The organism is Massilia sp. UYP11 (assembly GCF_050434805.1).
Classification (GTDB): domain Bacteria; phylum Pseudomonadota; class Gammaproteobacteria; order Burkholderiales; family Burkholderiaceae_D; genus Telluria.
In genome coordinates, this window is record NZ_JBNDJE010000010.1 from 57,672 (window position 1) to 113,449 (window position 55,778).

At 67.0% G+C, this 55,778-nt stretch carries 49 protein-coding genes, 4 tRNA genes and 2 pseudogenes (2 of these 55 cut by a window edge); 21 read left to right on the top strand and 34 right to left on the bottom strand.

Annotation, left to right across the window (positions count from 1 at the left end; translation table 11 throughout):
• From ABIB38_RS14900 to ABIB38_RS14910, 3 genes are all read left to right on the top strand, one after another.
• Positions 1-1,577, top strand: the 3' portion of a protein-coding gene (locus tag ABIB38_RS14900) for a PepSY-associated TM helix domain-containing protein (RefSeq protein ID WP_429204986.1). The gene continues 103 nt to the left of window position 1, outside the view; the window shows 1,577 of its 1,680 coding nt (coding positions 104-1,680); its start codon lies beyond the left edge, outside the window; the stop codon is at positions 1,575-1,577.
• Positions 1,570-1,896, top strand: a complete 327-nt coding sequence (locus ABIB38_RS14905; protein WP_429204988.1) for a DUF3325 family protein — start codon at positions 1,570-1,572, stop codon at positions 1,894-1,896. Before ABIB38_RS14900 ends, ABIB38_RS14905 begins: the two co-directional genes overlap by 8 nt.
• A 230-nt stretch (positions 1,897-2,126) precedes the next feature.
• Positions 2,127-2,765, top strand: a complete 639-nt coding sequence (locus ABIB38_RS14910) for a superoxide dismutase (protein ID WP_429204990.1) — start codon at positions 2,127-2,129, stop codon at positions 2,763-2,765.
• A 95-nt stretch (positions 2,766-2,860) separates the two neighbouring features.
• On the opposite strand, the gene ABIB38_RS14915 is transcribed toward ABIB38_RS14910, so the two are convergent.
• The 10 genes and pseudogenes from ABIB38_RS14915 to cysS form a co-directional block, all read right to left on the bottom strand.
• Positions 2,861-4,921 (bottom strand): TonB-dependent receptor, encoded by a 2,061-nt coding sequence (locus tag ABIB38_RS14915; protein WP_429204992.1) that lies wholly within the window; start codon positions 4,919-4,921, stop codon positions 2,861-2,863.
• A gap of 138 nt (positions 4,922-5,059) precedes the next feature.
• Positions 5,060-5,228: pseudogene (locus ABIB38_RS14920) on the bottom strand (IS4 family transposase); the annotation flags it as partial.
• Positions 5,229-5,268: 40 nt separating this feature from the next.
• Positions 5,269-5,946 (bottom strand): tyrosine-type recombinase/integrase, encoded by a 678-nt coding sequence (locus ABIB38_RS14925; RefSeq protein WP_429204993.1) that lies wholly within the window; start codon positions 5,944-5,946, stop codon positions 5,269-5,271.
• Positions 5,838-6,512: a tyrosine-type recombinase/integrase gene (locus ABIB38_RS14930; protein WP_429204994.1), complete on the bottom strand. Its 675-nt coding sequence runs from the start codon at positions 6,510-6,512 to the stop codon at positions 5,838-5,840. The genes ABIB38_RS14925 and ABIB38_RS14930 overlap by 109 nt, the downstream gene beginning before the upstream one ends.
• A gap of 166 nt (positions 6,513-6,678) precedes the next feature.
• Positions 6,679-6,771 (bottom strand) — tRNA-Ser (locus tag ABIB38_RS14935).
• Between the two features lie 98 nt (positions 6,772-6,869).
• Complete coding sequence (locus tag ABIB38_RS14940; RefSeq protein ID WP_429204996.1) at positions 6,870-8,117, bottom strand: aspartate kinase; 1,248 nt, start codon at positions 8,115-8,117, stop codon at positions 6,870-6,872.
• Between the two features lie 148 nt (positions 8,118-8,265).
• Positions 8,266-9,591, bottom strand: coding sequence for a tRNA lysidine(34) synthetase TilS (tilS, locus tag ABIB38_RS14945; protein WP_429204998.1), 1,326 nt, complete (start codon positions 9,589-9,591; stop codon positions 8,266-8,268).
• Positions 9,592-9,694: 103 nt separating this feature from the next.
• A complete protein-coding gene (locus ABIB38_RS14950; protein ID WP_429205000.1) occupies positions 9,695-10,672 on the bottom strand; it encodes an acetyl-CoA carboxylase carboxyltransferase subunit alpha in 978 nt (325 codons plus the stop codon).
• Positions 10,673-10,771: 99 nt separating this feature from the next.
• Positions 10,772-11,485, bottom strand: coding sequence for a DNA-3-methyladenine glycosylase family protein (locus ABIB38_RS14955; RefSeq protein ID WP_429205002.1), 714 nt, complete (start codon positions 11,483-11,485; stop codon positions 10,772-10,774).
• The gene (gene cysS / locus ABIB38_RS14960; protein ID WP_429205005.1) at positions 11,485-12,879 is read right to left on the bottom strand and encodes a cysteine--tRNA ligase; all 1,395 of its coding nucleotides are present in this window, start codon (positions 12,877-12,879) and stop codon (positions 11,485-11,487) included. The genes ABIB38_RS14955 and cysS overlap by 1 nt, the downstream gene beginning before the upstream one ends.
• Before the next feature lie 288 nt (positions 12,880-13,167).
• Here cysS and ABIB38_RS14965 point away from each other — a divergent pair, with 288 nt between their 5' ends.
• From ABIB38_RS14965 to ABIB38_RS14975, 3 genes are all read left to right on the top strand, one after another.
• A complete protein-coding gene (locus ABIB38_RS14965; protein ID WP_429205007.1) occupies positions 13,168-13,836 on the top strand; it encodes a peptidylprolyl isomerase in 669 nt (222 codons plus the stop codon).
• A 66-nt stretch (positions 13,837-13,902) separates the two neighbouring features.
• Positions 13,903-14,394, top strand: a complete 492-nt coding sequence (locus ABIB38_RS14970; protein ID WP_429205008.1) for a peptidylprolyl isomerase — start codon at positions 13,903-13,905, stop codon at positions 14,392-14,394.
• A 31-nt stretch (positions 14,395-14,425) separates the two neighbouring features.
• A complete protein-coding gene (locus tag ABIB38_RS14975; RefSeq protein ID WP_429205010.1) occupies positions 14,426-15,208 on the top strand; it encodes a UDP-2,3-diacylglucosamine diphosphatase in 783 nt (260 codons plus the stop codon).
• On the opposite strand, the gene ABIB38_RS14980 is transcribed toward ABIB38_RS14975, so the two are convergent.
• Entirely contained in the window at positions 15,205-15,600 is a 396-nt protein-coding gene (locus ABIB38_RS14980; protein ID WP_429205012.1) for a PPC domain-containing DNA-binding protein, read from the bottom strand. The genes ABIB38_RS14975 and ABIB38_RS14980 overlap by 4 nt on opposite strands.
• A 231-nt stretch (positions 15,601-15,831) precedes the next feature.
• On the opposite strand from ABIB38_RS14980, the gene ABIB38_RS14985 reads away from it, so the two are divergent.
• Genes ABIB38_RS14985 through ABIB38_RS14995 form a run of 3 tightly spaced genes read left to right on the top strand, consistent with a single transcriptional unit; the run spans position 15,832 to position 18,088 of the window.
• Positions 15,832-16,206 carry a GntR family transcriptional regulator gene (locus ABIB38_RS14985; RefSeq protein ID WP_429205014.1) on the top strand — a complete coding sequence of 125 codons (375 nt, stop codon included), beginning with the start codon at positions 15,832-15,834 and terminating at the stop codon, positions 16,204-16,206.
• Positions 16,203-17,123, top strand: a complete 921-nt coding sequence (locus tag ABIB38_RS14990; RefSeq protein WP_429205016.1) for an ABC transporter ATP-binding protein — start codon at positions 16,203-16,205, stop codon at positions 17,121-17,123. Before ABIB38_RS14985 ends, ABIB38_RS14990 begins: the two co-directional genes overlap by 4 nt.
• Positions 17,120-18,088, top strand: a complete 969-nt coding sequence (locus ABIB38_RS14995; protein WP_429205018.1) for a hypothetical protein — start codon at positions 17,120-17,122, stop codon at positions 18,086-18,088. The genes ABIB38_RS14990 and ABIB38_RS14995 overlap by 4 nt, the downstream gene beginning before the upstream one ends.
• A 105-nt stretch (positions 18,089-18,193) precedes the next feature.
• On the opposite strand, the gene ABIB38_RS15000 is transcribed toward ABIB38_RS14995, so the two are convergent.
• The 4 genes and pseudogenes from ABIB38_RS15000 to rnr all read right to left on the bottom strand — a co-directional run.
• On the bottom strand, positions 18,194-18,877 hold the full coding sequence (locus ABIB38_RS15000) for a YceH family protein (protein ID WP_429205020.1): 684 nt from the start codon (positions 18,875-18,877) through the stop codon (positions 18,194-18,196).
• A gap of 26 nt (positions 18,878-18,903) precedes the next feature.
• Positions 18,904-19,644 (bottom strand): serine O-acetyltransferase, encoded by a 741-nt coding sequence (gene cysE / locus ABIB38_RS15005; RefSeq protein ID WP_429205022.1) that lies wholly within the window; start codon positions 19,642-19,644, stop codon positions 18,904-18,906.
• A gap of 125 nt (positions 19,645-19,769) precedes the next feature.
• Complete coding sequence (gene rlmB, locus ABIB38_RS15010) at positions 19,770-20,513, bottom strand: 23S rRNA (guanosine(2251)-2'-O)-methyltransferase RlmB (protein ID WP_429205024.1); 744 nt, start codon at positions 20,511-20,513, stop codon at positions 19,770-19,772.
• Between the two features lie 874 nt (positions 20,514-21,387).
• Positions 21,388-23,613: pseudogene (gene rnr, locus ABIB38_RS15015) on the bottom strand (ribonuclease R); the annotation flags it as partial.
• 350 nt (positions 23,614-23,963) lie between these two features.
• On the opposite strand from rnr, the gene ABIB38_RS15020 reads away from it, so the two are divergent.
• The 3 genes from ABIB38_RS15020 (at position 23,964) to ABIB38_RS15030 (ending at position 24,317) form a co-directional block, all read left to right on the top strand.
• Positions 23,964-24,048: transfer RNA gene (locus tag ABIB38_RS15020), tRNA-Leu, on the top strand.
• Positions 24,049-24,118: 70 nt separating this feature from the next.
• Positions 24,119-24,203, top strand: a tRNA-Leu gene (locus tag ABIB38_RS15025).
• Positions 24,204-24,232: 29 nt separating this feature from the next.
• Positions 24,233-24,317: transfer RNA gene (locus tag ABIB38_RS15030), tRNA-Leu, on the top strand.
• 91 nt (positions 24,318-24,408) lie between these two features.
• Here ABIB38_RS15030 and cueR read toward each other — a convergent pair.
• Positions 24,409-24,816: a Cu(I)-responsive transcriptional regulator gene (cueR, locus tag ABIB38_RS15035; protein WP_429205026.1), complete on the bottom strand. Its 408-nt coding sequence runs from the start codon at positions 24,814-24,816 to the stop codon at positions 24,409-24,411.
• Positions 24,817-24,926: 110 nt separating this feature from the next.
• Here cueR and ABIB38_RS15040 point away from each other — a divergent pair, with 110 nt between their 5' ends.
• Both ABIB38_RS15040 and ABIB38_RS15045 read left to right on the top strand, forming a co-directional pair.
• A complete protein-coding gene (locus ABIB38_RS15040) occupies positions 24,927-25,133 on the top strand; it encodes a hypothetical protein (RefSeq protein ID WP_429205027.1) in 207 nt (68 codons plus the stop codon).
• A gap of 81 nt (positions 25,134-25,214) precedes the next feature.
• Positions 25,215-25,793, top strand: coding sequence for a phasin family protein (locus ABIB38_RS15045; RefSeq protein ID WP_429205029.1), 579 nt, complete (start codon positions 25,215-25,217; stop codon positions 25,791-25,793).
• 224 nt (positions 25,794-26,017) lie between these two features.
• Here ABIB38_RS15045 and tssA read toward each other — a convergent pair whose 3' ends face one another.
• The 7 genes from tssA to ABIB38_RS15080 form a co-directional block, all read right to left on the bottom strand.
• Entirely contained in the window at positions 26,018-27,007 is a 990-nt protein-coding gene (gene tssA, locus ABIB38_RS15050) for a type VI secretion system protein TssA (RefSeq protein ID WP_429205031.1), read from the bottom strand.
• A 10-nt stretch (positions 27,008-27,017) separates the two neighbouring features.
• Positions 27,018-29,690 (bottom strand): type VI secretion system ATPase TssH, encoded by a 2,673-nt coding sequence (gene tssH, locus ABIB38_RS15055; RefSeq protein ID WP_429205032.1) that lies wholly within the window; start codon positions 29,688-29,690, stop codon positions 27,018-27,020.
• 38 nt (positions 29,691-29,728) lie between these two features.
• The gene (gene tssE / locus ABIB38_RS15060) at positions 29,729-30,199 is read right to left on the bottom strand and encodes a type VI secretion system baseplate subunit TssE (RefSeq protein WP_429205034.1); all 471 of its coding nucleotides are present in this window, start codon (positions 30,197-30,199) and stop codon (positions 29,729-29,731) included.
• Between the two features lie 94 nt (positions 30,200-30,293).
• Positions 30,294-30,785, bottom strand: coding sequence for an Hcp family type VI secretion system effector (locus ABIB38_RS15065; protein ID WP_429205036.1), 492 nt, complete (start codon positions 30,783-30,785; stop codon positions 30,294-30,296).
• A 33-nt stretch (positions 30,786-30,818) separates the two neighbouring features.
• On the bottom strand, positions 30,819-32,321 hold the full coding sequence (tssC, locus tag ABIB38_RS15070; RefSeq protein WP_429205038.1) for a type VI secretion system contractile sheath large subunit: 1,503 nt from the start codon (positions 32,319-32,321) through the stop codon (positions 30,819-30,821).
• 1 nt (position 32,322) lies between these two features.
• Positions 32,323-32,838 carry a type VI secretion system contractile sheath small subunit gene (gene tssB, locus ABIB38_RS15075; RefSeq protein WP_429205039.1) on the bottom strand — a complete coding sequence of 172 codons (516 nt, stop codon included), beginning with the start codon at positions 32,836-32,838 and terminating at the stop codon, positions 32,323-32,325.
• 26 nt (positions 32,839-32,864) lie between these two features.
• On the bottom strand, positions 32,865-33,440 hold the full coding sequence (locus ABIB38_RS15080; protein ID WP_429205040.1) for a tetratricopeptide repeat protein: 576 nt from the start codon (positions 33,438-33,440) through the stop codon (positions 32,865-32,867).
• Positions 33,441-33,636: 196 nt separating this feature from the next.
• On the opposite strand from ABIB38_RS15080, the gene tssJ reads away from it, so the two are divergent.
• The 3 genes from tssJ to icmH are packed head-to-tail and all read left to right on the top strand — an operon-like array spanning position 33,637 to position 36,400.
• The gene (tssJ, locus tag ABIB38_RS15085; RefSeq protein WP_429205041.1) at positions 33,637-34,230 is read left to right on the top strand and encodes a type VI secretion system lipoprotein TssJ; all 594 of its coding nucleotides are present in this window, start codon (positions 33,637-33,639) and stop codon (positions 34,228-34,230) included.
• Between the two features lie 59 nt (positions 34,231-34,289).
• A complete protein-coding gene (gene tssK / locus ABIB38_RS15090) occupies positions 34,290-35,648 on the top strand; it encodes a type VI secretion system baseplate subunit TssK (RefSeq protein ID WP_429205115.1) in 1,359 nt (452 codons plus the stop codon).
• Positions 35,645-36,400: a type IVB secretion system protein IcmH/DotU gene (gene icmH / locus ABIB38_RS15095; RefSeq protein ID WP_429205042.1), complete on the top strand. Its 756-nt coding sequence runs from the start codon at positions 35,645-35,647 to the stop codon at positions 36,398-36,400. Before tssK ends, icmH begins: the two co-directional genes overlap by 4 nt.
• A 151-nt stretch (positions 36,401-36,551) precedes the next feature.
• Here icmH and ABIB38_RS15100 read toward each other — a convergent pair whose 3' ends face one another.
• The 4 genes from ABIB38_RS15100 to ABIB38_RS15115 all read right to left on the bottom strand — a co-directional run bounded on the left by ABIB38_RS15100 (position 36,552) and on the right by ABIB38_RS15115 (position 43,038).
• On the bottom strand, positions 36,552-37,325 hold the full coding sequence (locus ABIB38_RS15100) for an OmpA family protein (RefSeq protein ID WP_429205044.1): 774 nt from the start codon (positions 37,323-37,325) through the stop codon (positions 36,552-36,554).
• A gap of 1 nt (position 37,326) precedes the next feature.
• A complete protein-coding gene (gene tagF / locus ABIB38_RS15105) occupies positions 37,327-38,295 on the bottom strand; it encodes a type VI secretion system-associated protein TagF (RefSeq protein ID WP_429205045.1) in 969 nt (322 codons plus the stop codon).
• The gene (gene tssM, locus ABIB38_RS15110; protein ID WP_429205047.1) at positions 38,292-42,080 is read right to left on the bottom strand and encodes a type VI secretion system membrane subunit TssM; all 3,789 of its coding nucleotides are present in this window, start codon (positions 42,078-42,080) and stop codon (positions 38,292-38,294) included. The genes tagF and tssM overlap by 4 nt, the downstream gene beginning before the upstream one ends.
• A 118-nt stretch (positions 42,081-42,198) precedes the next feature.
• Positions 42,199-43,038 carry a M15 family metallopeptidase gene (locus ABIB38_RS15115; RefSeq protein WP_429205048.1) on the bottom strand — a complete coding sequence of 280 codons (840 nt, stop codon included), beginning with the start codon at positions 43,036-43,038 and terminating at the stop codon, positions 42,199-42,201.
• 59 nt (positions 43,039-43,097) lie between these two features.
• Between ABIB38_RS15115 and ABIB38_RS15120 the strand changes: the two genes are divergently transcribed.
• From ABIB38_RS15120 to ABIB38_RS15130, 3 genes are all read left to right on the top strand, one after another.
• Positions 43,098-43,772, top strand: a complete 675-nt coding sequence (locus ABIB38_RS15120; protein ID WP_429205050.1) for a hypothetical protein — start codon at positions 43,098-43,100, stop codon at positions 43,770-43,772.
• 161 nt (positions 43,773-43,933) lie between these two features.
• Positions 43,934-45,592, top strand: a complete 1,659-nt coding sequence (locus tag ABIB38_RS15125) for a VRR-NUC domain-containing protein (protein ID WP_429205051.1) — start codon at positions 43,934-43,936, stop codon at positions 45,590-45,592.
• A 6-nt stretch (positions 45,593-45,598) separates the two neighbouring features.
• Positions 45,599-47,860, top strand: coding sequence for an ATP-dependent DNA helicase (locus ABIB38_RS15130; protein WP_429205053.1), 2,262 nt, complete (start codon positions 45,599-45,601; stop codon positions 47,858-47,860).
• Here the strand turns inward: ABIB38_RS15130 and ABIB38_RS15135 are convergent.
• The 7 genes from ABIB38_RS15135 to ABIB38_RS15165 form a co-directional block, all read right to left on the bottom strand.
• A complete protein-coding gene (locus ABIB38_RS15135; RefSeq protein ID WP_429205055.1) occupies positions 47,852-48,580 on the bottom strand; it encodes a LytR/AlgR family response regulator transcription factor in 729 nt (242 codons plus the stop codon). The two genes, ABIB38_RS15130 and ABIB38_RS15135, sit on opposite strands and share 9 nt — an antisense overlap.
• Positions 48,581-48,583: 3 nt before the next feature.
• Positions 48,584-49,648 carry a sensor histidine kinase gene (locus ABIB38_RS15140; protein WP_429205057.1) on the bottom strand — a complete coding sequence of 355 codons (1,065 nt, stop codon included), beginning with the start codon at positions 49,646-49,648 and terminating at the stop codon, positions 48,584-48,586.
• Positions 49,648-50,370 carry a LiaI-LiaF-like domain-containing protein gene (locus ABIB38_RS15145; protein WP_429205059.1) on the bottom strand — a complete coding sequence of 241 codons (723 nt, stop codon included), beginning with the start codon at positions 50,368-50,370 and terminating at the stop codon, positions 49,648-49,650. Before ABIB38_RS15145 ends, ABIB38_RS15140 begins: the two co-directional genes overlap by 1 nt.
• Positions 50,360-50,734: a LiaI-LiaF-like domain-containing protein gene (locus tag ABIB38_RS15150; RefSeq protein WP_429205061.1), complete on the bottom strand. Its 375-nt coding sequence runs from the start codon at positions 50,732-50,734 to the stop codon at positions 50,360-50,362. Before ABIB38_RS15150 ends, ABIB38_RS15145 begins: the two co-directional genes overlap by 11 nt.
• A gap of 196 nt (positions 50,735-50,930) precedes the next feature.
• The gene (locus ABIB38_RS15155; RefSeq protein WP_320476063.1) at positions 50,931-51,107 is read right to left on the bottom strand and encodes a hypothetical protein; all 177 of its coding nucleotides are present in this window, start codon (positions 51,105-51,107) and stop codon (positions 50,931-50,933) included.
• Positions 51,108-51,177: 70 nt separating this feature from the next.
• A complete protein-coding gene (locus ABIB38_RS15160) occupies positions 51,178-51,339 on the bottom strand; it encodes a hypothetical protein (RefSeq protein WP_429205063.1) in 162 nt (53 codons plus the stop codon).
• Between the two features lie 318 nt (positions 51,340-51,657).
• Positions 51,658-54,660, bottom strand: coding sequence for a TonB-dependent receptor (locus ABIB38_RS15165; protein ID WP_429205065.1), 3,003 nt, complete (start codon positions 54,658-54,660; stop codon positions 51,658-51,660).
• Between the two features lie 239 nt (positions 54,661-54,899).
• On the opposite strand from ABIB38_RS15165, the gene ABIB38_RS15170 reads away from it, so the two are divergent.
• Positions 54,900-55,778, top strand: the 5' portion of a protein-coding gene (locus ABIB38_RS15170; RefSeq protein ID WP_429205067.1) for an N-acetylmuramoyl-L-alanine amidase-like domain-containing protein. 75 nt of this gene lie beyond the right edge of the window; only the first 879 of its 954 coding nucleotides appear in the window; it begins with the start codon at positions 54,900-54,902; its stop codon lies off the right edge, out of view.

A 55,778-nucleotide genomic window follows, 5' to 3' on the forward strand; every position in this document is an offset into this window, starting at 1 on the left:
TGTTCGACCGTGAGATCGACCGCTGGGCCATTCCCGACACCCGCTACGAACCGCAGCCGATGCCGTCGTTCGACAAGATGCTGGCGCCGATCTTCAAGGAGATGCAGCCCGACGCCGCCGCCCGCGCCATGACAGCGCCGCTGGCCGACGGCCCGCTGCCGGCCCGCTTCGACACGCCGCGCAGCTGGGGCGCGTATACCACCCACCGCGATCCGGTGCTGCTGCTGTTCGCCGGCTATGAAGTGCCGAACGCGAAAGACCATGAAACCGCGATCTGGGCCAACCGCACGGTCGATCCGCGCACGGGCGAGGCCCTGCCGGTGGACCGCCTCAAGATCGGCAGCGAATTCTTCTATCCGCTGCACTACAGCCTGACCCTCGACTGGAAGAACGTCGGCTACTGGATCGTGGGCTTCTCGGCCCTCATGATGCTGATGGCGCTGGTCACCGGCGTCATCATGCACCGCAAGATCTTTCGCGAACTGTTCACCTTCCGTCCAAACAAGAGCACCCAGCGCAGCATGCTCGACCTGCACAACCTGACCGGCGTCGTGGCCCTGCCCTTCCACTTCTTCTTCGCCTTCACCGGCCTGGTGATATTTGCCTACATCTATTTCCCGGTCACGCATACCCAACTGGCGCCGCTGCACGACCGCCACGAACTGGTCGAATCGAAGGAAACCGGCCTGCCGCACGACCGCGCCGGCGTCCCGGCCCCGCTCGCTTCGGTCGACGCCATGGTGGCCGAAGCCCAGCGCCGCTGGGCCGCCAGGGGCATGGCCGGCGATGTCGGCTACCTGAACATACAGCACGTCGGCGACGCCAACGGCTACGTCAGCGTGTACCGCGCCGGCACCGACCGCGTCCAGCTGACCGGCGAAGGCATCCACTTCAAGGCCGCCACCGGCGAGCTGCTGCGCGAAGATCCGCCGCCGTCCGTGGTGGCGCGCATCAATGAATTCCTGACCGGCCTGCACCTGCAGCACTTCAAGCACTGGCTGCTGCGCTGGCTGTACGTGCTGGGCGGCCTGTCGGGCTGCGCCTGCATCGCCACCGGCCTGTTCTTTTTCGTCGAGAAGCGCAAGCGCCAGCACGCGAAGCAAGGCGTGCGCGGCGCGCGGCTGGTCGACGCGATGGCCGTCACGGTCGTCACCGGCATGCTGGTGGCCACCCTGGTGATGCTGATCGCCAACCGCCTGTTGCCCGACGTCATGCCGGCCGGCTGGCCGCTGCGCGGCGCCATGGAGAAAACCCTGTTCTGGGGCAGTTGGGTGGTGGCCGGCGCGCACGCCTTCTGGCGCACCGCCGCGGTCGCCGAAGGCCGCCTGGCCCCGGCCTGGCGCGAACAATGCCTGGCCATCGCCGTGCTGGCGGCGGCGGCGCCGGTGCTCAACTGGATCACCACCGGCGACCACCTGCTGCGCACCATCGCCGCCGGCTACTGGCCGGTGGCTGGCGCCGACCTGTTCATGCTCGCCGGCGCCGCACTGGCGCTGCTGGCCGCGCGCAAGCTGCGCCGGCGCCAGGCGCGCCCGCTGGCGGTCGCGAACGCGACCCTGGAGGCTGGCCATGCCTGATGCGCTGCTCCTGCTGCTGGCCCTGCTGGCCTGCATCGCCGGCATGGGCTGGCTCGCCCTGTCGATGGACGTGCACTGGGCCCAGGCAAGGGGCGCGGCGCCCCGCTCCGGGGCCCTGGTCAAGACCCTGCGCCTGGGCGGCGCGGCGGCCCTGCTGTTGTCGCTGGTCCTGTGCCTGACGGTCGATTCGCCATCGATCGCGGTGCTGGTATGGTGCATGGCGCTGGCCGGCGCCACGCTCACGATCGCCTTCACGCTCACCTGGCGCGCCAGCATCCTCGGGATGCTGGTATTCTGGACAGGACCAGGCGCCCGGTGAGCCCGGGACGCGCTCGCGCGGCCCCTTCTCGCCGGTCGCCCGCATGGCGAGCATGTTGCTGAAGAAAGTCGCCGAATCGTGCAGCCACGCTGGGCACGCATTCCACTTGACCTCGAGTGCTCTTGAGGCTGTGTAATACGACCAGCACATGCAAACCGCGGGACCGACCGGTCCCGGTGCAACGTCTCATGCCGGAACAGTGTTCCCAACCATCTGAACGGAGAATGATCATGCCTTATGCACTGCCGCCCCTGCCGTATGCCTACGACGCCCTCGAGCCGCATTTCGATGCGCGCACGATGGAAATCCACCACACCAAGCACCACCAGACCTATATCACCAACGTCAACAACGCCCTGGCCGAGGCCAATGTGGCCGAGGTGCCGGTCGAACAGCTGATCACCAATATCGGCGCCCTGCCGCAGAACATCCAGACCGCGGTGCGCAACAACGGCGGCGGGCACGCCAACCACGCGCTGTTCTGGACCGTGCTGAGCCCGGACGGCGGCCAGCCCTCGGGCAAGCTGGCGCAAGCCATCGACGACGATCTCGGCGGTTACGACCGTTTCAAGGACACCTTCACCAAGGCTGCCCAGACCCGCTTCGGTAGCGGCTGGGCCTGGCTGACCCTGGGCAAGGACGGCAAGCTGCTGATCGAAAGCAGCGCCAACCAGGACAGTCCGCTGATGGGCGAGTTCGCCGGCATGTCGGGCGGCACGCCGATCCTGGGCCTGGACGTGTGGGAGCATGCCTATTACCTGCAATACCAGAACAAGCGTCCGGACTATATCGCGGCCTTCTTCAACATCATCAACTGGGCCGAAGTCGAACGCCGCTATGAAGCGGCGCTGGGCGGCCGGGCCGGCTAAGCGAGCCAGCCAAGCGGGCCGGTTTAGCCGACCGGTTTCTGAACAAAGGGCGCGCCAGTCGGCGCGCCCTTTTTGCATTGAAACCGCCACAAGAATTACAGTTTCACGTTCAGCGACACATACGCGGCGCGCCCGTTGCCCGACGAATACATCGGCTGCGCCTGGCTCGCCGGCCAGAAGAAATTGTCGTACCACGCATATTCATAGCGGCGGTCGGCGATGTTCTTGACCTGCACGTCGAGGCTGACCCGCGGCGTAAACGCATAGCGCACGTTGGCGTCGAACAGCACGAAACCGCCATACTTGCCCAGCTCGTTAGGACCATCGATGAAGTAATCGCCCTGGGCCCGGCCCTGCACGCCCAGATGCCAGCGCGCGGACGGGTGGTAGTCCAGGCCCACATTGCTGATGCGGCGCGGCGTCGAGAATACTTCCTTGCCGGCGAGCGACACCCCGTCGGCGCCGAAGGCGCTCACCACCTCGGCCTTTTGCAGCGAATGCGAGGCCCACAGCGCGAGCTTGTCCGTCATCTTGCCCGACAGTTGCAGGTCGATGCCCTCGCGGCGCGTCTCGCCCAGGCCGACCGTGGTGCCGGTGGCCGGCATGTTCGCCACTTCGCCGGTCGCATCCTGGCGCCAGATCGCCAGGCGCAGGTCGCTCTGCGCGCCGGCTTTCAACTTGATGCCGACTTCCTTGCCGGTATTGATCGAGGCGTCGAACCGCGCCTGCCCCGGCACCAGGTAGGCCGGCCCGACCGAGCCAGTGAGGATCTGGAAGGTGCGCCCCCAGTTGCCGTACACGCTCACGTCCGCCGCGGGGCTGTACACCATGCTGAACTTGGGCTGCCTGATCCACCCGTAGTCCTGCAGGCCGGCCGTCATGCCGGTCGCCGGCGCGCCCGGCAGGGAGCTGCTGCCCGTGAAGCGGTCGACGCGGTAGCCCGGCACGATTTTGAGGGTATCGGTGGCCTTGATGACCGCCTGCAGATAGGCGCCGACGTTGTTGAGCTGGTAGCGGTCGTCGTTCTGGATCGCGGCCGGGGTGCTGAAATCGCTCGGCATCGCATACCGATAGCGCTGGCGCACGTAGCCATTGTCCTGGCGCTCGGTATTGACGCCGCCATCGAACGTCACGCGCTCGGCGACGCGCCAGGTGAGCGTACTCATGAAGCCGACCTGCTGCTCGTCCCACAGGCGGCGCTGGCGCGGGGCGTGGCCGGCCGGGTTGCTGGTGAAGGTGACGCGGCGGTCGTCGTGGTATTCGTTGTAGTACAGCTTGCTGCTCAGGAAGGCATGCGGAGAAATCTGCCAGTCCAGGTGCGCGCTGGCATGGTGCATGTCGCGCCTGGTGACATCGTTGGCGTTCTTGGCCGGCGACTGGCGCCGGTCCCGGGCCAGTTCCGCAGCCGTGAGGAAGCCGGGCTCGTCGGCGTCGTGACGGTAGGTGCGCAGGATCACGCCGCCACTCACGGACTTGTCCTTCGAGGTCAGGAACCACTTGCCGCCGACAGAGTATTTGTCGGAATCGCCGTGCGCGCGGCGGTAGCCGGCGCTTTCCTGTTTGGCCAGAAAATAGTTCTGAGAAAAACCATCGGCTTCGCGCCCGTAGGCCAGTTGGACCTCGCGGGTAGCGAAGCTGCCGGCCGTGAAGCGCCCGTCCAGGTAGTTGCCGCCCTGGCGGGTGCCGAAGTTGATGTTCCCGCCGATATTGTGCAGGCCATAGCGCGGGTCGTTGGTGCCGCGCACCACCTCGATATAGTCGACTTCCAGCGGGAAGATCATGTCGATGAAGCGCTGGTTGCCGCTGTTGACGTTGCTCGGAATGCCGTCGATCAGCACCTTGATGCCGTTGATGTAGCCCTCGCCGTTGAAGGCGCGAAAGCTCGCCTTGCCGGACTCGGCGCCCATGCGGGTCTCGGTGAGCTGGATGCCGGGCAGCTGGCCGACCAGCTCCCAGCTATTGCTCACGTTCTTGTCCTCGATCTTGTCGGCGCCGAGCACGTCGACCGAGGTCAGAACGGCGCTCGAGCGCAGCGCGCCGGCGTCGCGCTGGGCGCTGACGCGCACCTCGCCCATGACGATCGTGGGGTCGGCCGCCTGGACGGCGGGCGCGAGCGAGGACAGGCCCAGCGCCAGGGAAAGAAGCTTTGGTTTCATTATCGGAAGTTAAGGAGCAAGCGGAATGGGATGCCGGTACATCAATCCGATAATGATAACCCATTCTCAATAACAATGACAAGCCCGCGCCTGCTCCTTTAGCGGACGGCGCAGTCACCAACACCGAGCTTGGGGCGCCAGTTCGTACTGGATCACGTGGAAGGCACGGATGAAGCTAATTTCGGTCGGCTCACACTTCACTTCCAATGCTGCCTTGGCGATCTCCAGCCGTATCGGATCGTAAGCAGTCAGTGTTCCCCCAGATCTCCTGATAGACGCCTTCGATGGTACGGCTGCGTGAAGTGGTAATCCCCCCACAAAAAGAGAGCGTTCAGAAGTAGCATTTTCTACTTAAAGCCCGCTCTGAAAATAGGGGGATTACCGAGGTAGTCAGCGCAGCGTTGCATCATCGCGCGCCGCTCCTCCAGGTAACTAGCCCGGTCGTACGCGCTTTCCAGCTTGTCCTTCTGCGCGTGGGCGAGCTGGCGGTCCAGCACCTCGTGCCGGTAGCCCAGCCGCTCCTTCAAGGTGCTCATGGCAAGCGAGCGAAAGCCATGCCCGGTCATGTCGCCCTTGTACCCCATCCGCTCCAGGGCCTTGAGCAAGGCGTTATCGCTCATCGGGCGCTTTGGGTCGCGCATGTTGGGGAACAGCCAGGTGCCGCCGCCGGTGAGCCGGTGCAGCTGCCGCAGCAAGGCCAGGCCCTGCCGCGACAGGCATACATGGTGGTCCGTTTTGTCCGGGTTGATGCGCCGCTTCCCGCGCTTCATGTGACGCCACGGGATGACCCACTCGCCCGTCTCCAGGTCGATCTCTGCCCACGGCGTCTCGATCAGCTCGGAGGTGCGCACGAACACCAGCAGCATCAGGCGCATCGCGACCCGCACAGGCAGCCCCATGCAGGCCTCGTTCGCGTTCAGGGCGCGCAGGAACTCCGGCAGCCCATCCGACCCGATCGCGGCGAAGTGGCCCTTCTCCCTTGGCGCCAGCACCTCGCGCAAGTGCTCAGCGGGGTTGCGCTCCACCAGTCCGCAACGCATCGCGTACCTGAATACCCTTGAACAGTTGCGGCAAGCCGGCTGGCGATCTCGAGTACCCCACGGCGCTCGACCGCACGGATGGCATCGATGACGTCACGCGACCGGATCTCGGTGACGGCCAGCTTCCCGATCTGCGGGAAGACGTCCTGTTCGAAGCGGTGAAGGATATCGCGGGCGGTCTGGGCCTGCCACTGCGCAAGCATTGTCTGGTGCCATTCACGCGCCACTTGCTCGAAAGTGTTTGCAGCCGCCATTCGTGCCTGGCGCGCCTGCTCGTCGCGCACGCGCGCCGGATCGGCACCCGCAGCCAGGAGCTGGCGGGCGCTGTCGCGCCGCTCACGCGCGTCAAGCAGCGATACTGCCGGGAAGGCGCCGAAATGAAGCTTGTTTTCCTTGCCGTTGGGCTGGCGGTACTTCATGCGCCAGTGCTTGCCGCCGACCGGGGTGACCTCGAGGTAGAGGCCCCCACCATCGGCGAGCTTGTAGGGCTTCTCGCGAGGCTTGGCGTTCTTGATCTGCAGCTGGGTCAGCGGCGGTACGCGCTTGGGCATTTTGGGGGCCTCCTGTCCAAGGGGACCCCAACGAGGCCCCCAAACGAGCCCCCAGGAATGCTGGCTCTCGGGGGATGACACTGGACAGTATTAGGCAACAAAAAACCCGCTTTCTCTATGAGATCAGCGGGTTCTTTGATGTCCCTAAACATCTGGGACCTTGATCTGGCGGAGACGGTGGGATTCGAACCCACGATACGGGTATAAGCCGTATGCTTCCTTAGCAGGGAAGTGCCTTCGGCCACTCGGCCACGTCTCCCATCAGAGCCGGCGTTTGCACGTCAGCGCTGAGTGCAGGCATCTTAAGGGCTGGACCTCAATGCGTCAAGAACGCACGCCCAAAAATTTTGAAATTTGTTAACCTTGCTCCAGGCCAAATGCTTTGTGCAGCGCGCGCACGGCCAGTTCCATGTATTTCTCGTCGATCAGGACCGAGATCTTGATTTCCGAGGTCGAGATCATCTGGATGTTGATGCCCTCTTCCGACAAGGTGCGGAACATCTGCGACGCCACGCCGACGTGGCTGCGCATGCCCACGCCCACCGCCGACACCTTCGACACCTTGGCGTCGCCCAGCACCCGGGTTGCGCCCAGCGCCTGCTGCTGGCTCTCCAGCACGCCCATCGCGCGCACGTAGTCATTGCGCGGCACGGTGAAGGTGAAATCGGTCTTGCCGTCCACCGACTGGTTCTGGATGATCATGTCGACTTCGATGTTCGCATCGGCGATCGGGCCCAGGATGTGGTACGCCACGCCCGGCTTGTCCGGCACGCCCAGGACGGTGATCTTTGCTTCGTCGCGATTGAACGCGATGCCGGAGATGACGGCTTGTTCCATATTGCTTTCTTCCTCAAACGAAATCAGGGTGCCGGACTGGGCTTCTTCTTCCAGCGGCATCAGGGGATCGGTCAGCGACGACAGCACGCGCGTCGGCACCTGGTAGTTACCGGCGAACTCGACCGAGCGCGTCTGCAGCACTTTCGAGCCCAGCGAGGCCAGTTCGAGCATTTCTTCGAACGTGATCTTCGACAGGCGGCGCGCCTCGTCCACCACGCGCGGGTCGGTCGTGTAGACGCCGTCGACGTCAGTGTAGATCAGGCATTCCTTGGCCTTCAGCGCGGCGGCAATCGCCACTGCCGACGTATCCGAGCCGCCACGGCCCAGGGTCGAGATATTGCCTTCCTCATCCACGCCCTGGAAACCGGTGATGATGACGATCTTGCCGGCAGCGACGTCGCGCAGCACGCGGCTGTCGTCGATCGACTGGATGCGCGCCTTGGTGAACGACGAGTCGGTGCGAATACCCGCCTGCCAGCCAGTGTAGGACACCGCATCCTTGCCGATGGCCAGCAGCGCCATGGCCAGCAGGCCCACCGACACCTGCTCGCCGGTCGAGGCGATCATGTCCAGTTCACGCGGGTCCGGCTGCGGCATGATTTCCTTGGCCAGACCAATCAGGCGGTTGGTCTCGCCCGACATCGCGGACGGAACCACGACGATTTGGTGACCTGCGTCATGCCACTTGGCCACCCGGGCCGCGACATTCTTGATACGGTCCGTCGATCCCATCGACGTGCCGCCATATTTGTGGACAATTAAAGCCATATCAGGAAGGGTTCCAGCTTGTGTAAAGAGAAAAGAAGACTCTTAATGTAGCATGCTGCAACGCGGCATCACAAGGCTTGGCGACCGAAAAAGCTATATGGAAAGAAAATAACCTAATGCGTTTTCGGAATACACTTGCCTATACAATCTAGCCGAGGATCACTTCCCAGCGCAGGCCGATCAATTCCCGGCCAGTCACCGACCAGTGCCGGCAATCCATGCCGATGCCCGCCGCGAACAGCAGGTCGCGGTCGCGGCTCACCGTCGGCAGCCGCTCGCGCTCCCACGCCGGCACGCCCAGCGCCTGGTAGTGCGCCTTCAGGCTGCGCGACGGCCGGTTGGCCGCGGGTTTCAGGCGCTCGCCGCCCTTGCGAAAGTCGATGGTCAGGGTCTGCGCGCGCAGCCAGGCCGCGTCGAACCCCTGCTCCGCGCGCGCGAAGTGCAGCACGCCGCCGTAGTCCGGGAAGGCGATCGACGCCTCGCCCTGCCAGCGGAACGCCTGCCCTTCCCGGTCGAGCACGCCGACATCGTCCGGGTCGCGCATGCCGGCCAATTCCGGCAGGTGCGGCGTGAGGTAGAGCTTGCCGCGGTGGCGGCGGATATGGCAGCCCGGATGCGTGACCTTCAATTGCGCATCCTCGCGCGCCGAGAACAGCTGCGCCACCATCTCGTTGAGCCACGCGGTCGACGGCATCGCCAGGCCACGCACCGTGAACAGGTGGCGCATGAAATTGTCGATGCGCTCGGCGCTCAGCGCGGCCAGATAAGCCAGATCGATGGCGTCGCCGTCCTGGCAGGCCGCCAGATCGGCGGCCGCCAGCTCGTCGAGCAGGCGCTGGGCCGCGGCCACGTGGGCCGCGCCGCGCGCCAGGCGCGCCTGAAAGCCGGGGAAGTTCGCCGCCAGCGCCGGCATCACCTGGTGGCGCAGCGCATTGCGGGTGTAGCGCGGGTCCTGGTTCGATTCGTCCTCGACCCAGGCCAGCGCATGCGCGCGCGCAAACGCCTCCAGCGCCGCGCGCGGCTGCGTCAGCAGCGGCCGCGCCAGCGCCAGCTCGGCGCCGCCCAGCAGGCCCGGCGCGAGATTGTCCGCGTCCATGCCCGACAGCCCGGCGGCGCCCGAGCCGCGCAGCAATTGCAGCAGCACGGTCTCGGCCTGGTCGTCCAGGTGGTGGGCGGTGAGCAGCAGCTGGACGTCATGCGCGCGGCACATCTCGCCCAGTGCGGCGTAGCGCAGCTTGCGCGCCGCGGCCTCGACGCCGGAGCCGTCACGGGGGATCGTCACGCGCCGATGGTCGAAGCCGACGCCGAGCGAGGCCGCGCTGCGCTCGCAGTGCGCGCGCCAGTCGTCGGCATGCGGACTCAGTCCGTGATGCACGTGGAAGGCATGCAGCCGCACGCCCTGCTGCGCGCACCAGTCGTGCGCCAGCCGCAGCAAGACCATCGAATCGAGGCCGCCGCTGCAGGCAACTGCCATGGAGTGGGGGGAGTACTTGGCGCGCAGGCCAGGCATGGCCTGCGCGAACGTTGCCGGGACCAGCCCGGCCGGGTCGGCCCCGCGTTTGGAACGGCTCAGAGGATCACTCCTCGCGCGGCAGCGTTTCCTTGAACTTGCCATAGCTCATCAGCTTCGCGTGACGCGCTTCCAGCAGGTCCTTCGGTTTCATGCCCTGGAACTGGCGCAGCGAATCGGCCAGTGCGCGCTTGAGCATTTGCGCCATCTGCGCCGGATCGCGGTGGGCGCCGCCCAGCGGCTCGCTGACGATCTTGTCGATCAGGCCCATCGCCTTCAGGCGGTGCGCGGTCAGGCCCAGGGCGTCGGCAGCGTCAGACGCGCGCTCCGAGGTCTTCCACAGGATCGAGGCGCAGCCTTCGGGCGAAATCACCGAGTAGGTCGAGTACTGCAGCATCAGCACCGCATCGCCGACGGCGATCGCCAGCGCGCCGCCCGAACCGCCCTCGCCGATGATGGTGGCGATCAGCGGCACCTTCAGTTCGGCCATCACATACAGGTTGTGGCCGATGGCTTCCGACTGGCCGCGCTCTTCGGCGTCGATGCCGGGGAAGGCGCCGGGCGTATCGACGAAGGTGAAGATCGGCAGGCCGAATTTTTCCGCCAGCTTCATCAGGCGCATCGCCTTGCGGTAGCCTTCGGGCTTCGGCATGCCGAAGTTGCGCATCGCGCGCTCCTTGGTGTCGCGCCCTTTTTGGTGGCCGATCACCATGCAGGGCTGGCCGTTGAAGCGGGCCAGGCCGCCGATGATCGACTGGTCGTCGGCGAAGGTGCGGTCGCCGTGCAGTTCATGGAAATCGGTGAAGATCGCGTTCACATAGTCCATCGTGTAAGGACGCTGCGGGTGACGCGCGATCTGCGACACTTGCCACGGAGTCAGCTTGGCATAGATGTCCTTGGTGAGCTGCTGGCTCTTCTTGTCCAGGCGATCGATCTCTTCGGAGATGTCGACAGCGGAATCGTCTTGTACGAAACGCAGCTCTTCAATCTTGGAATCGAGCTCGGCAATCGGCTGCTCAAAATTGAGGAAAGTTGTTTTAGTCATTGTACCTCCGGGGTAATGTCTTGGCCGCGCTCCGTGACGCGCGGCCGATCAGGGCGCTATTCTACCGTAAGCCGACAGCGTATCGAATGCCTGAATTGCTCAGTTATCGGGCGACGCCGTGGATGAAACCGGGTCCAGGCTGCGCCACAAATACCATGTAGCCACCGTGCGCCAGGGTTCCCAGTTGGCGGCGACCTCGCGCGCATCGCTGCGCGAGACTGGCTCACCCGAGAAATAGTTTTGGCTGATGCCCTGGATCAGGCCGGGGTCGTCCAGCGGCAGGACGTTCGGCCGCAGCAGATTAAATATCAAAAACATCTCGGCTGTCCAGCGCGTGATGCCGCGGATCTGGACCAGCTCGGCGATGACGGCTTCGTCGTCCATTTCGGACCACAGGTCGGCATGCACCCGCCTGGCCTTGAAATGGTCGGCCAGGTCGAGGATGTATTCGGTCTTGCGCTTGGACAGGCCGCAGCCCGACAGCTGCACGGCGCCCAGCTTGATCACCTGGCTCGGCGCCAGTTTGGGGCAGACGGCAAGCAATTTGCCCCAGGCCAGGTCGGCCGCCTTCGGGGTCACCTGCTGGCCGACGATCGACCGCGCCAGCGTGATGAACGGGTCGGGCTGGCCGCGCAGGTGCAGGTCGCCGAACTGGGGGATCAGCTTGTTCATGATGCGGTCGCGCTGCATCAGTTCGCGCTTGGCCTCGGCCCAGTAGATCGGCACCGCCAGCGCATCCTGCGCCGGCAGCGCCGACGACTCCACGCTGGCGCCTGCGGCGGCGCCGCCGGCCTTGTCCTTGTTCGCTGCCATTATGCGCGGCGCCAGGTCGTTCCGTCGGCCTTGTCTTCCAGGACGATGCCGGCTGCCGTGAGTTCCTTGCGGATCGCGTCGGCCTGGGCGAAGTCGCGTGCGGCCTTGGCGGTCGCGCGGCGTGCGATCGCGTCCAGGATCGCCGCTTCGTCGAGCCCGCCGCTGCCCGGCGTGCCGGCCTGCAGGAAGGCTTGCGGCGCGCGTTCGAGCAGGCCCAGCACGCCGGCCAGCGCCTTCAGCTGGCGTGCAGCCTGCACCGACTTGCTGCGGTTGACTTCGCTCGCCAGGTCGAACAGTTCGGCCACCGCCAGCGGGGTATTGAAATCGTCGTCCATCGCGTCGCGGAAGCGCTTCGCGTGCGGCTCGTCCCAGTTCACGGCCGGCTCGCCATCGCCCAGGTCGACGTCGGCAAGCGCGGTGTACAGGCGCGTGAGCGCGCCCCTGGCGTCGTCGATGTGCACGTCCGAGTAATTCAGCGGGCTGCGGTAATGGGCGCGCAGGATGAAGAAGCGCACCACTTCGGCATCGTACTTGGCGAGGACTTCGCGGATGGTGAAGAAGTTGCCCAGCGACTTGGACATCTTTTCGTTATCCACGCGCACGAAACCGTTATGGATCCAGTAATTGACCATCGGGCCGCCGAAGGCGCCCTCGGATTGCGCGATCTCGTTCTCGTGGTGCGGGAACTGCAGGTCGGCGCCGCCGCCGTGGATGTCGAAGTGTTCGCCGAGCGTGGCGCACGACATGGCCGAGCACTCGATGTGCCAGCCCGGACGGCCGCGGCCCCACTGCGAATCCCATTTGGCCTCAGCCGGTTCGGATTCCTTGGCGGCCTTCCACAGCACGAAGTCGAGCGGGTCGCGCTTGGCCGTCTTGACGTCGACGCGCTCGCCGGCGCGCAGGTCGTCGAGCGACTTGCCGGACAGCTTGCCGTAGCCTTCGAAGCCACGCACGGCGTAGTTGACGTCGCCGTCTTCGGTTTGATAGGCCAGGCCCTTTTGCTCGAGCTTCTCGATGATCGAGAGCATGTGCGGCACGTATTCGGTGGCGCGCGGCACCACGGTCGGCGGCAGGATGCCGAGCGCGGCCGTGTCTTCGTCCATGTATTTCTCGAAGCGCTTCGTCAGCGCGCCGATAGTCTCGCCATTCTCGACCGCGCGCTTGATGATCTTGTCGTCGATATCGGTGATGTTGCGCACGTAGTTGACGTCGTAGCCGGACGCCATCAGCCAGCGGTACACGACATCGAAAGCCATCATCATCCGCGCGTGGCCGACGTGGCAGTAATCGTAGATGGTCATGCCGCACACATACATGCCGACCTTGCCGGCGACCCTGGGAACGAATACCTGCTTGTCACGCGCGAGCGTGTTGTAAATCTTGAGTTGGCTCATTAAATTCCGATTCGGAAGAGGAGCGCCGGGCGCGGCGCAGGCCGCAACCTACGGCGCAGCGACAGCCATGCTGGTGCGCCCTGGACAGGTGCGGCGCCGGGTTCGCCTGACTCCTCGGTGTTGTTCTTATTTGATAGAATGGGTCGTTGCTCTGCGCACGCCTTTTCGTCAACGCGTCTTCGTGGAGTATAGCATTGATAAAATCCCGGCTGGCCGCCTACGGTCCAGCTTTATTTTTAGGGAAAACCCTTGACAGCGCCTTGCGCGAGGTCCATCAGAGGAAGCCAGATGTCGCCATCGATCACCCGCCGTTCCCTGCTTGCCCGCATGACGGGCGCCAGCGCCCTGCTCGCCTGCGGCCTGCTGTTGTCAAGCGCCGCGCCGGCCCAGGAAACCGCCGCGCCGGTGGCAGCGCCCGAGGCCGCCGACGCCCCGGCCATGGTCGGCCCGCAGTACGCGATCAAGACCACGATGGGCGAGATCGTCGTCCAGCTCGACCAGGAAAAAGCCCCCAGGACCGTCGCCAATTTCGCCGCCTACGCCAAGTCGGGCTTTTACAATGGCACGATCTTCCACCGCGTGATCGACGGCTTCATGATCCAGGCCGGCGGCATGAACGAGAAGTTCGAGGGCAGAAAAACCCTCAAACCCGTGAAGAACGAATCGAGCAACGGCCTGTCGAACCAGCCCTATACCATCGCCATGGCGCGCGAAGACAATCCCGACAGCGCGACCTCGCAGTGGTTCATCAATGTCGCCGACAATTCCGGCATCGACCATCCCTTCGTCAAGGGCTCGGGCTATACCGTGTTCGGCAAGGTCGTGAAGGGCCGGGAGGTGGTCGACAAGATCAAGGGCGTGGTCGTCGACGACGTGCGCGGCATGCAGAACGTGCCGGTCGTGCCGATCAAGATTACGAACGTCACCCTGCTTCAGCGCGACAAGCTAGTAAAATAACGGTTTTGCCGCAGTTGCCGCAGTTGCAACACCGGGCAAACAACCACCCACAGAACAGGACAAGCCATGACGACCATTCTCATCACCACCAACCAGGGCAACATCACCGCCGAGCTGGACGCCGAAAAGGCACCGAAGACCGTTGCCAACTTCCTGGACTACGTCAACAAGGGCCACTTCGCCAACACCATCTTCCACCGCGTGATCAAGGACTTCATGATCCAGGGCGGCGGCTTCGAGCCGGGCATGAAGCAAAAGCCGACCGAAGCGACCGTCGAGAACGAAGCCAAGAACGGCCTGAAGAACGACAAGTACACGCTGGCCATGGCCCGCACCTCGGCGCCGCACTCGGCATCGGCCCAGTTCTTCATCAACACCAAGAACAATGCCTTCCTCGACTACCCGGGCCAGGACGGCTGGGGCTACGCCGTGTTCGGCAAAGTGACCGAAGGCCAGGACGTGGTCGACGCGATCAACGGCGTCAAGACCAGCCGCACCGGCATGCACTCGGACGTGCCGGTCGACGCGGTCATCATCGAAAAGATCGAAGTGCTGTAATGCGCGGCGCGCACTGGCACCCGTCGCTCCAATGACGCGTACTCGGCGCCCGTTCGCGCTGTTCATCTCCGACCTGCACCTGCAGGTCTCGCATCCGCGCACGCTGGAAGCCTTCCTGGCCTTCCTGAGCGAGCGCGCGGTGCAGGCCGAGCGGCTCTACCTGCTCGGCGACATCTTCGAATACTGGGCCGGCGACGACGACCTCGCCGACCCGTTCAACGCACGCATCGTCGCCGCGATCCGCGCGGTGGCCGACGCCGGCACCGCCGTCTACTGGATGGCCGGCAACCGCGATTTTCTGGTCGGCGACGCCTTCGCCCAGGCCGCCGGCCTGAAACTGCTGCAAGACCCGCACCTGATCGAGGCCGGCGCGCGCCGCGTGGCCCTGCTGCACGGCGACGCCCAGTGCACGCTCGACACCCAGTACATGGCGTTTCGCGCCCAGGTGCGCCAAAGCGCCTGGCAGGCCCATTTCCTCGGCATGCCGCTGACCCAGCGCAAGGCCATCATCGCCGGCCTGCGCCAGGGCTCGCGCGAAGCCCACACCGGGAAATCGTACGAGAGCGTGGACGTCACGCCGGACGCGATCGACGCCGTGTTCCTCGAGACCGGGGCCGACGTCATCATCCATGGCCATACCCACCGTCCCGCCGTGCACGAACACCGGCATGAACGCACGACGCGCCTGCGCTACGTGCTGCCCGATTGGGAACTCGACGCCGAGCCGCCGCGCGGCGGCTGGTGCGCGCTGCATGCCGACGGCAGCATCGAGCGCCACGACCTGACCGAACTCAGGCTTTTCCAGGGGGCTTAAAGCCTGCGCACCACCAGTTCATCCCACCCGGACTGCGGATCCGGCGCGCGGCTGAAACGGTAGTCCGGCAGCAGCGCCAGCAGGATCTCGGCCGTGGTGCGCACCGTGCAGCCCGGCGCCACATGCCCGCCGATCACCTTCCCCTGCGCGTCCGATACCGTCATGTGCAGGTGCACGCCATCCGGCGCGATGGAGCCCGACAAGGTCAGGATTTCCAGGTCGCCGCGCAGCAGCCCCGCCTCGCCCGCGCCCGCATAACGGATCCGTGCCTCGCTCAGGCTGCCGATGCCCGACAGCACGAAGGCAGCGCCCACGCCGTGTTCTGACAGTATTGCGGCGAGCGCCTCGCGCAGGTCTTGACGCGGGCGCAGGCGGATGGGCAGGAGTTGCATGAGGTGGTCGCTGCGCGATGGCCGTGGGGATGGGCGATTGTAGCAAGCCGCGCCTGACTTTTCGCTGCAGGCCCTCGCGCTCATGCGGTGCGCATGATGTGCGCATGAGGTGCGGTATACGTCTTTACATTTTCAACCTTGGTGTTATAGTTAACTACAACACCACTTCAATACCTCACCAGGGAGGCAATATGAGTACCACACTACTACGCACCGGGAGGGAGGCCATTGATGAGCGCCGACTGGAACGATAGCACCCCGATCTACCGCCAGCTCAAGGAGCGGGTGGTCGGCATGATGCTCGACGGCGTATTGAAAGCCGGCGACGCCCTGCCCTCGGTGCGCTCGATCGCCGCCGAGTATCAACTGAACCCGATAACAGTGTCGAAGGCATACCAGGAACTCGTCGACGAGCGCCTGGTGGAAAAACGAAGGGGAATTGGCATGTACGTCACCGAGGGAGCAAGCGAAAAGCTGCTGGCAAGCGAACGCGAACGTTTCATCCGCGAAGAGTGGCCGGCCATGGTCGAGCGCATCCGCCGCCTGGGGCTCGATGTCGAACAACTGCTGCGCGACAGCGGCGATGCGCAGGGAGGTGCGGCATGAACACCGTTCAAGACGCGCTCCACGACACGCCCCCGCACTCGGCCTCGGGCGCCGTCCTGTCCGCACGCGGGTTGACCAAGCGCTACGGCAAGCAGGTGGCCGTCGACGGCATCGACTTCGAGATCCCGGCCGGGCGCATCGTCGGCCTGATCGGCCCCAATGGTTCGGGCAAGACCACCACGCTCAAGGCGGCGCTGGGCCTGATCCCGTTCGAGGGCGAACTGTCGGTGCTGGGCCTGGATCCGCGCACCCGGCGCGACGACCTGATGAAGGACGTGTGCTTCATCGCCGACGTCGCCATCCTGCCGCGCTGGCTGCGGGTCAAGGACGCGGTCGACTTCGTCGAGGGCGTGCATCCGCGCTTTAACCGCAGCAAGGCCGAGCGCTACATCGCCAACACCAGGCTGACGCCGGGCATGAAGGTCAAGCAAATGTCGAAGGGCATGGTCGTGCAACTGCACCTGGCGCTGGTGATGGCGATCGACGCCCGCCTGCTGGTGCTGGACGAGCCGACGCTCGGGCTCGACATCCTGTATCGCAAGCAGTTCTACCAGCACCTGCTCGAAGACTACTTTGACGAACAAAAAACCATCGTCATCACCACCCATCAGGTGGAAGAAGTCGAGCACATCCTGACCGACCTGCTGTTCATCCGCGACGGGAAAATCGCGCTCGCGGCCTCGATGGAAGAGATCGGCCGGCGCTATGTCGAGGTGATGGTGCCCAACAAAAAAGCCGCCGCGGCGCGCGCCCTGCAGCCGCTCGACCAGCGCGCCATGTTCGGCAAGTCGGTGATGCTGTTCGATACCGAGCGCGCCGGCGGCCTGTCGCGCAGCCAGCTCGAAGCCCTGGGCGAAGTCCGCCACCCGAGCGTGGCCGACCTGTTCGTCGCCACCATGAAAGGAAGCTACGCATGAACACGATGAAATGGCTGATCCGGCGCGAGCTGTGGGAACACAAGGGCGCGTTCCTGTATGCGCCGCTGGCGGTGGCGGCGGCGCTGGTGCTGCTGCTCGGCGGCGGCTTCCTGTACGCGCTGGCCACCACCGGCGCCTTCCACCTCCAGGTCGATGGCCGGCCGATGATCACGATCGACGGCTTTCCGCCGGAAATGCATGCCAGGGCGGCGGCGGTCGCGGCCTCGAGCTACCTGGCGATCACGGCGCCGCTGTTCCTGGTGCTGCCGGTGGTGGTGTTCTTCTACTGCCTGGCGGCCCTGCACGACGAACGGCGCGACCGCAGCATCCTGTTCTGGAAGTCGCTGCCGATATCGGACCGCGAGACCGTGCTGTCGAAGGTCGCGGTCGCGCTGGTGCTGGCGCCGCTCCTGACGGTGGCGATTGGCCTGGCCACGTCCCTCGTGCTGCTGGTGCTCGGCCTGCTGGCCAGCGCCATCAAGGGCGTCAACCTGATCGCCCCGGTGCTGGCCAATGCGAACTTCTACCTGTCGCCGCTCTACCTGCTGGGCTTCGTGCCGCTGTACATCCTGTGGGCGCTGCCGACCGTCGGCTGGCTGCTGCTGGTGTCGAGCTGGGCCCGCTCCAAGGTGTTCCTGTGGGCGGTGGGCGTGCCTTTGGTGGCGCTGGCCCTGCTGGCCTGGTTCGATTTCCTGGTCGGCCGTTTCTCGGGCCTGAGCCTGAACGTCAAGTGGTTCGGCGAAGAAGTGGTGGCGCGCATCCTCGGCGGCCTGATGCCGGGCATCTGGTTCGGCGAGGTCCACGGCGCGGCCCTGGCCACCCAGAGCGCCGGGATCGACGGGCCGATGCTGCTGCGCCTGTCCTACGGCACGCTGGCCTCGCCCGCGGTGTGGATCGCCGCCGCCGCCGGTTGCGCGATGATCTACGGCGCGATCCGCCTGCGCCGCTGGCGCGACGAGGGTTGACTACCGTGCGCGCCCTGCTCCCCATCACGGGCGCGATGCGGAAGTGCGCGAGCATGCGGCGATCGTAGCTCGAGCTCGAGCCCGAGCCCGACCCCGCGGCGGCGCTTACTGGAACTGCTGGCGAAACGCCTCGAACTGCGCCTTGAGATCAATCATCTCGCCGCGCAGCGACGCGACTTCTTCTTCGAGCTGGGCAATGCGGCCGCCCTGGGTCTGGCCGCTGGACGCCGACGCGGTCTGCTCGCTGCCGGCCACGATGGTGATCTCGCCGCCCAGCAGCTGGCCGTAGCGCGATTCCTTGGTGCCCGGCGCGCGGTCCAGCTTGACCACCAGCGGCGGGTATTTGTCGATCAGGAACTGCAGCGCCGTCTCGACGTCCTGCACGGTCCTGAACTCGTGCAGGCGGCCGCTGCGGGTGCGGATTTCGCCGGCGGTCTGCAGGCCGCGCAGCATCAGGATCGTGAGCACGGCCAGCTTGTCCTGTTCCAGCGTCCACTTGATGCGCATGCGGTGCTCGTACTTGACCACGCGGGCGCCGGCCTGCGAGATGGCATTGACCAGCTTGCGTTCGGCGAGGCGCTGCAGGGTGTCGAGGACGATGTCGTCCGACAGCTGCATCACCGGGTCGCGGCTCGACAATTGATTGCATCCGTTTACGATCGCGTTGAGCGACATCGGATAGTTATCGGGGGTCAGCGCTTCTTTCTCGGCCAGCACGGCCAGCACGCGCAGCTCTACCGGGTCGAGCACGGCCGCGGCGTCGCTGCCGCCAGTCGCTTCGTTCGTCATGCGATTCCTTAATCTGCTTAATCTACTTAATCTACCAAGCGGTTCAGTTGCTCCGAGTCGAGTTTATCACCCTCCGGCACCCGCGGGCAGCACAGGCCGGCCGCGCGCATGGCCTCGGTGAGGCGCTCGATCTGCTCGTCCTGGCGCGCCGCGTGGTCGATCAGGCCGCGCAGGGCTTTCGACAGCGGGTCGTCGCCGTTGGGCGTGACGCCATAGGCGGCGAACAGGCGCGCGCTGCGCGACTGGTCTTCTTTCCGGATGATATGGGCCGGATTGCCGACCGCGGTGGCGCCGGCCGGAACCGGCTTGACCACCACCGCGTTGGAACCGATCTTGGCGTATTCGCCGACCGTGAAGGCGCCCAGCACCTGGGCGCCGGCGCCGACGATCACGCCGCGCTCGAGCGTCGGATGGCGCTTGGTGCCGGCCACCAGCGTGGTGCCGCCCAGCGTGACGCCCTGGTAGATGGTGCAGTCGTCGCCGATCACGGCGGTCTCGCCGATCACCACGCCGAAACCGTGATCGATGAAGACCCGGCGGCCGATCGCGGCGCCGGGATGGATCTCGATGCCGGTGAGGATGCGCGCCAGGTACGAGATGAAGCGGCCGAGCCACTTCAGCCCCATGCGCCAGCAGGCGTGGGCCCAGCGGTGGGCGACGATGGCGTGCAGGCCCGGATAGCAGGTCAGCACCTCCCAGCCGTTGCGGGCCGCGGGATCGCGCTCGATGATGTTGCGAATTTCTTCGCGCAGTCGTGAGAAAAACATGGTGACGCTTCGGATGGAACGGCTGTCATGGTAGCCGATCCGGAGATGGAATGCTTGCGGGGGGAATGAATGCGGAGGAAACCGGCCTGGAGGCGACGCCAGGCCGTGACTGCTCGAGCGAAAAATCAGCCTTCGCGCGCGATGCGCTGGCGACGCGCCTCGTACAGGCAGACGCCCGAGGCGACCGACACGTTCAGGCTCTCGACCGAGCCGAACATCGGGATGTTGACCAGCACGTCGCAGGTCTCGCGCGTCAGGCGCCGCATGCCCTCGCCTTCCGAACCCATGACCAGGGCGGCCGGGCCGGTGAAGTCGGCCTCGTACAGGCCGCGTTCGGCGTCGTCCGAGGTGCCGATCAGGAGGATGTCGCGTTCCTTCAGCTCGCGCATGGTGCGCGCCAGGTTGGTCACGGAGATGTAGGGCACCGTCTCGGCCGCGCCGCTGGCGACCTTGGCGGCGGTGGCGTTCAGGCCGACCGCGCGGTCCTTCGGCACGATCACCGCGTGCGCGCCGACGCCGTCGGCCACGCGCAGGCAGGCGCCCAGGTTGTGCGGATCGGTGATGCCGTCCAGGATCAGCAGCAGCGGCGGACCCTCGATCGCGTCGAGCAGCTCGTCCAGGTTGCGCGCCAGCGCCAGCTGGCTGGCGAAGGCGATCACGCCCTGGTGGCGGCGGGTGCCGGTGATCTTGTCGAGGCGCGCGGCGTCGACCGGCATCACGCGGACACCGGCCGCCTTGGCATTGGCGATCAGGTCCTTCATGCGGCCGTCGTTGCGCTCGGCATCGACAAAGATCTCTTCCACCGACTGCGCCTCGTGACGCAGGCGCGAAGTCACGGCGTGGAAGCCGAAAATCATTTTATTTTTCATTTGCTACTTCTCAATCGCTTTCAGGTGCTTTTTTCTTGCTGGTTTTGGATGCTGCTTTCGGTGCGGCCTTGGCTGCAGTTTTCGTTGCAGTTTTAGCTGCAGTCTTCGTTGCAGTCTTCGTTGCAGTCTTCGTGGCTGTCTTGGCTGCGGCCTTCTTCGCAGGCGCCTTGGCTGCGGCCTTCTTCGCAGGCGCCTTGGCTGCGGCCTTCTTCGCAGGCGCCTTGGCTGGCTTCGGCGCTTCCGGCTCGGCGACCGCCTTGGCGGCTGCCTTGCGCGGTGCAGCCGCTTTCTTCGCTGTCGGCTTGACCGGCGCCGCCTCGACGGCCTCGGTCACCGGCGCGGCCTTGGCGGCTGCTTTCCTGGCTTTGACCGGTGCAACCACCGGTGCAGCCTCGACGACTGGCTCGGCAGCGGCCTTCGCGGCGCGCGGCTTGCGCGCCGGTGGCGCTGCGATCACGGGCGCCTCGACCGGCTTCGGCGCAACCGGCGCGGGCGCTGGCGCCGGCGCAGGATCCGCCTTCGGCACTGGCGCCGGAACGGTATCCGCCTTCGGCACAGGCGCCGGCGCTGCAGCCGCTGCATTCGCACGCTCGTCCGCCCTGGCCCTCGCCCGCGCCTTGCGCGATTTCGGCGCCTTGGTCGGCACTTCCATCGCTTCCTGGGCTACCTGGCGAGCGCGTTCGAGCGGCGTCGCTGGCACTGGCGCTTCGAGCATGCTCGGCGCGTCCGGCTTCGGTCCCCGGTTACGGCCGCCACGCGAGCGCTTGCCGCCGTTACGACCTTCCTTGCGGCCTTCGTTGCGGCCTTCGTTGCGCTCTTCATTGCGGCCCTGCCTGTTGCGGCCCGCACCCTCGCGCGCTTCGAGCGCGACCGGCGCCGACGCCAGGGTCAGGTCGATCTTGCGCGATTCGAGGTCGACCCGCGCTACCCGCACGGTGACCCGGTCGGTCAGCTGGTAGCGCTGGCCGGTGCGCTCGCCGCGCAGCTCATGGCGCGCTTCGTCGTACTGGAAGTAATCGGCGCCCAGCTCGGTGATGTGCACCAAACCCTCGACGAACAGCTCGTCGAGCTGCACGAAGATGCCGAAGGTGGTGACGCCGGCGACCGTGCCGGTGAACTCTTCGCCGATCTTGTCCTGCATGAAGAAGCACTTGAGCCAGTTTTCGACGTCGCGCGAGGCTTCGTCGGCACGGCGCTCGTTGGCCGAACAGTGCACGCCGAGCGCGTCCCAGACCGTCAGGTCCTTTTCGCTCTTCTGCGGCTTGCCTTCGGCCTTGTCCTTGGCGGCCTGCTTGCGCGCCGAGTTCGACTGCGTCGTGTTCAGCTTGCCAAGCTCGATGCCCTTCGGCTCGTAGCGCTTGCCCTGCAGGAGCGCCTTGATGGCCCGGTGGGTCAGCAAATCGGGGTAGCGCCGAATTGGGCTGGTGAAGTGGGCATAGGCCTCATAGGCCAGGCCAAAGTGGCCGACGTTGTCCGGGCTGTAGACCGCCTGCTGCATCGAGCGCAGCAGCATGGTCTGCAGCAGCGTCGCGTCGGGACGCTCGCGGATTTCCTGCATCACCGCGGCATAGTCGCGCGCGCTCGGCTTGTTGCCGCCGCCCAGGTTCAGTCCCACCTGCTTGAGGAAGGTACGCAGCTGGTTCAGCTTTTCCTCGGTCGGCACGGCGTGCACGCGGAACGTGCCCGGGTGTTTGTGGCGCAGCAGGAAGTCGGCGGCGCACACGTTGGCGGCCAGCATGCACTCCTCGATCAGGCGGTGCGCGTCGTTGCGGGTGCGTGGGATGATCTTCTCGATCTTGCCCAGCGGATTGCAAACGATATAGGTTTCGGTGGTTTCGAAATCGATCGCACCGCGCTCCTGGCGCGCCTTGAGCAGCGCGCGGAACACCCCGTTCAGGTTCTGCAGGTGCGGGACGATCGCCGGACGCTTCTGCGCTTCCTCGCCGTCGGTGCTGGCCAGGATGTCGGCCACCTGGTTATAGGTCAGGCGCGCCGCCGAGTGCATCACGGCCGGGTAGAACTGGTAAGCCGTGACTTCGCCGTCCTCGGTGACGACCATGTCGCACACCAGGGTGCAGCGGTCCACCTGCGGGTTCAGCGAACACAGGCCGTTGGACAGCTTCTCGGGCAGCATCGGAATCACGCGGCGCGGGAAGTACACCGAGGTGCTGCGCTCGATGGCGTCCACGTCGAGCGCGTCGTTCGGCTTGACGTAGTGGCTGACGTCGGCGATCGCGACCAGCAGGCGGTAGCCTTTCACGCCATCGATCTTGACCGGCTCGCAATAGACCGCGTCGTCGAAGTCGCGCGCATCCTCGCCATCGATGGTCACCAGCGGCACGTCGCGCAGGTCGACGCGGTCCGCCAGGTCGGCGTTCACGACTTCGTTCGGCAGGCGCGCGGCCTGCTTGAGCGCCGGCGGCGAGAACACGTGCGGCACGCCGAACTTGCGCACGGCAATCTCGATTTCCATGCCCGGATCGTCCAGTTCGCCGAGCACTTCGACGATGCGGCCGGTCGGCTTCTGGAAGCGGCCCGGCTGCTCGATCAGCTCGACGCTGACCACTTGCCCGGCGCGCGCCTTGCCCGGCGAACCGGATACCAGGACGTCCTGGGCGATGCGTTGGTCTTCGGGCGAGACGATCCATACGCCGCCCTCATTGAGCAAGCGCCCGATGAGGTGGGTATTGGCGCGCTGGACCACTTCGACGATCGCGCCTTCTGGACGACCGCGGCGATCGGTGCCGGTCACGCGCACCATCACGCGGTCGCCGTGCAGCACTTTCTGCATCTCGCGGTCGGACAGGAACAGGTCGGGACCTGGCTCGTCCGGAATCACGAATCCAAAGCCGTCCCGATGCGCGGCGACCTTGCCCGCCACAAAGGCGGAATGGTCGGCCAGCATATAGGCGCCGCCCCGATCGGAGCGGATCTGGCCGTCACGCTCCATGGCGTTCAGGCGGCGGCCCAGGACTTCCTGGGCGGCGGGCTTGACCTCGAGGGCACGTGCCAGGCCGGCCGCATCGAGCGGATCGGTGGCGTCACGGAAGACTGCGAGGATTTCCTCGCGGCTTGGAATGGTATGGGTAGGTTGCTTCAAATCGGTTCTTTTTTCTCTTGGCCAGTAATAGCGCCGCTCATGAATAAAAGGCGGCGTCATGCTTGATTGACACCTTGACAGGCGTAGTGTAACGGAGGTCCATCCGATTCGCCTAACGCGGCGTGCTGCGAGTGCTGCGCGACGTTTGGCGGTTGCCCCGATCAGAACTTCGTCGTGGGTCTTTGACTATTGAAAATCATCCGCTATAATCTCGCTCTCTTCAGCAACGGCGGCAACGACGAAGCGAAGAATGCGGCAGTGGCAAGCGGTGCCTTTTGCGTGACGATCTGGAAATGTTGATCTAGCGGAAAATGACAAAGCCTGCTATTGTAGCAGAGTTGATTTGCAGTGCCCACGTGGCGGAATTGGTAGACGCGCATGGTTCAGGTCCATGTGCCGCGAGGTGTGGGGGTTCGAGTCCCTCCGTGGGCACCAGTAGGGTTGGCGGGTTTCCCGCCGACGCGGAAGTAAAAGCAGTGTCGGCAGTTCAGGCAGTACAGAAAACGCCCACGTGGCGGAATTGGTAGACGCGCATGGTTCAGGTCCATGTGCCGCGAGGTGTGGGGGTTCGAGTCCCTCCGTGGGCACCAACGTTTTCTGGTTGTGAGGTTGTTTCAGTGCCCACGTGGCGGAATTGGTAGACGCGCATGGTTCAGGTCCATGTGCCGCGAGGTGTGGGGGTTCGAGTCCCTCCGTGGGCACCAACATCTACCTTGTTTTACCGGACTTCTGGTCCCGCAAAACGCCGTAGCCTTCTCATGAGGACTACGGCGTTTTGCGTTATGCGCCCTCTTTTCATCGCGCCGCCAGGTCGTCCAGGATCGGGCATTCCGAACGCGCGTCGCCATGGCAGGATGCGGCAAGGCTTTCCAGCGTCCTGCGCATCGCTTCCATCTCGGCGATCTTGCGATCCAGCTCGGCGATATGCGCCAGCGCCATCGCGCGCACGTCGGCGCTGGCCCGGTGCTTGTCTTCCCACAGCGCCAGCAAATCCCTGATCTGGTCCAGAGAAAACCCGAGCGCGCGGCCGCGGTGGATGAATTGCAGCGTCCGCACGTCCTGTTCGCTGTACAGGCGATATCCGGCCTCGGTGCGGCGCGGCGCTTTCAGCAGGCCGATCGATTCGTAATGGCGGATCATTTTCGCCGACACGCTCGACGCACGCGCGGCGTCGCCGATGGTCAATGCTTGCGGTTGCTGCATGGTGTGCTCCCGGTGTTTCCCGACTTTTCCAGCGCCAAGCATACACCTTCCCATGGTAGTAAGCTCAAGCCGCGCTTGACTTGCAGCCGCGAACGTCCGAGCATGGACCCATGCAGATTCTCCGACCCGCGGCCCTCGGGCTGGCACTCGTCCTCATCCTGTCTTACGCCCTGGCCGGGCCGGCGCCCTATTACCAATGGCGCAGCAAGCTCACCGGCGAACTGGCCTGTTCCCAGACCCCGCTGGGCGAAGGCTGGGAAAAATCAAACGGTCCCTATCGGGACATGCGTTGCGAAAAACTCATTGTTGTTAAATAATGAAAGCGGAAGGCGCGCAGTTTCGACAAACTTCGCCGCCCCATTTCATACCATAACAGAGCAGCCACTGAGGAGACGACCATGTTCACCAGCCCGGAGCAGTTCGCAAACGCCACAAAAACCTTGTTCGACCTGCAGATGCAGACCTTCAACGCCCTGGCCGGCAAGACCGTCAAGGGCGTCGAGCAGGTCGTCGCCCTCAACCTGAACGCCGCGAAGAACTCGGTCGACAGCACGATGGCCGCCGGCCGCAGCATGGCCGAAGCCACCCAGGCCGGCAATCCGAAAGCCGCCTTCGACGCGCTGGCCGCGCGCATGCAGCCGGCCGCCGGCGTCACCAACGCCGCCGAATACGCGGCCCAGCTCAAGGTCATCATCGACGAGATGCACGATGAGTTCCGCGGCGCCGCCGACGCCCACGTGGCCGAAGCGAAGAACACGCTGTCGGCGCTGATCTATGACGTCACCCAGAACGTCAAGCCGGGCTCGGAAAACGCGGTCGACATCATCAAGGCCGCGATCGAGAATGCCTTCAAGGGCTACGAGCAGGTGACCCAGGCCACCCGCCAGGCGGTCCAGACCGTGGAAGCGCAGTTCGAGCGCGCCAGCGCGATCGTGACGCCGGGCGCCGCCAAGACCGACAAGGCCGGGCAGGAGTAAGCGCCCCCCGTGGACGTCCTGCGTCACGGCGCCAATGACGTCAAGGTAAGGCGAAAGTCTTCCTGAGTTGGCGTAAAAAGTCAGCGTAAAACCGTCGTTCCTGCGAAGGTGGGGACCCAGTCTTGCAAGCGTTTCGACGACGTTTGCAGAACTTGGGTCCCCGCCTGCGCGGGGACGACGTAGTTGACGGCTAGCTCAGCCAGCTTGACTTGACGGTATCAGCGTCACGGCGCCGGATCTTCGATCCCCAGCAAGTCTTCCAGCCGCGCCAGCGAGGCGTCATCCTTGATCACCGAGCGCAGCCACGCGTGCAGCGGCTGCTCGCCCCAACGCGCGGCTTTCTCGGCCAGGTAGGCCACCGGGCTGTGCGGCTCGGTGCGGCGGAAGAATTCGGCCACCTGGCGCAGCTGGGCCAGCGCCTGGTCGCGGTGCGCCAGCTGCCCGTCGATCCGCAGCGGCGGCGCGAGCGGCGCGACTGCGCCGCCGGTCGCCACCGTTTCGGGCAGCGCCGGCGCCGTGCCCGCCATCGCTACCGGTCCGAGCAGGTCCGCGACGTCGTCCAGCGCGGCGCGCCCGACGCTATAGCCCGGCCCATCGGCGCCGAGCTGGCCATCGACCACCCGTTCCAGCGCCTGCAACGCGTCCCGGCAGGCTTCGCAATCGGCCAGCAGCGCCTGCACGAAGGGGACCTTGCTGCGCGCGCGCGCCGTCTCCAGTTCGGCCACGGCGTCCGGCCCCTTCGCGCGCGCGACTTCCCAGGCCTGCAGGGTCAGCACGCCGTTCTCGGCCAGCGGCATCGTCTTGACCAGCGGCGCGATGCGGCCCGCCAGCCAGGCCAGGTTGCCGATGCGGCGCTCGAAGCCATCCTCGTCGGCCTGCGGGTGCAGCCCGTCCCAGTAACGCTCGCACAGCGCCGCCACCAGATCCAGGCCCTCGGCCAGGCCGCGCATGCCGCCGGTCTTCGCATTCGCCTCGACCAGCCACACGGCCAGTTGCAAGTCCTTGCTACGGGTCTGCAGCAAGCCGGTGCAGCGCTTGCCGACCAGCTTCCAGTCGGCTTCCTTGAGCGCCGTGACCCAGGCGCCCTGCTCCAGCGAAGGATCGTCGGCCAGGCGCGCGCGCGCGATCTCGTCGACCTCGGGCGAAAACGCCAGGTCGTCGCCGCAGGGATTCTCCGGCGCGATCGGCGCCAGCAACGCATCGATGTCCAGCATGGCGCCCTCCTCAGGCTTCTCTCGGTTCGATCAGGTACTTGAACTTACCGGCCTTGGTGGCGCCGACCTTCACGCGGGCGATGCCGCCGCCTTCGGCCATGCGCGCCAGCACGTTGTCGGCGATCTCCGGCAGCAAGGTGCCGTTCAGGACGTTGTCGACATTGCGCGCGCCGGAGTCGACCTCGGTGCAGCGCTGCAGGACCGCCTCCACCAGCGCGTCGTCGTATTCGAATTTCGCCTTGTGGTTGTCCAGCACGCGTTCGCCGATGCGCGCCAGCTTGAGACGGATGATGTTGGCCAGCACCTGGTCGCCGATCGGGTAGAACGGCACCACCGCCAGGCGGCCCAGGAAGGCCGGCTTGAAGTGCTTCATCAGCGCCGGCCGCAGCAGCTCGGACAGCTGCTCGGGCGTGGGCAGCTCGTTCGAAGCCTTGTTCAGGCACGCCGCCATCAGCTGGCTCGAGCCGGCGTTCGAGGTCAGGATGATGATCGTGTTGCGAAAGTCGATCTGGCGTCCTTCGGCGTCGTCCATCACGCCCTTGTCGAACACCTGGAAGAACATCTCGAGCACGTCCGGGTGCGCCTTCTCGGCCTCGTCGAGCAGCACCACGCTGTAGGGATTGCGCCGCACCGCCTCGGTCAGCACCCCGCCCTCGCCGTAGCCGACGTAGCCCGGCGGCGAACCTTTCAGGCCGGAGACGCTGTGCGCTTCCTGGTATTCGCTCATATTGATCGTGATGAGCTTGCGTTCGCCGCCGTACAGGATGTCGGCCAGCGCCAGCGCGGTCTCGGTCTTGCCCACGCCCGAGGTGCCGACGAACAGGAACACGCCCTTCGGCTTGTTGGGATCCATCAGGTTGGCGCGCGCGGTGCGCACGCGCTGGGCTACCACATGGCTGGCATGGCCCTGGCCGAGGATGCGCTCGTCGAGCATGGCCTTCAGGTTGACCACGGTGCGGATCTCGTCCTTGACCATGCGCCCCAGCGGGATGCCGGTCCAGGCGGCGACGATCTCGGCCACCGTGTGGCCGTCGACCTGCACCGGCACCAGCGGGGCTTCGCCCTGCAGGCTGCGCAAGGCGTGGTTCAACGCGCGCAACTCCTTCGCGCCACCGTTCTCGTCCCGGCTGCCGGAAGCCTCCAGCTCGGCGCGCAGCTTGCCGATCTGGTTGGCCAGCGCCTGCTCTTCTTCCCACCGGCGCTGCAGCATCTCCTGCTCGGCCGCGGCGCTGGCGCGCTGCTGGCCCAGTGCCGCCAGCACCTCGGCGTGGTTGGCGCCTGCGCTGGCGTCGCGGTTCAGGGCGCTGATGCGGGCGTCCAGCCGTTCGATGCGGCGCACGCAGTCTTCCAGTAGCGCCGGGGTGGCGCTTTGACCCAGCGCCACCTTGGCGCACGCGGTGTCCAGCACGCTGATCGCCTTGTCCGGCAGCTGGCGGCCGCTGATGTAGCGGTGCGACAGGCGCACCGCCTCGGTAATGGCGTCGTCGTAGACACGCACGCCGAAGTGCCGCTCCATCAGCGGCGCCATGGCGCGCAGCATGGCCGCCGCCGTGTCCTCGTCCGGCTCCTCGACCTTGACCACCTGGAAGCGGCGCGCCAGCGCGGCGTCCTTCTCGAAATACTTCTTGTATTCGCCCCAGGTCGTGGCCGCGATCGTGCGCAGCTCGCCGCGCGCCAGCGCCGGTTTGAGCAGGTTGGCGGCGTCGTTCTGGCCAGCCGCGCCACCGGCGCCGATCATCGTGTGGGCCTCGTCGATGAACAGGATGATCGCATGAGGACTCTTTTTCACTTCCTCGATCACATTCTTGAGGCGGTTCTCGAACTCGCCCTTCACGCTGGCCCCGGCCTGGAGCAGGCCCATGTCGAGCGTGTGGATCTCGACGCCCTTCAACACGTCCGGCACGTCGTCCTGGGCGATGCGCAGCGCCAGGCCCTCGACCACGGCGGTCTTGCCGACGCCGGCCTCGCCGGTGAGGATCGGGTTGTTCTGGCGCCGCCGCATGAGGATGTCGATCGCCTGGCGGATTTCCATGTCGCGCCCGATCACCGGGTCGACCTTGCCGTCGCGCGCGCGCCCGGTCAGGCAGGTGGTGTACTGGTCGAGGGCCGGCGTGGCGCGGGCGGCGGCCTGGCTCAGTTCGGAGGCGGCGTCCGGCCCCGCGCCCCCCGTTTCCTCTACCTCGAGCGCGCTCGCCTCGCTGGAGCCGCGCGTCAGCCGCTCCAGGTCGTGCTTCAGGCGGTCGAGCGGGAAGCGTGCGAACAGCGGCGAGGCACGCTGCGCCAGCTGCGCCAGCGACGGCTCGGTCAGCAGCGCCAGCAACAGGTGGCTGCTGCGGATCCGGTTCGGCCGGCCGGGGTTTTCTCCAATCGTCAGCGAGGCGATCAGCCAGGCATGCTCGAGCAGCAGCGGCAGGTGGCGCGAGAACACGGGCGTGCGTGCGCTGCCGGTGGCGAAGCGCCCCACTTCGCGCCGCAGGTCGGCTTCCAGGCCGGTCAGGCTGATGTCGCACTGGCGCGCGATCGCCGCCAGGTCGCTGCCCGGCTGCTCGATCAGGCCCAGGAACAGATGCTCGACCTCGACCTCGTACTGGCCCAGCCCCATGCAGATGCTGGCGGCGCGGGTGGCGGCTAGGCGGGTGGTGTCGTTCAGCTTGGAGATGAGCGTCTTGAGGTTGATGTCCATCGTGGCTCCCTTATCGTAGTGGCGTGGTGGCGCCGCCTTCAGCCCTTGGGCGGCCGGGCGCTTCGGTTGATCTCGTAGTGCAGCGAGGACGGCTGCAGCACCGCATTGAAGTTGACCGGCTCGAGCAGGCCGTCGACCGCCAGGCGGGCATGGATCGCGAAATGCAGGCGGTTGACGTCGCCCGCCGCGGGCTCGAGCACGGCGCGCGCGTCAACCAGGCGCGGCTCGTGGGTGGCGATCGCGTCCTCGATGCTGGCGCAGACGGCGGCGCGGTCGACGCTGCTGGTCAGGCAGAAACCGGCGAAGTCGATCAGGCCGTAGTGCAGGATCGAGGCGCGCGCCGCCGGATAGCCCTCGAGACGGGTGACGTCCAGCGCGATGCGGGTATTGAGCAGCGCTTCCAGGTCGCGCGCGACGCTATCCTTGAGCTGCTCGACGCCCAGCGCGGCGCCGGTCGCGCCGTCGTCGACCATCAGGCGGTCGAGCAGGCCCGGCGTGAAGCCTTTCATGGTGCCTCCCGGGGATGGCGGATGCGCGGTAAAGCGAATGGCAATGCGGCGGCGGCCGGCGTGGCCGCCGCGCGGGCGAGAACGGCGGCGCCGTTCAGGCGACCTTGTTGGCCGCCAGGTCCCAGCCGCCGGAAGTGTTGCCGCCGGCGCCGCCGGTGACCTTCTGCTGGGTGTACTTCCACTTGATCTTCGAGAACTTCAGGCCGACCTGCTCCTGGATGATGCTGCCTTCGGACACGCTGGGGCTGATGCCGCCGATCAGCACGTTCTCGAGCTCGATCTCGAAATACTTGATGCGCTCGCCCTGGCCGTCGGCGCGCATGAATTCCAGCTTGGCTTTCGGGATCGTCTTGCCGGCCGAGCAGGTCTGCAGCAGGATCGGCGACGACAGGTCGGCCAGCTTGGTCAGCGCGATCTCCTGGTGCTCGCAGCGCTCGGCCGTGTGGCCGCCGCCGGTGGACGCGGTGGCCGAACGCGGCTGGGTCACGCCCCACGACACCGAGGTGCACTCGATCCAGTCCTTGTGCTTGTCGTCCATCGATTCGCCCTTGATCCCGTCGATCTGCAGGTACACGTCAATTGCCATGTTCTACTCCAAGTTAGTGAAAGATTAAAGGTGCTAGCTTTTGGTCGACTGCGGCAACTCCGCGACCAAACGGAGCGAAACGGAGAGTTCGTCGAGCTGGAAGTGCGGCCGCAGGAAGGACACGGCGCGGTACACGCCGGGGCGGCCCGGCACCTCGGACACCTGCACGCTGGCTTCGCGCAGCGGGAATTGCGCCTTCTGGTCCTGGCTCGCGTTATCGTCGAGCAGGACGTATTGCGTCAGCCAGCGGTTCAGGTAATCCTCGACGTTCGACGCGGCGGCGAAGCTGCCGATCTTGTCGCGCATCATGGACTTCATGTAGTGGGCGATGCGCGAGACGGCGAAGATGTACTGCAGCTGCGACGACAGCACGGCATTGGCATTGGCCGCCTCGTTGTTGTACTTGCGCGCCTTCTGCGCCGACTGGGCGCCGAAGAACGCCGCGTACGAGGTGTTCTTGCAGTGGACCAGCGAGATGAAGCCGAGGTCCGACAGTTCCTTTTCGCGGCGGTCGGTGATCGCGACTTCGGTCGGGCACTTCAGCGCCACTTCTCCCTCGTCGGTCTTGAAGGTATGGGTCGGCAGGTTCTCGACCAGGCCGCCGCCCTCGACGCCGCGGATCGCGGCGCACCAGCCATAATCTTCAAACGCGCGCGTCAGGCGCGCGCCGAAGGCATAGGCCGCGTTGCACCACAGGTATCTGGAGTGGTCGCTGCCATCCACGTCCTCGACGTAGTTGAAGCCCTCGGTCGTCATGCCGTCGGCCGGGTGGTATGGCAACCGCCCCAGGAAGCGCGGCAGGCACAGGCCGACGTAGCGCGCATCCTCGGATTCCCTGAACGCCTTCCACTTGGCGTATTCGACGGTGTCGAACACCTTGGCCAGGTCGCGCGGCTTGCCCAGGTCGCCGAAACTCTCGACGCCGAACAGCTCGGGGCTGCTCGAAGTGATGAACGGCGCATGGCTGGCCGCGGCCACGTGCGACATCTGCTCGAGGAAGTAGATGTCCTCGGGCTGGCGCGAGATCTCGAAGTCGCCGATCAGGGCGCCGTACGGCGCGCCGCCGAAGGTGCCGAATTCTTCTTCGTAGATCTTCTTGAACATCGTGCTCTGGTCGAACTCCATGGCCGACTGGAAGTCCTTCACCAGCTCGCGCTTGCTGGCATTGAGCATGCGGATCTGCAGGTTGGCGCTCGTGGTGCTGTTCTTGACCAGGTAGTGCAGGCCGGTCCAGCTGCGTTCGAGCTTCTGGAATTCGGGCGCATGCATGATGCTCGACAGCTGGTCGGAAATCATGCGGTCCAGTTCCGCCAGGCGCGCATCGATGGTGGCCGACAGGTTGGACGAGATCACCATCGTCCCCTGCATCACCTGGCTCACCAGCTCCGAGATCAGGTCGCGCGCGCGTTCGTGCTCGCTGCTCGACGCCGCCACGCGGCTTTCTTCGACAATCTGGTCCAGCAGCGAGGCGTCCAGTTCCGGCGCGCCGTGCGCCGCGCCCGCCGTGGCCTGGGTGGATTCGAATACCGCCGCCATCTCACTCTCCCCTTTCGTCATCGGGGCGCGACTTGCGCAGGCCGTCGAGCCGTTCGGTGTTGCTCAGCACCTCGGTCAGGATGTCCTCGAGCTTGTCGTTGCCGGCCAGCTTGTTGCGCAGGTCGGCCAGCTTGGTGCGCGCTTCGAGCAGGCCAGCCAGCGGCGCCACCTGGCGCACCACCGACTCGGGCCGGAAGTCGTCCATCTCGCGAAACTGCAGCTGCACCCCGAACTGGCCGCCCTCCGGCGACAGGTGGTTGTCGACCTTGAAGGTGGCGACGGGCGCGACGGCGCCCAGCACCTCGTCGAAATTGCCGGCATCGACATTGACGAACTTGCGGTCCTTGAGGCGCTTCTTCTCGGCCCCCGGGTCGACGCCGAAGTCGCCGACCACGCCGACCACGAAGGGCAGCTCCTTGTTCTCGATCGCGTCGCCGATCTCGACGTCATAGGTCATCTGCACGCGCGGCGCGCGCACCTTCTGCAAGCGCTTCTGAACGCTTTCGCTCTTGGCCATGTCGACTCCAGTGGGCAATGATGGGGTTACTTCAATACGTCGAACGGACTGCCGCTGGCGGCCGCCGGACGCGGCGGGGCCGCCACCGCTGGCTGGCTCGGGGTCCTGCGGGTCGCCGCACGCGCGGCGGGACGGGGCGTGACCAGCACCTCTTCGCCCAGGCTGGTGCGCAGCAGCTTGGCCAGGTCTTGCGCTTCGCTGCGCACCGAACCCTGCAGATTGTTCTTGCGCGTCAGGTCCGCCAGCGCCTTGCTGGCCACACGCAGGCCGCTGACGGCCAGGATGCTGTAGGCCAGCGTGTCGTCGGGATCGCGCGCCAGCGCTTCCTGCGCGCTGCTGATGGCGTCGCCGTACTGGGCGGCGTCGAAACGGATCTGGGCCATGCGCACCCAGGGCTTCTTGTCGACTGGATGCGCCACGCTGGCCGCCTTGAGCAGGCTGACCGCCTTCTCGCCCTGCCCGGCCGCGAGGGCGGCATCGGCTTCGGCATAGATGTTCTCGGACACGGCGGCGCGCTTGGCGGCGGTGCCCGTGCCATCGGTGGCGCACCCGGCCAGGGCGGCGACCCCGAGCAGCAGGGGTAACAGGCGTTTGCGGATCATGCTCGTCTCTCCAGTGGGTGAACAAGCCCCCATTATTCGCATCGCACTTTTCAGGAAGTTGTGCACTGTCAATGAAAAGCGAGTTCAACCAAGGACTGTTGGGTATCGCTTGCGTTTGCGCCGGGTCAGCGCGCCCTGGCGCGGATGGGGTTCAATCCAACTCTGGTGCTTTAGAACAATTGCGAGGAGATCATTGATGAGGACGTTCAAGCGGGCCGGCCCGCTGGTTGCCGCAACCGCGCTGGCAGCGGCGCTCGCCGGCTGCGGCGGCGCCGCGCTGGCGCCGCTGGCCAGCGTGGCCCTGGAGGCGGCCGGCTTGCGCAAGCCGGCCGAATTGCCCGAGTCGCAAAAGCCGCCGCGCAACGTGCCGCTCAAGCTGCACGCCGCCACGCGCCTGAACGTCGATTCGCGCGGCCAGCCGCTGGCGCTGGCGGTGCGCCTGTACAAGCTGCGCCAGAAGGACGCCTTCGAGGGTGCGCCCTACGCCACCTTCCTCGACCCGCGCCTGGAGCGCGAGAGCCTGGGCGCCGACCTGGTCGAGGTGCGCGAGATCATGCTGGTGCCGGGCCAGCGCTACGAGGTGACCGAAAAAGTCGCGCGCGAAGCGGGCCACGTCGGCATCGTCGCCCTGTTCCATACCCCGGCCGCCGGCCGCTGGCGCACCGCGATCAGCAGCCCGGAGGCCGAGCGCAACGGCCTGAGCGTCGGCCTGCACGCCTGCGCGATGAGCGTGGGTTCGGCCACGGCCAACGCGGGCGCTTCGGCACTGGCCTCTGTGCGCTGTCAATAAATGTTTATAACTTTCCTGCAAGCTAGTTCTTTCTGAACGTCGAGGAGGCGATCGTGAGCATGCCATCCAAGGTCTTATGGGGCGAGGGACTGTTCCTGCGGCCCCAGCATTTCCAGCAGCAGGACCGCTACCACGAGGCGCGCCTGAACCAGACCGCCTGCGCCCTGCATCCGCATTGCTGGGGCGTGCGCAAGCTGGCGGTCGATCTCGACGCGCTGCGCAACGACATCCTGCGCATCGACGAGCTGTCGCTGCTGTTCCCCGACGGCGAAGTGGTGCGCGCGCCGGGCGACGACGTGCTGCCGCCGCAGGTGCGCCTGGGCGAGCTGCCGCCGGCGCAGCAGACGGTCACCTACCACGCCGCCCTGCCGGCGCTGCGCACGCACGGCGACAACTGCGCGAGCGGCCTGGACGCGCTGGAGACCGTCGAGGTGCGCTTCGGGCGCATCGATCGCGAGACCCAGGACCTGTACACCCAGGCCGCCGACGCGCCCGTGACCTACCTGCGCAAGGCGTTGCGCCTGGTGGCCGACAGCGAGCCGCTGGAAGCCTACGAGAGCTTTGCGCTGCTGCGCCTGCGGCGCGTGGCCACCGGCGGCTTCGAGATCGATCCCGGCTTCGTTCCGCCCAGCCTGTCGATCGACGCGGTGACGATGCCCGGCGCCGGTCTCTATGGCGGCCTGGCGCGGCTGATGGAAAAGCTGCTGGCCAAGGTCAATGCGCTGTATGGCGACCTGCGCGAGCCGAGCCGCAACGTGGTCGAGATCCGCGGCGGCGACGTGTCCTCGTTCTGGCTGCTGCACACGGCCAGCGCCGGTTATGCCGCGCTGGCCCACTACCTGCACCACCGCGAGCTGCATCCCGAGCGCCTGTACGGCGCCATGCTGGAACTGGCCGGCGGCCTGATGACCTATTCGCGCAGCTACCGGCTCGAGGACCTGCCCTCCTACGTCCACGCCGATCCTGGCCCCCAGTTCGCGCGCCTGGACGGCATCATCCGCGACCTGCTCGACACCGTGATCTCGTCGCGCTACTTCACCATCGCCCTGCACAAGGACCGCCCGTCGTACTACCTCGGCGCGCTCGACTCGGGCCGCATCAACGCCCAGACCACCCTGTACCTGGCGGTGGCGGCCGACATGCCGGCGCTGCGCCTGGTCGAGGCGGTGCCGCTGCAGTTCAAGGTCGGCTCGCCCGAAGACGTCGACAAGTTCGTGCTGTCGGCGCTGCCCGGCGTGAAGCTGGTGCACGCGCCCCAGGTGCCGAGCGCGATTCCGGTGCGGCCCGACACCTATTACTTCGTGCTCGAAGGCCGCGGCGTGCTGTACGAGGCGATGCTCAAGGCCCAGGCGATCTCGGTGTACGTGCCGAACGGCGTGCGCGAGCTGCGCCTCGAACTGATCGCGGTGTCGGCATGAACGCCTTCGTCGAGCGCCGCGCGGCGCGCCAGGGTGACGCCGGCAACCGCCGCCAGCGGCTGGTGGACATCATGTACGAGGGCTTTCACGCGCTGTTCCTGCTCAAGAACGGCTGCGGACCGCAGGACAAGGGCGCCTTCGCCGACAATATGACCGCCTTCCTGGCCGACGTCGACCGCAGCGCCAAGGCGCTCGGCATCGCGGCCGAGGACGTGACGGCGGCCAAGTACGCCTACTGCTCGGCGGTGGACGAGATCATCCTGCGCTCGACCTACGAGGTGCGCGAGGCCTGGGAGACCCGTCCGCTGCAGCTGCGGGTGTTCGGCGACCAGCTGGCCGGCGAGCACTTCTTCCATCGGCTGGAAGACTTGCGCGCCAGGGGCGCGCAGCAGGTCGAGGCCCTGGAGGTGTTCCATATGTGCCTGCTGCTGGGCTTCCAGGGCCGCTATGCGCTGGACGGCAAGGACAAGCTGGACTACCTGGTGGCGCGCCTGGGCGACGAAATCGCCCGCATGCGCGGCCGCACCCGCGGATTCGCGCCGCACGCCGAGCGCCCGGACCAGGTGGTCAACCGGCTGCGCAGCGACCTGTCGCTATGGGTGCTGGCGGCGGTGTTCACGCTGGCCGGGATGGGGGCCTACCTGGGGTTCCGGACGGCGCTCGGCAACGAGTCCGAGCTGGCGCTGGCGCATTACAACGACCTGGTCAAGCTGCCGCCCAAGGCGGCGCACGTGACCATCACCCTGCCGTGAAAGCAGGACGGCCCCGGGATCCTGGATCCCGGGGCCGTCTGTTCCCTGTCTGTTCCCTGTCTGTTCCCTGTCTGTTCCCCGTCTGTTCCCCGTCTGTTCCCCGCTGTTCCCCGCTGTTCCCCGTCTGTTCCCCGTCTGTACCACCAGCGTTCTACTGGATGACCTTGAACTCGATGCGCCGGTTGCGCGCCTTGCCTTCCGGCGTGCGGTTGTCGGCCACCGGCCGGTCCGGACCTTCGCCCGACACCGCGATCGACTCTGCCGCGATCCCCTGGCTCACCACATAGGCCTTGACCGCCTCGGCGCGCGCCTGGCTCAGCGACAGGTTGCCGGCGCGCGAGCCGGCGTTGTCGGTGTGACCGATGATCTCGACCTTCACGCCGTTCAGCTTCTTCAGGGCCGCCGTCATCCCGTCCAGCACCTCGGTGCCGGCCGGGGTCAGGGTGGCCTTGCCCGACTCGAATTCGATGATGCGGTCGGCCAGCGCCGCATCCAGCACGCTCTGCTGCGACGCGGCCACCCGCAGGCCGTTATTGACCGTATAGGTCGGATTGAGGCGGGCCGCGATCTCGGCGGCGATCTGCTGGCGCTGCGCTTCGCTGGCCACGTCACCGCGCAGGCTGACGCTGTTGCCCTCGACTTTCAGCTGGCCGCCCTTCACCAGGCGCAGGTTCGGCCCGATCAGGCTGCCCACGTAATTGTTCCAGTTGGCCGGCGTCGAGACCGCGCCGACCGCCAGCTGGTCGACCACGCGCTGCGCGCCGTACACGCCGCGCAGCCGCTCGAGCAGCGCGGCCTTGGCGGCTTCGTCGGCGACCATGCCGCTGACCACGACCGGGGCCTCGGCCGCGCCGGATGGCGTCTGCGCGGCCAGCGGCATGGCGCCGGCCAATCCAAGCAACAGGGTCAGGGTGCGAAGTGTCACGTCAGGCTCCGATGAAGGTCTTCATGAACAGGTCGCGCGCCAGCGCCAGCGGCAGGTCGGGCTGGGCCAGCTGGCTCGAGAGCTGGCGCACGTCGGCGTCGAACTGCAGCTGCTCGTCGATCCAGTCCGTCTCCAGCAGCCGCACCTGCAGCTCGGCGCCGACCAGGGGATCGATCACGGCGCGCAGGGTTTCGGCCAGCGCCGCGCAAAAGCCCACCACCAGCACCGGCCGCTCTTCCTGGCGCGTGATGAACAGCGCCAGGTCGAACTGCGCGCGGCGCAGGAAAGGCGCGATCAGCTCGAGCCAGAAGGCCGCCACCGGATAGCGCGCCGACGCATCGTGCGGCAGCGGCAGCACCAGGCTTTTATGCAGCTCGGCCGGCTGGCTGTGCATGACCGGCTGCAGCAGCAATCCCAGCGCCAGCACCAGCCGCGCCGCGCTGGCGCTGGCGCTGGAAGGCGCGCGCTGCAGCAAGCCGTCGAGCGAGGCGATCGTGGCGTGCTCCATCCAGCGCGCCAGCGCCGCTTCGTCGCCGAGCCCGATCGCGCTGTCGGCGATCGCCTGCAGGTAGGCGGCGGGGTCGCCCTCGCCCAGCACCTTGGGGCAGATCTCTTCCAGGAACACCCACAGCGGCGCGAACGCCAGCGGACAACGGGCGACGAAGGCGGCCGGATCGCTCACCGCCAGCGTGCGGGTGGCGAGGAAGGGAAAGCGCCGTCCCGACCGGTCGTGGCTGGCCAGCAGGTGGCCGGCCACCGCGTGGTGACGCGCCGGGCCGACCAGGGCGAAGCTCACCGGCGCCATCGCGTCGTAGTGAAAGCGCCAGCGCGCGTCCGACGGCAGCAAGGTCATCACCTGCGCCAGCCAGGCGTCGAGCATGCCGATCGCGGCCGGATCGTGGGCCAGCTTGACGAAGTCGGCGCGCGCCGGGACCTTGCCGAAGTAACCGATGCGGTCGGTGCGCATCATTGGACTCCCGCGCTGGCCAGCGCCGGCGCCGCTTGTTGGACGTCATGGCGGCCGACGATCGCCGGCGGCAGGTGCAGGCCGCGGAAGCCCTGGGCCTGGCCCTGGCCGCCCCCGTTGGACTGCGGGCTGCTGACGATCTTCAGGTCGACCGCCACCGAGATGTTCTGCGCCGTCCAGCGCAACTCGAACACGCCGCCGTCCTTGCGCTTGCGCTGGGCCGCCTCGAACAGGCGCTGCAGCCCGAACTGGCCCGGCTGGTTGAACAGCTCCACCGTGCGGCCATCGAACGTCACGGCCGAGACCCGGGCGCCGGAGACGCCCTGCGGGCCCGGGTGGACCATATTGTTCCAGCTGGGCGGCGTGTTCCGGTAGCGCAGTTGCTGGCCGTCGATCTCGAGCGTGTATTCGAGCGTGCCGGGCGCGCTCAGGGGCAGCACCTGGAACACGGTCTGCGCCGCCCCGCCGGCCGCCACGCCGTTGTTCGACAGCGGCGCCACCCAGCCCGGGAAGGCGGCCACCGCCTGCGGCGCCAGCGAGATGCCGATGTCGGCCCAGGTGCGCGCCGCCAGCATGTCGCCGCGCCGCACCACCAGCGGCCCCATCGCCGTGCCCACGAACCTGGCCACCGCGCCTTCGGGGCCGAACACCTGGCCGATCTCGCCGGGAGTCGCCTCGAGGCTGGAATCCTGGGCGAACGGGTACTTGCCCGCGAGCGTGCGGGTGAAGGGTTCGACCACCTGCGCCTGCCAGGTCTTGTTGATCTCGGCCTCGGACGGCAGCACGATCATCGCGAAAGTCTGGGTCAACGGGCGCACCAGCAGCGGGCGCAGCGCCTGTTTCTGGCTGTCGCTCATCCCGGTCAGCATCTGTTCGTCGACGTAGCGCAGCGCGTCGGCCAGCTCCGAGCCGTTGCCCTCCAGCGTCTGCTGCATGAACTGCTTGGCGCCGGGGCCCGGATCGCCCTGGTTCTTCAATGTGTTCAGCCGCGAGCGCAGGCGCGACAGCGCATCGAGGTAGCCGCTCATCAGGGACGCTTCCTTCTCCTTGGCGCCGACCAGGCGCGCCACGCCCGCGAACTCGCGGCCGATCGGCCCTGCTCCCTGCTGTTGCTGGGCCAGCAGCTGGGCCGGATCGATGCTGTCGGCCAGGGTGCGCGCGTCGGACGGCGCGCGCCGCAAGACCACCTGCTTGAACCACTCGATCACCCCGCGCTCGGTCTTGCCGACCGGCGCGCGCAGGCCGCCCGGGTTGTCCCAGGCCGTCTCTTCATAGATGGTGCGCAGCAGCTTGGCCAGCGGCGAGGATTGCGGGTCGCCCAGGCGGTTCATGGCCTGCACGCTGGCGTCGAAGCCGCGCAGGTCGGCGATCGCCACGCCCTGCACGAACTTGAGCCATTCGCGCGCATAGTCGGCCTTGTACAGGTCGATCAGGGCCTTCTGGATCTGTTCGGGACTGCCTTCCAGGGTCAGGTCGTCGCGCGCGGTGGTCTTGAGCACCCAGTCGACCGTGTTCAGTTCCTTGTTGGAGGCATCGCGGATGGCGTCCAGCACGAACTTGTCCCACGCCGCGCGGGTAAAGGCGCCGCTGACCGCGTGGCTGCCGGCCACCAGCGCCGCATCCTGCTCGCCCACGATGCGCGCCACCGTCACCGCCGGGAAGCGGGTCGCGGCGCGGGTCTTGATGTCGGCATACACGCGCTCGCGCGCCGGCGTGCCGCGCACCACGCGGCGCAGGTGCTCGCGCGTGGTGTCGAGCAGGCCCAGTTTGGTCGAAATCTGCGGCCAGGCCGGGTCGTCGATGTGGGCCAGGTGGAAGGTCATCAGGCGTTCGGCGCTGCGGATCATCTGCTCGCGCGGCATGCTGCCGCGGTTCGATTCCAGCCAACCGCGCCAGTAGCGGGTGAGCTGGTCGTTCAGGTGGCCCGGCTCGGCGCACGATTTATCGCCCAGCATGAGATAGGTCTTGAGCGCGTTGTAGGCGTCGCCGACATCGGTGGGCGACGCGTCCTGGTAAGGCTGCCCGAGCCTGGGCGCGGGGGCCGAGGCGGCCGGGGTCGCGGGCGCGGCCACCTGGCGCGCCGGATCGAGGCTGGCGGCGTTGTTATTCACCTCCGTCAGCATCGTCTCGAGGGCGCCGGCGACCGGTTCGACCATCACCGCGCGCACCCCGGCGAAGTATTCGTCGCGCAGCTTGCGCGCCAGGACGTCGCCCTGGTACAGGCCGAAGCCCAGCGCCCACGGCTTGTCGTCGGCGTAGCGCTCGAGCTGTTCGATGCGGTCCTGCAGGATGTCGAGCGCTTCGAGCCGCGACTGCAGGTCGATGCGCCCCACCTGCAGCTTCTTCACCTTGTCGAGATCCGACTGGACGTTGGCGACCAGCTGGCGGTTGCCCATGTAGGACCACGACCAGCCGCCCATCGCGCACCCCAGCAGGACCGTGGCGGCGAAGAAGGCGCCCAGCTTCCAGCGCGCCGCGGCCGGATTCGTGTAGCGCTTGACCAGGTCGCGGTCGGCGAAGACCACCTTGCGGAACAGCTCGAGCAGGAAATAGCCCGACTGCGAGCCCGACTGCGAGCCCGACTGCGCACCCGACTGCTCGGCAGCGGCTTCGCCGCCTTTCCTTTCCTGCAGCGCCAGGTCGAAACGGCTGGCCACGCGCCGGCTCGACAGGTCTTGCACGCTGCCTTCCTGCAGCGCGCTGGTGAAGTAAAAGCCGCGGAACACCGGCTTGAACTGATAGGTGTTCTCTTCGAACAGCGTGGCCAGGAAGGCGCGCAGCGGCGTGCGCAGCGCGGCGAATTCCAGCGGAAAGGTGAACACGCCGGAACGCAGCGTCGCGCTGCGGTTGGCGCCCATGCCGGCCAGGCTCATTTCCTTCAGGCCGTCGACCAGTTCGTCGAAGTGTTCGTCGAAGAAGGCCAGCACGTCCTGCGGCGCGGCGCGCCGGTTGTAGCGCAGGGTCGCGCCCCAGATGCGCTCGCGCTCGGCCTGCTCGCTGTCATGGAAGAAGTCGAGGAAGCCGGCGATCAGGTCGGCCTTGGTGAAGACCACGTACACCGGCGCGTGCACGCCGAGGCGCTCGGTCAGCTCCTGCACCCGGGTGCGCAGGTTCTTGGCCAGCTCGTGCGAGGCGGTGGCCGGGCCGGCCATCAGCTCGGCCACGCTGACCGCGATCAGGATGCCGTTGATCGGCGCACGCTGGCGGTGACGCTTGAGCAGGTCCAGGAAGCCGAACCATTCGGCGCGGTCGGCGTCCTGCACCGAGTAGCGCCCTGCGGTGTCGAGCAGGATGCCGTCGGTGGTAAAGAACCAGTCGCAGTTGCGGGTGCCGCCCACGCCCTGCAGCGCCTTGTTGCCGGGGATCGGGAAGCTCAGCCCCGAGTGCACGATGGCGCTGCTCTTGCCGGCCGCCGGGTTCCCGATGATCATGTACCACGGCAGCTCGTACAGCGCCGCGGCGCCGCGGGTCAGGCCCAGCTTGGAGGTCTTGATGGTGCCGACCGCCTCCAGCAGGTTCTTGCGCAGCACCGCGACTTCGTCCTTGCCGCCGGCGTCGGCGGCGCCGGCGATGGCGCCGGCCAGTTTGCGCGCCTGGCGTGCACGCCAGGCGCGGCGCAGCATCCACCCGATGCCCCAGCAGGCCAGCAGCGCCAGGGCGACAATGGCGGCCCACACGATGCCGACGCCGAGCAGGCCGGCGCCGAGTACCAGGATGGCCGCCAGTGCGGCGACGCCGATCGCGACCAGCACGCGGCTGTCGGTCATGAACTTCCAGAGTCGTGGCATGGCGCTGTCTCTTGTTAAAAAGTCTCACAGGAAATGGTCGCATGGGCCAAGACGGGGCTGCTTGACTCTGCGCAATGGGCCCAAAATTCGAAAAATCACGCAACAGCCCAGGCGACGCTCAGCGCCCCATCACGCCGCGCATGCGCAGCTCGATGTGGCCGAGATCCATCATCTTCCAGCGCCCGCCCCAGGTCAGCCCCAGCGACTCGGCCACCTCGCCATACAGCTGGTAGCCGCGCATGGCCCATGGGTCTTTCTCCGAGATCACCAGCTTGCCGTCGCGCAGGAAGGCGCAATCGGCCGCCAGGCCGTACTGGTGCCAGCTCTGGAAGGCGCGCGCATTGGTGACGTGGCCGCCGCTTGCGGCCAGCTCATCCTGGCGCGCGGGACTGCGGTAGCCTTCGAGCAGCGCGATCTCGTAGCCGTGCTGTTCCTTCATGATCTTGAACGCCAGCAGCAGGCGCTGGCTGAAGTCGGGATGCAGCAAGCCCCAGTTACGGCTGGCGCCGACCAGCATCGGCCGCACCAGTTCGACCTCGGCCGTGGTGAACACGCTGGGCGGCAGCGCCACCGGCGGCACCAGCTGCTCGCCGGCCAGCAACGCCGCCACCTGTTCGTCGGGCAAGGCGGCGCTGCTCTCGTACATGGGCAGCATGGCCGGATTGCTCAGGGCCAGCGCCAGCAGCGAAGGGATCAGGATTGCCGGCGCGCCGATGGCCAGCACTACCTGGTGGCGGCGCAATCCCTGCACCACCCGCTCGCGCAGCGACAGGGCGACGCTGTCGCGCATGGCGCCGGCGGCGCGCGTGCCGGCATGGCCCCAGGCCCCGGCGCGACCGGCCAGGCCGCGCACGACATGCATGCCGCGCGACATCCATGCGCGTCCACCTGGAAAAAGAACAAGCCAAGCCAGGCCTGAAGCCAGACAAACGTACAGAAGGGCGATCAAGATCAGCATCGGACTCCCCAGGATTGTTTCTAATCAGAACAGGAGAATCCAATCTTAGGAGTAATGTCGTGCGTTCATCAGACGAAAATCAAGACAACCGCATACATGCCCAGATGCGTCCGAACCTGATGTCGGCGTCGCGCCGCGGCGGCCGTGAAGACAGCATACTTGCCAAGCTCGAGCGCGAGCCGGCGCGGCGCCCGGGTTCCAGCCATCGCGCGCGGCTGGGCTGGTATGGCGCCGCGGCGGCGGTCGCGCTCGGCCTGACGGCGACGCTGGCCTGGCTGGCGGCCGGGACGGGCCCGGCGCCGCACGAGGCGACGCGGCCCGATGCGGCGCCTCGCCCGATGTCGGTCGCGGCCCCGGTGCCGGCCGAGGCGGCCGCGGCGGCCGTGATCGTCGACGCGGCGCCGGACCCGGTGCTGGCGGCGGCGCCCGCGCCGGCCCCCATCCCCCCGCTGCGCCTGCTCGAGCCGGCCGCCGTGCCTCCGGCCACGGTCAAGGCCGCGCCGGCGCCCGCCAGGACGGCCCCGCCGCGCCGTCCGGAAGCGCGCGCCGCCGCTCCCCGTCCCCGCGCCCCGACCTTGCGCCAATCCACGCGCCCGGCCCGCACGGTCAATCCGGCGCGCCCCGGCGAATCCCATGACGACAGCGACGTCGCCCTGATTTCGGCCGTGATCTACCATGCCAACGGCCACGCCGCGCCTGCGGAAGATGACGCCGCGCCCCCACCGGGACGCTAGGGAAGTTCAGGGCCTCCCTGGCGCCCTGCCGGCGTGGTGAACAAGGCGCAAGCAAATCAGCCGCATGCAAACCGGCCGCACCCGCCAGCTGCGGCCACACTGCCGGGCAGTCTGCGCCAGAAAGCGCTATACTGTATATAAGTACAGGTGAGCGTTCGGTCATGATCAGGGTGTTGGAAAACGAGTTTTATTATCTGGATAACTTCCAGCGGGTTCTCGATTGGATCGGTGAACGCTATGGCGACCTGCTCGACGACGGCGAGCAGGCGTTCCTGGCGCTGTTCCCTACCCTGCCGCACAATGCGCGCGCCCTGTTCGTGCGCATGGTCATGCGCAAGGGAAATCTGTTCCGTGCCAGCAAACTGAGCTATGCCGAGATCGGCTGCCCGGTCGAGGCCGCCGGACACCTGCTCGGCACCGGCTGGATCGAGCGCGATCCCGAACTCACGCTCGACGAACTGTTCGACCTGCTGTCCAAGCCCGAGATCCTTGACGCCTTCGGCGCGCAGTTGCCGCGCAAGACGGCCCGCAAGGATGCGCAGCTGGACGCCCTGCGCCTCGTCTTCCCCGAAGCGCGCTGTTTCTCCGGCTGGCATCCGGCTTGTTCCGACGTCGCCTGGCGCATCCTGGTCAAGCCGCTGTGCGACCGCCTGCGCCTGGTCTTTTTCGGCAACCTGCACCAGGGCTGGACCGACTTCGTGCTGTCCGACCTTGGCCTGTTCCGCTACGAGCGCGTGGACATCTCGCCCGCCTCGCGCGGTTTTCGCCAGCGCGCCGACGTCGACCACTACCTGCAACTGCATGCCTGCCGCGAGCGCTTCGCCGCCGGCGAAGACGTGGACGCCGTGGTGCGCGACCTGCCCGTGCACGCCTTCGACAATGACTGGCTCGAGAGCCGGCGCGAAAAACTCACGTTCCAGATCGGCCAGCACTACGAAAAGCTGAAGGACTGGGACAGCGCCTACGCCGCCTATGCGCGCTGCCGCTTTCCCGGCGCGCGGGGGCGCGCGATCCGCGTGCTCGAAAAACACGAACGCTTCGAGCAGGCCCATGCCCTGCTGCTCGAAGCCCAGGCCAGGCCCGAGAACGACGCCGAGCGCCAGCACCTGGCCCGCATCGCGCCGCGCCTGGCGCGCCGCCTCGGCCACGCGCGATTGGCGCCGCGCGCCAGGACCCATGTCGAGCGCATCGAGCTGTGCCTGGCGCCGCCGAACGGCGAGCGCTGGGTCGAGGGCGCCGTGCGCGGCCACCTGCATAGCGCCGACGCGCCCGTGTTCTACGTCGAGAACGCGCTGGCCAACACCCTGTTCGGCCTGCTGTGCTGGCGCGCCGTGTTCGCCGCCATCCCCGGCGCCTTCTTCCACCCATTCCACCGCGGTCCGGCCGACCTGCACAGCGCCGACTTCCACCAGCGCCGGCAGGCGCAATTCGCCGCCTGCCTGGCGCAGCTCGAAGACGGCAGCTACCGCGACACGATCCGGCTCGCGTATCAGGAAAAGGCCGGGCTGCAGTCACCCTTCGTGCACTGGGACGGCGTCACGCCCGACCTCATCGAGCTGGCCCTGGCCTGCATTCCACCGGCCCACCTGCGCAAGTGGTGCGAACGGATCCTGGCCGACGTCAAGGAAAACCGCACGGGCTTCCCAGACCTGATCCAGTTCTGGCCCCAGGAGGGCCGCTACCTGATGATCGAAGTGAAGGGCCCGGGCGACCGCCTGCAGGACAACCAGCTGCGCTGGATCGACTACTGCGCGGCGCACGACATGCCGGTGGCGGTGTGCTACCTGCAGTGGCTCGAATCGGCCGGGATGGCGGCCTAGGATCACGTGAGCTACACCATCGCCGTGCGCGCCCTGTGCGAGTTCACCGCCAAGCAGGGTGACCTCGACCTGCGCTTCACCCCCTCGCCCAGCGCCCAGGAAGGCATTGCCGGCCACGCCGTCGTCGCCGGCCGCCGCGGCGACGGCTACCGCAGCGAGGTCGCGCTGTCCGGCCGCTGGAACGAACTGCTCGTGCGCGGCCGCGCCGACGGCTACGACGCCAATGAAAACCTGATCGAAGAAGTCAAGACCCACCGCGGCCGGGTGGACGCCATTCCCGAGAACCACCGCCACCTGCACTGGGCCCAGCTGCGCGTCTATGGCCACCTGCTGTGCCAGGAACAGGGCATGGAATCGGTCAACCTGGCGCTGGTCTACTACGACATCGGCAGCGGCGTCGAGACCGTGCTGCGCGAAACGCGCGACAGCGCCTGGCTGCGCGCGCACTTCGAGGCGCTGTGCGAGCGCTTCTCGGGTTGGGCCGCCAGCGAAGCGGCGCACCGCGCGGCGCGCGACGCCGCGCTGGGCGCCCTGTCGTTCCCGCACGCCGACTTCCGTCCCGGCCAGCGCCAGCTGGCCGAGAGCATCTACCGCGCCAATGCCGGCGGCCGCTGCCTGCTGGCGCAAGCCCCGACCGGCATCGGCAAGACCGTGGGCAGCCTGTTCCCGGTGCTCAAGGCCATGCCGCGCGAGAAGCTGGACAAGGTATTCTTCCTGGCCGCGAAGACGCCCGGCCGGCGCCTGGCGCTGGACGGCGCCGCGACCCTGTGCGGCGGTGAGCGCCAGGCCCCTCTGCGGGTGCTCGAACTCACCGCGCGCGACAAGGCCTGCGAGCATCCCGACAAGGAGTGCCATGGCCAATCCTGCCCGCTGGCGCGCGGCTTCTACGACCGCCTGCCGGCGGCGCGCGCGGCCGCGGCCGAGGTGAGCGTGCTGGACCGCGAGGCGCTGCGCGAGGTCGCACTGGCGCACGAGGTCTGTCCCTATTACCTCGGCAGCGAGATGGCGCGCTGGTCCGACCTGATCGTCGGCGACTACAACTATTATTTCGACGGCAGCGCCATGCTGTACGCGCTGGCGCTGAACAACGGCTGGAAAACCAGCCTGCTGGTCGACGAAGCGCACAACCTGGTCGGCCGTGCGCGCTCGATGTACAGCACCGAGCTCGATCGCGCGCAGCTGCGCCTGGCCCGCGCCGGCGCGCCGCCGACCGTCAGGAAAGCGCTCGAGCGCGTGGGCCGCGCCTGGACCGCGGTCGACAAGGCGGCGCCGGCGCCCTACCAGCTGCTCGAAAAAATTCCGCCGAAGCTGGTCGACGCCCTGCAGGAAGCGGGGAGCGCCGTCAACGAACACCTGGCGGCCTTCCCCGGCCCGCTCGACCCGGACCTGCAGCGTTTCCATTTCGACGCCATGGGGTTCGTGCGCCTTGCCGAATCGTTCGGGCCGCACTCGCTGTGCGACCTGAGCCGGGACGCCGAGCGTCCCACGCTGCGCGACTCGACGATCTGCATCCGCAACGTGGTGCCGGCGCCCTTCCTCGGCCCGCGCTTTTCCGCCACGCATTCGAGCACCCTGTTCTCGGCCACGCTCGGGCCCTGGCACTACTGCCTCGATACGCTCGGCATGCCGGAAGACACGGCCTGGGTCGAGGTCGACTCGCCGTTCAAGGCGAGCCAGCTCGAGGTCCACGTCGCGCGCGGCATCTCGACCCGCTACCAGGTGCGCGCCGCCTCGGTCCAGCCCATCGCCGAACTGATCGCACGCCAGTACCGCGAACGTCCCGGCAACTACCTGGCCTTCTTCAGCAGCTTCGACTATCTCGACAAGGTGGCGCACGCGCTGGAGCGGCTGGATCCGTCGATCCCGGCCTGGCGCCAGGAGCGCCGCATGAGCGAGCAAGAACGCCAGCGGTTCATCGACCGCTTCGACGTCAACGGCTCGGGGATCGGCTTTGCGGTGCTGGGCGGCGCCTTCGGCGAAGGGGTCGACCTGCCGGGCGAGCGCCTGATCGGCGCTTTCGTCGCCACCCTCGGCCTGCCCCAGGTCAATCCCGTCAACGAGCAGCTGCGCGAACGGATGCAGGAATTGTTCGGCGCCGGCTACGATTACACCTATCTGTATCCCGGCATCCAGAAGGTGGTGCAGGCGGCCGGCCGCGTGATCCGCACCGAGCAGGACCGCGGCGTGGTGTGGCTGATCGACGACCGCTTTTCCCGGCCGGGCATCCGGGCGTTGATGCCGGCATGGTGGGAGCTCGATTCACGCTAGCAGCGTGCGCATCTTCTGGTAGCCGCTGCGGCTGATCGGCAGCTTGACGCCGCCCTTGAGCACCGCGCAATGGTTGTCCTTGCTGACCGGCTCGATGCGTTCGACCGCGCCGACATTGACGATGAACGAGCGGTGGATGCGCACGAACATGGCGCCATCGAGCTGCGCTTCGAGTTCGGACAGGCGCTGGTGCTTCAGGTACGCCTTGCCGCCGGCGCAGATCCGCACATAGTCGTCCTGCGCCTCGATGTAGTCGATGCCGTTGGCGGCGACCACGTGCACGCGGGCGCCGTCGCGGATCAGGACCCGCTCGAGCGGCTGCCGGCGCGCCTGCGCGTCCTTCACCACCGCCGCGATCCCGTCCGGCTGCGGCGCGCGCAGGCGCACCTGCGCCAGCGCCTGTGCCAGGCGCTCGCGCGAAAACGGCTTGAGCAGGTAGTCGACCGCGTGCACCTCGAACGCGCGCAACGCGAACTGGTCGTAGGCGGTGGCGAAGACATAATGCGGCTTGCTGCCGGCGAGCTCCACCACCTCGAAGCCGTCCAGCCTGGGCATCTGGATGTCCAGGAACACCAGGTCGGGAGCGTGCTCGGCGATCGCCTTCACCGCCTCGAAACCGTTGGCGCACTCGCCCACGATCTCGACGTCGGGATGCGCCGTCAGGTATTCGCGCAGCAGCGCACGCGCCAGGTGTTCGTCGTCCACGATCAGGGTACGCATTCGTCATTCTCCTGTGTCGGCGGGCAGCACCAGGTCCACCCGGAAGCGATTGTCGACGCGCGCCGCATGCACGCTGGCCTCGACGCCGTAGGCCGCCAGCAGGCGCTCGCGCACATTGGCCAGGCCAATGCCGCCGCCGGCCCGGGTCCCCGCATCCGGATCGACGTCGTTCTCGACCCGCAGCCTGAGCCGCGAGCCGGCCCGCTCGGCCCGGACCCGCACCACCCCGCCCTCGAGCAGTTGGCCGACGCCATGCTTGACCGCGTTCTCGACCAGCGGCTGCAGGATCATCGGCGGCAGCAGGCAGGCCCCGGCATCCGCGCTCACCTGGCGCTCGAAACCGAGGCGCGGGCCGAAGCGCACCCGCTCGATCGCCAGGAAGCGCTCGACCAGTTCCAGTTCGGCGCCCACCGTGACCTTGCGCTGCGCTTCGAGCCCCACCGTATGGCGAAAGAAGCCCGCCAGCTGCAGGGTCATGTCGCGCGCCGCGGCGGCGTCGATCGTGGTCAGCGCGCTGATCGAATTGAGGCTGTTGAACAGGAAGTGTGGATCGACCTGGGTGCGCAGCATGCGCAGCTCGGCGTCCCGGGCCAGGAGCTTGGCCTCGAGCTCGCGCCGCTCCAGGCCGCGCGCGCGCTCGAATGCGAGCGCCAGGTAGTGACCGCAGGCGGTCATCCCGTACAGCAGCACGCCGAGGCCGAAGATCACCGCCGCCAGCGGCCGCGACATCGTCACGCCGTCGTCGCCCGGCGCCAGCCACTGCCACCATGCGGCCCAGCCGGTCGCCACGGCGCACCACAGCAGCGCCGCGCACACGGCAGTGACGAAGAACACGCCCAGCACCGCCGGCGTCGACTTGCGCGCCAGCGGATAGGCGCGGCACAGGTAATAGGCCGAGAAGCCGCACACGGCGCCGTAGACCAGCACCAGCGGCAGCGCGAACAGCAGGCTGGCCGCCGGGCCGGCGCCGCCGGTGGCCGACAGCAGCCCGGCCAGCATCAGCCCCAGCATCAGCCAGGCCGCCAGGTACAGCGCGGCGCCGCGCCGCGCCCAGAATCCGCCGCCCATCAGTTGCGGATTTCCACGCCACCCATGATCGCGTAACCGCGGATGACCAGCCGCTTGGTGTCGTCCGGCGGCGCGATGGTCTTTTCCTCGAAGCCGCCCAGGATCGGCGTGCCATGCAACACGATCGTCCAGTCGGGCGGGCACTTGATGGTCACGCCGCCCCAGAACGCGAACACATTGATCACCGCCTCGCCCTGGATCGAGGCGCCGCGCATATCGAGTTCGCAGCCGCCCATCACCGCCGTGATCTCGCCGCCGCGAAAGTTCTGGGTCGTGACGCGGCGCTCGTAGCCGCCCAGGATGGCGGTGATGTCCAGCACTTCGCCCGCGCCCACATCCGCCGGCGCGCCGTCGACCACCGCCACGCCGTGTTCCAGCGCGCGCTTGCCGCGCACCGCCTTCGCCACCAGGACGCCGCCAAGGCCGATCAGGACCAGCGGCCAGACGGCGCCCCAGCTGAAGTCGATGATGTGCATCCGGTCCAGCATCAGGAGGATGCCGACGCCGACCAGGGCGGCCCCGAGCAGCGTGCCGCCCTGGGTGCGGGTGTCGCACAGCTTGACGATGCCGACGATGACGAACAACATCGGCCAGAACGACAAGGCGCGGTGCATGTCCAGGAAGCCCAGGTTATCGAGCAGGAACAACAGACCCATCCCGATCACGAGCAGGCCGAGCACGACCTGGCCCGTCACGCCTTTTGCATGCGGATCATTTTTCATGGCGGCTCCGACGATTGTTGGCGAAGCGGCGCGCGATGAATGGATCGAGCACCAGCTTGACGCCCCACATCAGGATGAACAGCGGCCAGCTGTTGCGGAAGGTCAGGCCGAAGGCATTTTCCAACACGGCGAACAGCCACAGGCCGGTGAATACGGTCCACAAGCCATTGCTGAACTCCTTCGGGCTCGGGTAACCGATGGTCTGGCCGATGCCGACCACGACCAGCAGCAGCGGGGCGTAGTGCCAATAATCCTCGGCATCGATATAGTGCAGGCGGTCGAGCAGCACCACCGCGCCCACCACGATCAGCAGCAGGCCCCACAGCACCTGCTTGCGCCAGCGATAGCCATCATCGGACTCCATTGCGTCACTCCTCTCGTTATCGAACTGGAGACACGATAGCAAACCGGAGGGCAATCGCGAAAGCGCTATTCGGCCAATGGCGGATGAAAGGCGGCCAATGGCGAGCGATCGCGGCGGGCCGCGCCGGACGGACAGAATGGGACGGACGTAAAAAAGCCCGCCTCGCAGGCGGGCCGTGTACGGCGCATGGGGTGGATCAGGCGGCCGTCTGCGCCTGTTCGCGCTGGGCCTGGCCTTTTGGCTGGTTGCGGTACTTGGCGCGGGCCTCGGCCTGGCGCACCGCTTCGCGCGCCACGTTGGTGCGCTTGATCTCGAGGCGTTCCTTCTTGCCGCGGTGCTGTGCAATGTGTTTGCTGCCGATCTTGCTGGTCATGGATGTCTCCTGTGGTGGGGCTGGGCGCCATGTCCCTGCTGGAACGCTGGACGCGAAAGAATCATGAAGCTCAGGAACGGTTGGTGGCCAACTTGAGGTCGGCCGGCATCAGCATGTCCCATCCAAGCTGGCGCCGGATTTCTTCCGGGGCCGGTGGCGGTTTCGGGTCGCGCGAGCGACGTTCGAGATAGGCGCGCACCAGGTGCTTGGGTGGATGCTTGACATCGTACATGGCAACCTCCGCTTCCGTTACGGGCCGCGCCGGCGTGCCGGCGGGGCCCTGAAATTGGTGCCGATCCTCGAGGCGACCGGCTAACCTGTTGAGGTTTCGGATGGCAGCGAAGCGAATCGCGCGTTCCTCACTCAGACAGGTGCATCTTATCGAAACCTGCGCCATTGCACCGTTAGGTGACGCACACTGCGCGCGTCAATACGGCCGGACAGGCCAGGAAGCGGGTTCGTGGCGGCGCGCCATCGGGCGCGGGCGCGGGACTGCCACGCACGAAAAAAAAGGGAAGCCGAAGCTTCCCTTTTCATGCGCCCTGTCCGGTCAGAACTTGTAGCGCAGGTTCAGGTAGTACTGGCGGCCGCTGACGTCCAGCTTCTGCTGCTCCTGTTCGCTGTAGCGGTACTGCGCGCGCTTGGCGTTGGTCAGGTTGGTCGCGCTGAACGCGAGTTCCAGGTTATCGGTGAAATAGTAGTTGGCGGAAAACGCCAGCGTGGTCACCGCGTCGGCATAGGTCGGGGCGGTCGGCATCGCGACACCGTTGATCACCGAGAGACCCTGGCTGTTGGCGGTCGGCGACGGCGCCGTGGTGCTGTTCACGTACTCGCCGCGGTAGTTCGCCACCAGGCGCGTCGACAGCTTGTCGTCCTCGTAGTACAGGCCGACGTTGCCGGTCCACTCGGACGCGCCCACCATCGGGCGGCCGTCGTCCACACGGGTCTTGGCGCGGCTGACGTTGGAGGTGAAGCCGAAGTTGGTCTTGCCGAACGGCTGCTCGTACTGCAGCTCGATGCCGTTGATCTTCGCGCCCTGCTGCGAGGCCGTATTGATGAAGAAGGTCTTCACGGTCTGGTCGCGCGGGTCGAGCAGGTCGACGGTGGCGCTGCCGACCGCGCCGGTCTTCGGATAGCCGTCGATCGACGAGTGGAACACGCTCACCGCCACGATCGAACGCGGCGCGAAATACCACGACCACGACAGGTCGATGTTGTCCGAGGTTTGCGGTTCCATGTCCGGGTTCGGACCGGTCACGCGGCAGCCGTTGGCGTCGCAGCCCGGCGTGCCGAAGCCGCTGCCCAGCAGGTTGTAGTTCTGGCGGCCGATGGTGCGGCTGACGCCGAAGCGCGCCAGCATGTCGTTGCCCATGTCGTAGCGCAGGTTCATGCTGGGCAGCCAGTTGTCGAAGGTGCGCCTGGTCGGCGTCTTGTAGTACAGGATGCCGGCATTGGGATTGAACGGCATGCCGTCGAAGTAGGCGGTGGCGTCGCCGGCATCGGTGATCGCGCCCGGATACGCGGCGCAGGTGACCGGCGCCTGGCCCGGCGCGACGCGCTGGCAGGCGCCGGACGGAATCGGGGTCGAGATGTTCGCCTTGACCTCGGTGCGGGTGAAGCGCACGCCGACGTCGCCCGACCAGCGCTCGGCTTCCAGGTTGGCCATCACGTAGGCCGCGCTCTGGCGTTCCTGCATGTCGATCTCGGAGTTCACGCGGCGCTCCCAGGCGTCGCTGGTGACTTTGGTATTGCTGGCGATGTAGTCCTTGATGCCTTCCGGGGTGTAGGTGAAGCCGGTGTTGTCCCAGCCCGCCGGGCCGTCGAGGTCCTTGCCGAAGTCGCCCGGGAATGCCTGCCAGCCGGTGAGCGGCGTCGGCGTGTTGGAGACCACGCGGCCGGTGACCGGGTCGAGCGTGATGCCGTTGCGGAAGGCGGGGCCGCGGCGGCCGCTGGTGCGCTTGTGGTCGGCGAAGCGCACGCCGCTTGCCAGCGACTGCAGGAAGCCGCGATCGACGCGGTATTCGGCGTCGAACTGCGCGCTCCACTCCTTGTCGACGGTCTTGACGCCCGACGCCGCGCGGTCGACGATGGTGTAGCCGCTGCCGTCCGGGTTCAGGCCGGGCTGGTTGATGCCGGCGTTGCGGTACTGGACGAAGGGCGCGTCGTGCAGGTCGCCCAGCGCGTACGAGATGCCGGTGCCGTAGCGCGCCAGGGTCAGGCCCTGGTCGAGCCGGGTCTGGCCGACGCCGCGGGTGGTCGACAGCAGGGTCTTGACGGTCAGGTCGTCGTTGACGCGGTACTTCGCATCCAGGTCAAGGAAAGAACTCTCGGCCTTGGCGCCGTCGCGGTAGAAGCCTTCCGAGTTGCCGACATACTGGGGGCTGACGCCGTCGGCGAAGACGATGTCGGCGGCCTTCAGCACCTTCAGCGGGTGGCCGTAGACCGTGGTTTCGTCGACGATGACCGGGTTGCGGATCTGGGCGAACACCTGCTGGCCGTTGTGGCTGGTGTTGACCGCGGCGGCGGTGGTGCCGCCCAGTGGCGCGTTCTTACCGAGCAGCATGGAGTAGATGGCGCTCGAGGTCAGGCGGCCGTGGTTGTTGGCTTCCATCGCGGAGTGGAAACCGGTCATGGTGACGTCCAGGTCGCGGTTCGGCTTGAACTGCAGCGACAGCATGCCGCCCTTGCGGTCGCGCACGCCCTCGACGAATTCCGAGCTCATCGAACCGGGCAGTCGCACGCCGTTCAGGTCGGCCGCGGTATAGCCGCTGCCGGCCAGCGACTGGTCGGTGATGCCCTTCATGGTGCTGGTGTTGATCACGTCCCAGCCGCTGTTGGTGCCGTAGGCGAAGCGCGACACCGAGTCGCGCCGCACGTGGCGTTTTTCCGCGAACAGCGCGGCCAGCACGCCGAAGGTGCCCGCCTCGTTTTTCCAGGTGACCGACCCGTTCATGTCCGGCGCGTAGCGGCCCGGCAGGTCGGCGTAGCTGGCGCCGACGCTGACCACGCCCGAGAAGCGCTCCTTCTGCGCCAGGGGCTTCCTGGTAGAGACGTTGATGGTGCCGGCCAGGCCGCCGTCGACGATGTTCGCCTGCGAGGTCTTGTACACGACCGCCTGTTGCAGCACGTGCGAGGGCATCAGCGACAGGCTGGTCGAACGCGAGCTCGAGGCCTGGTCGGCCACGTACCAGTCGGCGCTGCTGACGGCATGGCCGTTGAAGATGATCAGCGACATGTCCGGATTGGTGCCGCGCATCGACACTTTTTCCGCTTCGTCGTAGTCGGTGCGCACCGCCACGCCGGCCAGCCGCTGCAGGGAGTCGGCCAGGTTCTTGTCCGGCATCTTGCCCACGTCTTCGGCCGTGATCACCTCGACGTTGGCCGCGGCGTCGCGCTTGACCGACAGGGATTTGGCCAGCGACGCGCGGATGCCCGTCACCTCCACGGTCTGCATCGACACGTCCGGGGTGGCTTCCTGCGCCATGGCCGGCAGGGCTGCGAGGCTCCAGACTGCCATCGATACGGCCGCTGCGAGCGGCTTCTGCTTGAACATGCTCTCTCTCCTGGGAATAGTGCTATCGTTATTGCTCAAGGCAGGCTGAAGGCTGCCATGCTCGGAGTATTCATGTTCATTTCAGCGGTGAATAATCACTTGTGTTTGCTTCTATATAACTTAATGGAATGTACACAATCGACTCCCTCCGCGCGGTTATGGATGGACGAAGAAATTTCATTACCCAAGCCGGGCGCACCAGATTAGCTTGACGTTTTTCCCCCACATTGATGAACGCCATGCGCCTTGCCTGCCTGCTGCTTGCCAGCGCCGTCCTGACCGGATGCGCGACCGCGCCCGCCACCAAACCCGTCCCCGGCGCGCCCCCGCCGCCGACCCCGCTGTCGGCCCTGCTGCAAAAGCAGATCTACCAGATGACGCCGTTCGAGGCCGGCCAGTACATCGCCCACATGCAGGGCGCCGAGCCGGACCTGAAGAGGCGCATCGCCGCGATCGGCCGCCAGAACATCGGCCAGCCCTACTCGCTGCACCTGCTGGGCGAGTTCCCCTACGAGCTCCACGACAGCCTGCCTCTGTACAGCCTGGCGCAGAGCGATTGCGTGGTGTTCGCCGAGCACACCTACGCGATGGCTTTGTCCGGCTCGTGGGAAGAGTTCTTCTGGATGCTGCAGCGGATCCGCTACCGCGACGGCGTGATCGGCGTGGCCACGCGCAATCACTACACCGAGATGGACTGGAACGTGGCCAACCGCTGGCTGGTCACCGACGTCAGCGTTGATCTGGCCGGACCGGGCGGCCCGTCCTACGACATGCGGGTCGACCGCGCGCGCTTCCTGCGCACCCGCCACAACACGGTGCGCGACCTGCCGGTCGAGACCAGCCGCCAGGCCTACGTGCCGAAGGAACAGGTGGCGGCCATCGCCAGCCAGTTGCAGGAAGGGGATTTCGTGAACGTGATCTCGACCCGCGACGGCGAGTACTGGGCCTCGCACGTGGGCCTGGTGGTGCTGGGACCGAACGGCGAGCGCCGCTTCCTGCATTCGGCCGAACCGCAGGTGCGCGAAGAGACGTTCGCATCGTATATCGGGCGCACGCTCGAGCGCCAGGAACGCAATGCGCGCGCGGGCAAGCCCGGCCAGGCGCTGGCCGGCTTCAAG

Excerpts from the sequence above, each read along its gene's own strand:
- ABIB38_RS14905 (WP_429204988.1), top strand. The coding sequence starts at position 1,570 with ATGCCTGATGCGCTGCTCCTGCTGCTGGCCCTGCTGGCCTGCATCGCC.
- ABIB38_RS14910 (WP_429204990.1), top strand. The coding sequence starts at position 2,127 with ATGCCTTATGCACTGCCGCCCCTGCCGTATGCCTACGACGCCCTCGAG.
- ABIB38_RS14915 (WP_429204992.1), bottom strand. The coding sequence starts at position 4,921 with ATGAAACCAAAGCTTCTTTCCCTGGCGCTGGGCCTGTCCTCGCTCGCG.
- ABIB38_RS14930 (WP_429204994.1), bottom strand. The coding sequence starts at position 6,512 with ATGCCCAAGCGCGTACCGCCGCTGACCCAGCTGCAGATCAAGAACGCC.
- ABIB38_RS14940 (WP_429204996.1), bottom strand. The coding sequence starts at position 8,117 with ATGGCTTTAATTGTCCACAAATATGGCGGCACGTCGATGGGATCGACG.
- tilS (WP_429204998.1), bottom strand. The coding sequence starts at position 9,591 with ATGGCAGTTGCCTGCAGCGGCGGCCTCGATTCGATGGTCTTGCTGCGG.
- ABIB38_RS14950 (WP_429205000.1), bottom strand. The coding sequence starts at position 10,672 with ATGACTAAAACAACTTTCCTCAATTTTGAGCAGCCGATTGCCGAGCTC.
- ABIB38_RS14955 (WP_429205002.1), bottom strand. The coding sequence starts at position 11,485 with ATGGCAGCGAACAAGGACAAGGCCGGCGGCGCCGCCGCAGGCGCCAGC.
- cysS (WP_429205005.1), bottom strand. The coding sequence starts at position 12,879 with ATGAGCCAACTCAAGATTTACAACACGCTCGCGCGTGACAAGCAGGTA.
- ABIB38_RS14965 (WP_429205007.1), top strand. The coding sequence starts at position 13,168 with ATGTCGCCATCGATCACCCGCCGTTCCCTGCTTGCCCGCATGACGGGC.
- ABIB38_RS14970 (WP_429205008.1), top strand. The coding sequence starts at position 13,903 with ATGACGACCATTCTCATCACCACCAACCAGGGCAACATCACCGCCGAG.
- ABIB38_RS14975 (WP_429205010.1), top strand. The coding sequence starts at position 14,426 with ATGACGCGTACTCGGCGCCCGTTCGCGCTGTTCATCTCCGACCTGCAC.
- ABIB38_RS14980 (WP_429205012.1), bottom strand. The coding sequence starts at position 15,600 with ATGCAACTCCTGCCCATCCGCCTGCGCCCGCGTCAAGACCTGCGCGAG.
- ABIB38_RS14985 (WP_429205014.1), top strand. The coding sequence starts at position 15,832 with ATGAGCGCCGACTGGAACGATAGCACCCCGATCTACCGCCAGCTCAAG.
- ABIB38_RS14990 (WP_429205016.1), top strand. The coding sequence starts at position 16,203 with ATGAACACCGTTCAAGACGCGCTCCACGACACGCCCCCGCACTCGGCC.
- ABIB38_RS14995 (WP_429205018.1), top strand. The coding sequence starts at position 17,120 with ATGAACACGATGAAATGGCTGATCCGGCGCGAGCTGTGGGAACACAAG.
- ABIB38_RS15000 (WP_429205020.1), bottom strand. The coding sequence starts at position 18,877 with ATGACGAACGAAGCGACTGGCGGCAGCGACGCCGCGGCCGTGCTCGAC.
- cysE (WP_429205022.1), bottom strand. The coding sequence starts at position 19,644 with ATGTTTTTCTCACGACTGCGCGAAGAAATTCGCAACATCATCGAGCGC.
- rlmB (WP_429205024.1), bottom strand. The coding sequence starts at position 20,513 with ATGAAAAATAAAATGATTTTCGGCTTCCACGCCGTGACTTCGCGCCTG.
- cueR (WP_429205026.1), bottom strand. The coding sequence starts at position 24,816 with ATGCAGCAACCGCAAGCATTGACCATCGGCGACGCCGCGCGTGCGTCG.
- ABIB38_RS15040 (WP_429205027.1), top strand. The coding sequence starts at position 24,927 with ATGCAGATTCTCCGACCCGCGGCCCTCGGGCTGGCACTCGTCCTCATC.
- ABIB38_RS15045 (WP_429205029.1), top strand. The coding sequence starts at position 25,215 with ATGTTCACCAGCCCGGAGCAGTTCGCAAACGCCACAAAAACCTTGTTC.
- tssA (WP_429205031.1), bottom strand. The coding sequence starts at position 27,007 with ATGCTGGACATCGATGCGTTGCTGGCGCCGATCGCGCCGGAGAATCCC.
- tssH (WP_429205032.1), bottom strand. The coding sequence starts at position 29,690 with ATGGACATCAACCTCAAGACGCTCATCTCCAAGCTGAACGACACCACC.
- tssE (WP_429205034.1), bottom strand. The coding sequence starts at position 30,199 with ATGAAAGGCTTCACGCCGGGCCTGCTCGACCGCCTGATGGTCGACGAC.
- ABIB38_RS15065 (WP_429205036.1), bottom strand. The coding sequence starts at position 30,785 with ATGGCAATTGACGTGTACCTGCAGATCGACGGGATCAAGGGCGAATCG.
- tssC (WP_429205038.1), bottom strand. The coding sequence starts at position 32,321 with ATGGCGGCGGTATTCGAATCCACCCAGGCCACGGCGGGCGCGGCGCAC.
- tssB (WP_429205039.1), bottom strand. The coding sequence starts at position 32,838 with ATGGCCAAGAGCGAAAGCGTTCAGAAGCGCTTGCAGAAGGTGCGCGCG.
- ABIB38_RS15080 (WP_429205040.1), bottom strand. The coding sequence starts at position 33,440 with ATGATCCGCAAACGCCTGTTACCCCTGCTGCTCGGGGTCGCCGCCCTG.
- tssJ (WP_429205041.1), top strand. The coding sequence starts at position 33,637 with ATGAGGACGTTCAAGCGGGCCGGCCCGCTGGTTGCCGCAACCGCGCTG.
- tssK (WP_429205115.1), top strand. The coding sequence starts at position 34,290 with ATGCCATCCAAGGTCTTATGGGGCGAGGGACTGTTCCTGCGGCCCCAG.
- icmH (WP_429205042.1), top strand. The coding sequence starts at position 35,645 with ATGAACGCCTTCGTCGAGCGCCGCGCGGCGCGCCAGGGTGACGCCGGC.
- tagF (WP_429205045.1), bottom strand. The coding sequence starts at position 38,295 with ATGATGCGCACCGACCGCATCGGTTACTTCGGCAAGGTCCCGGCGCGC.
- tssM (WP_429205047.1), bottom strand. The coding sequence starts at position 42,080 with ATGCCACGACTCTGGAAGTTCATGACCGACAGCCGCGTGCTGGTCGCG.
- ABIB38_RS15115 (WP_429205048.1), bottom strand. The coding sequence starts at position 43,038 with ATGCTGATCTTGATCGCCCTTCTGTACGTTTGTCTGGCTTCAGGCCTG.
- ABIB38_RS15125 (WP_429205051.1), top strand. The coding sequence starts at position 43,934 with ATGATCAGGGTGTTGGAAAACGAGTTTTATTATCTGGATAACTTCCAG.
- ABIB38_RS15135 (WP_429205055.1), bottom strand. The coding sequence starts at position 48,580 with ATGCGTACCCTGATCGTGGACGACGAACACCTGGCGCGTGCGCTGCTG.
- ABIB38_RS15140 (WP_429205057.1), bottom strand. The coding sequence starts at position 49,648 with ATGGGCGGCGGATTCTGGGCGCGGCGCGGCGCCGCGCTGTACCTGGCG.
- ABIB38_RS15145 (WP_429205059.1), bottom strand. The coding sequence starts at position 50,370 with ATGAAAAATGATCCGCATGCAAAAGGCGTGACGGGCCAGGTCGTGCTC.
- ABIB38_RS15150 (WP_429205061.1), bottom strand. The coding sequence starts at position 50,734 with ATGGAGTCCGATGATGGCTATCGCTGGCGCAAGCAGGTGCTGTGGGGC.
- ABIB38_RS15155 (WP_320476063.1), bottom strand. The coding sequence starts at position 51,107 with ATGACCAGCAAGATCGGCAGCAAACACATTGCACAGCACCGCGGCAAG.
- ABIB38_RS15160 (WP_429205063.1), bottom strand. The coding sequence starts at position 51,339 with ATGTACGATGTCAAGCATCCACCCAAGCACCTGGTGCGCGCCTATCTC.
- ABIB38_RS15165 (WP_429205065.1), bottom strand. The coding sequence starts at position 54,660 with ATGTTCAAGCAGAAGCCGCTCGCAGCGGCCGTATCGATGGCAGTCTGG.